Genomic DNA, 57,671 nt, shown 5'->3' with positions numbered 1-57,671 from the left:
CCTGAGCCCATCATGGCATAACCCATTTCGGACATTACAGTGCGCACGTCAGCAAAGTCGACGTTCATCAGGCCTGGGCGGGTAATCAACTCGGCGATACCCTGAACAGCGCCTTTTAATACGTCGTTAGCTGCACCGAATGCATCCAGTAAAGAGATGCCACGACCCAGAACTTTTAACAACTTATCGTTCGGAATAGTGATCAGTGAGTCCACATGTTTGGACAATTCAGCAATACCCTGCTCAGCAAATGCCATGCGTTTCTTGCCTTCAAAATTGAAAGGCTTGGTAACCACAGCAACTGTCAGAATACCCAGTTCTTTTGCCACTTCAGCAACAACAGGAGCAGCACCAGTACCGGTACCACCGCCCATGCCTGCGGCGATAAAGACCATGTCTGCGCCTTCAAGGGCTGCACGCAGAGCTTCGCGGTCTTCTTCTGCTGAATTGCGACCCACTTCCGGGTTCGCGCCAGCACCCAGACCTTTGGTAATACCGCTACCAATCTGGATGGTTTGGCCAACAGCCGTCTTACGTAGCGCCTGAGCGTCTGTATTAACGGCGAAGAATTCAACACCTTCGATGCGCTCGCGCACCATGTGTTCGACGGCATTACCACCGCCACCACCGACGCCGATGACTTTAATCACCGCGTCATTGGTTAGTTCCATAGGTTCAAACATAGTTTCTCTCCGTTTTGTGCCTGTCGCTTCGAGATCAAAAAATATGTTCAGCATGATCTCTTTGTTGAAACATTAAAACTCTTTTCTCAGCCAGCTATTGATGCGTTTAAACCAATTGCCCACTGAGGCACGTTTTTCTACTTCTGACTCACCACTGAGATGAGATTCTTTACCATAGTGCAACAACCCAACAGCAGTGGAGTAATAAGGTTCCTGTGCATAATCCGTCAGCCCGGTGATATTGAGCGGTTGGCCGATGCGAACCTGGGCATGAAATACCCGTTGAGCGCATTCAGCCAAACCATCAATTTGTGCCGCTCCGCCTGTCAGCACGATACCGGCTGCCAGATGATGCTTCACGCCTTGCTGACGTAATTGCTCCTGCAATTGTAAAATCTCGTCATTAACCAAATTCAGCAGTTCGGTGTAGCGTGGTTCTATAACCTCAGCGAGCGTCTGTCTTTGCAGACTACGGGGAGGGCGTCCGCCAACACTTGGCACTTCTACACTTTCGTCCTTGCTGACTATCGACCCGAGCGCACAGCCGTGTCGAACTTTAATCGCTTCCGCATCTGTAGGCGGTGTCCCGAAGGCATACGCAATATCGCTGGTGACCACGTTCCCGGCGTAAGGGATAACTTTGGTGTGGCGCAACGCCCCACCGGTATACACCGCCATATCCATGGTGCCACCGCCGATGTCGACCACACAGACACCCAGCTCGCGTTCATCTTCGGTCAATACTGCATAACTTGCGGCTAAACCGGCGAAAATCAGTTGGTCCACTTTCAGACCACAACGCTCCACCGCTTTAACAATATTCTTCGCCATATCGTTATGGCAGGTAATCAGGTGCACTTTAGCCTGCATCCGCACGCCAGAAAGGCCCACCGGATTTTTGATACCTTCTTGGTAATCGATGGCATATTCCTGCGGAATAACGTGCAGAATACGATGCTCATCGCGCACACGTACCGACTTCGCGGTATGCACTACGTTCTCTACATCTTCCTGAGTTACTTCCTCTTCTGAAATAGGAACCATCCCTATTTCATTCTGACAACTGATATGTTTGCCCGATAATGCCAGATACACAGATGAAATTTGGCAATCCGCCATTAACTCGGCCTGATCGATAGCGCGTTGTACGCATTTCACTACCGATTCAAGATCGTTAACTCCACCCTTATCCATGCCACGGGATGGGCAACTGCCAACCCCAATAATATTGACCATGCCATCGGGCAGAACTTCCCCTACCAATGCGGAGACCTTTGCCGTTCCGATCTCAAGACCTACTACCAGTTTTCTGTCCGTCGACTTGATCATTGTTGTTTTGCCTGTGCCTGATTCTGTTGCGGATTACTGTTCTGCTGGCCATTTACTGGTGGCTCACCACCCTGACTGCCGATAAATACCGGAGCCCAACCTATTGCAGCCCCTGTTTCATATCGCAAATCAACATAACTGACCCGTTTATCTGGCTGCTGTTGCAACAGCGGATACAACTCGATGAAACGTTGCAAACGCCCCATCCGGTCATCCCGTCCCAGCTCCAGCCGAACATCATTATCTAAGGCCAACTGCCAAGAATGTCTGGCACTCATTGCCACCATTTTTAGCTGATACTTATTGGCCGCTAACACCTTGCTCATTGCCCGGTAGCCTTCCAGAACATCCTGTTCACTGCCTTCCGGGCCATACAGTAATGGCAATTTCTGTTTGCCGATTCGCTCGGACGGTACACTGAATGACCGCCCCTGCTCATCAACCATATGCAAATCATTCCAGCGGGCAAAAGGTACATACTCCACCAGATGGATCTTCAGCTCATCCGGCCATTGTTTACGCACACTGGCCTGCTGAATCCAAGGTAACCGTTCAATCTGCTGCTGGATGATATTGACATCCTGCGTCATAAAAGTACCTGGTGCACCCAATGACAAAATCGCCTGGCGAATATCGTCATTGGTGGTGTAATGGCGCTCGCCGGTCACCACCAATTTCGACAGTGGCAATCGGCTGGCATCTTTCATCCAACCGACTACCACCCAGCCCCCCCAGAGGATAGTACCCAGCACCATCAGCAGGAAAATCAGCCCTGCTAATTGGCCTCCGTTACTGCGCCGGGCTGCGCTGTTTTCAGCCGCACGTTCACGCGCATTTAGGGCAGCTTGCGACATATCAGTCAGCCAACGTCAGAATTCGGGCTACCAACTGGGAAAAACTCAACCCATATTGGCGGGCAGCCATCGGCACTAAACTGTGGCTGGTCATACCCGGTGAAGTATTTACTTCAAGCAGGTAGAAATGGCCATCGCTATCTTGCATGACATCAACACGACCCCAACCGCTGCAACCTAATGCCTGATAAGCCTGTAATGATAATGCAGCCAATTGTTGTTCTAACTCAGCACTCAAACCACTTGGACAGAAGTACTGGGTTTCATCAGACAGATATTTAGCTTCATAATCATAAAACACGCCAGGAGCCTGAATTCGGATAGACGGTAAAACATCATCACCGAGGATCGCGACGGTAAATTCAGGCCCACTCAACCATTTCTCAATCAGCACATCGGTGTCGTGACGGAAAGCCTCAATCAGAGCAGGCTGCAATTGATTCGCCAGATCAACCTTACTCATCCCAACGCTAGAACCTTCATGGCTTGGTTTAACGATTAATGGCAGGCCAAGATTAGCGACACTCGCCGCTAATTCCTCTGACGAAAGTGTTTCAAACTGTTGACGATTTAGCGCGACATAAGGCGAAATAGGCAAACCTGAGGCTTGCCACACCAATTTGGTGCGCAATTTATCCATCGTGAGTGCTGAAGCCATCACACCGCTGCCGGTATAAGGCAGTTGCAGAAACTCCAACACTCCTTGCAGCGTACCGTCTTCACCACCGCGCCCATGCAAAGCGATAAAAACCTTATCAAAGCCTTGCTCTTTAAGCTGTGTCACCGGGAAGTCTTTAGTATCAATGCCATGAGCATCAATACCAGCCTCTCTCAAGCCCGCTAATACCGCCTGGCCTGATAACAATGACACTTCACGTTCAGCGGAGGTTCCACCCAGCAGTACCGCAACTTTCTCAGCCATGATGTTCCTCGTCTTTTGTCTGTGGCTGCAATTTAAGCTCAGCCAATTTGCGGGCAATTTTACCAATGTTACCAGCGCCCTGAACCAGAATCAGATCATCGCCATTCAGCACTTGCGCCAACACCTCGGGCACCGTATCACTGTCTGACACCAAAATAGGGTCCAACTTGCCACGGTTGCGGATGGTACGGCACAACGAGCGGCTATCCGCGCCAGGGATTGGTGGTTCTCCGGCGGCGTACACATCTAACATAAGTAAAACATCAACTTGCGACAGAACATTAGCAAAGTCGTCATACAAATCGCGTGTTCGGGTATAACGGTGCGGTTGGAATACCATCACAATACGTTTATCCGGCCAGCCAGCACGTGCAGCTTTAATTGTGGCATCCACTTCTGTCGGGTGATGACCATAGTCATCCACCAGCATGGCGCTGCCTTCTTTTCCGTTGACCGCTGCCAGCGGGAAGTTGCCGAGAAAATCAAAGCGGCGACCCGTTCCCTGGAACCCTGCCAGTGCGCGCAGGATATCATCGTCTTCAATACCTTCTTCGGTCGCGACAGCCACTGCCGCAGCCGCGTTCAGCGCATTATGGCGGCCTGGGGCATTCAAGGTCACTGTCATCAACGGCTTATCCAGTCGTTTCAGTGTGAAGTGCCCCTGCGGGCCTTCTTGCCGGTAGCTGGCGATCTGTACATCGGCGTCATCGCTGAAACCGTAGGTGGTGATATGACGACCTACCCGTGGCAACAACTCACGCACCACTGGATCGTCGATACACATCACTGCACGGCCGTAGAATGGCAAGTTGTGCAAAAAATTAATAAATGTCTGTTTTAAATTCTCAAAGTCGCCCTGATAAGTATCCATATGGTCGGCTTCGATATTGGTGACAATCGCCACCATCGGCTGCAAATGCAGGAATGATGCATCACTCTCATCTGCTTCAGCTATCAAATAACGGCTGGAACCTAACCGGGCATGAGTGCCCGCCGCTTTAACCAAACCGCCATTCACAAATGTTGGGTCCAGACCGGCTTCGGCATAAATACTGGAAACCATCGCTGTGGTGGTGGTTTTGCCGTGCGTACCAGCAACTGCAATCCCATGACGGAAACGCATCAATTCAGCCAACATTTCTGCGCGGCGGATCACCGGAATACGCGCCTCGCGAGCTGCAACAATCTCCGGGTTATCCGCAGAAATTGCTGTTGAAACGACCACCACACTGGCATCCAGCACATTCTCTGGGCGGTGATGGAAATAAATCTGTGCGCCTAATGAAGTCAAATGCTGAGTGACCGGATTGGGTGCCAAATCTGAACCGCTAATCTGATAACCTTCGTTTGCCAACACTTCAGCGATACCACCCATGCCGGCACCACCGATGCCAACAAAGTGAATGTGCCGGACGCGACGCATCTCGGGCACGATAGTACGTAGTTTCGCCAGTTGTTGTGTATTCACGTTTTTCTTCACTTTTTTGTCTGTTGCATATTCACAGCGCGCATTAACCTAACTGCTCACTGTTCATTATCTGTTTATTACTATCACTTACTGGCAGCGACCACTTCGGCGGCCACTCGCTCAGTTGCGTCAGGAATAGCCACCAGTCTTGCCTGCTCAGCCATCGCTAATAAGGTAGGGCGATCCCACTCGGCTAACAGGTTGCTCACTGCTTGTGCTGTAAATTGTGGCTGTTCGATAATTTTGGCGGCACCGGCTTTTTCCAGCGGCAATGCATTCCAATATTGCTGCCGGTCTTTATGTTGGAACGGCACAAAAATCGCCGGTAACCCTGCGGCGGCAACTTCGCTGACCGTCAACGCACCGGAGCGGCAAACCACCACATCAGCCCAGGCATAAGCCGCAGCCATATCATCAATAAACTCAACTACCTGATGCTTATCACCCTGCCCTGCTTGCTGGTAGGCTTGCAGCACCTCGGGTAATGCGCCTTTACCCACTTGATGCCAAATAGTTATCTGTTCACCTAATGCTGCTGCAACCTGTGGCAAGGTTTGATTCAGTACTCGTGCGCCCTGGCTACCGCCAATGACTAATACACGAATTGGCCCTTCACGACTGGCTAAGCGTTCAGCGGGTAATGGCAGCGCCAATACATCAGTACGAACCGGGTTACCCACCACTTCGGCGTGCGGGAATGCCCCTGGAAATGCTTGTAAAACTTTTTTCGCGATTCTGGCCAGCCAGCGGTTAGTCAAACCCGCAATCCCGTTTTGCTCATGTAATACCACCGGGATACCGCACAACCATGCTGCCAAACCACCGGGGCCGGAAACATAACCGCCCATCCCCAGCACCACATCCGGTTGGTAATCACGCATGATTTTCTTCGCCTGACGCACCGCGCGATAAATACGCACCGGTGCGGTCAGTTGGGCCATCAAGCCCTTACCGCGTAAACCAGAAATCTCAATAAAATCAATTTCAATACCGTTCTTGGGTACCAATGACGCTTCCATTCTGTCGGCGGTGCCTAACCAACGCACCTGCCAGCCTTGCGCCATCAGATGATGAGCCACGGCCAAACCGGGGAAGACATGCCCCCCAGTGCCACCCGCCATCACCATTAAACGCTTGGTCTTGCCACTCATCGGGCACTCCTTACAAACGCCTGGGCTTTTGCCAGACGTGTTTCAAAATCAATGCGTAACAACAGCACTATGGCCGTTGACATAATAATCAGGCTCGAGCCACCGTAACTTATCAGCGGCAGTGTCAAACCTTTGGTTGGCAACATTCCAGCAGCAGCCCCAACGTTAACCAGCGCCTGGAAGCTAAACCAGACACCAATCGAACAGGCCAAAAAGCCAGAAAATCGCTGATCTATCTCTAAAGCGCGACGCCCAATGGACATAGCACGAAAAGCGACGAAGAATACCATTAACAATGCAAGAACCACACCGAAATACCCCAACTCCTCGCCTAAAATCGAGAAAATAAAGTCAGTATGTGCTTCCGGTAAATACTCCAGTTTCTGCACTGAATTCCCTAAGCCCTGCCCCCAGAATTCACCGCGACCAAAGGCCATCAGCGATTGGGTCAACTGGTAGCCACTGCCGAAGGGATCCGCCCACGGGTTCCAGAATGATGTCACTCGGCGCATACGGTAGGGTTCAGCAACAATTAGCAGGCAAACGGCAAATACACCGGAACCGATAATCGCCATGAACTGCCACATCTTGGCACCGGCCAGGAATAACATCGCCAATGTGGTGATAAACAACACCACCACAGTACCTAAATCGGGTTGCGCGAGCAGTAATACGGCCAAAATAACCATTACGCCCATGGGCTTACAAAATCCCCAAAAGTTACTGCGTACCTCTTCAACCTTGCGTACCAGATAGCTGGCCAGGTAGCAAAACAGCGATAACTTGGATAGCTCAGCCGGCTGAATACGCAGCGGCCCAAGAGAAATCCAACGCGATGCCCCGTTGACCGAGCTACCCACAACCAGCACTACCAGCAACATCACAATTGAAATCAGCAACATAATATTGCTATAGCGCTGCCAGACTTCCATCGGAATACGTAAAGTCACCAGCGACAAACCGAACGCCAGCGCCAAATACAGCGCATCACGCTTGGCAAACAGGAAAGGATCACCTGCCAGACGCTGACCAATTGGCATCGATGCCGATGTCACCATCACAAAACCGATAATCGCCAAACCGAAGGTCAGCCACAGCAAGGTTCTGTCGTAAAGCACCATGCTAGTGGTGTCGCTTTCGCGCGACCCCATCACAAAATGTTTTACGGTATTAAACAGCCCCAGCCCCGGCATACGCATCAGCCCAACTCCTCTGCCAGACGAGCAAACTCATCACCACGTTGCTCGAAGCTGCGGAACTGATCCAGGCTGGCGCAAGCGGGTGACAATAACACCATATCGCCCGGTGCCAGTGATTTCGCCAGCAGCACCATAGCTTGTTCCATCGTTTCAGTCAGTTGCGAGACTTCCGGACGCAGCTCAGCCAGTTGCTCACCATCACGCCCAAAACAGTAAATCTTGATATGGTCGCCTTGCAAAAAGCGGGTTAACCCGGAGAAATCTGCCGATTTCCCGTCGCCGCCCAGTAACAAATGCAAAGTGCCATCAACCTGTAAACCATCCAGAGCCGCTTCTGTGCTGCCCACATTGGTGGCTTTGGAGTCGTTAATCCAACGCACGCCGTTATGTTCAAACACCAATTGGAAACGGTGCGGCAAACCAGTGAACGTGGTCAACGCTTTCAAACTTGATGAGCGCGGAATACCCACTGCATCAGCCAATGCCAGTGCGGCTAGCGCATTGGTATAGTTATGCCGTCCGGTTAATTTCATTTCCCGAGTATTCAACACCTTCTCACCACGAACCCGCAGCCAGATCTCTCCCTGCTGCTTATTCAAATGGTAATCACCGACATCCACTCCAAAGCTGATACAGCGGTTATCAGCACCACGAACTGGCATAGTGAGCGCGTCATCGGCATTCACGACACAAACTTTAGCGTTTTCATATACCCGCAGCTTAGCTGCGCGATATTGCTGCAACCCAAACGGATAACGGTCAGTGTGATCTTCCGTCACGTTCAGTATGGTGGCTGCGCTGGCTCGCAGGCTTGAGGTGGTTTCCAACTGGAAGCTGGATAACTCCAACACCACCAATTGGTTTTCGTGTTTTTGCAAGGTCAGCTGTTTCAATAAGCTCAGAGCAGGAACACCAATGTTGCCCCCTACTCCCACCTGCCAGCCAGCGGCTTTCGCCATCTCACCGACCAGAGTGGTTACGGTACTTTTACCGTTAGAGCCGGTAATCGCTACCACCGGTGCCTGATTTTCACGACAGAACAGTTCGATATCGCCGACAATCTCAACACCCGCGTCAGCGGCTTCACTCAAAGCAGGATGTGCCAACGCAATACCGGGGCTGGCCACAATCAAGTCAGCTTCCAGCAACCACTCTTGATTCAAATCACCGACATGGCACTCAACATTTTCGGGTAATTTATCCAGGCCCGGTGGATTGATACGGGTATCCATCACACGTGGCGTTACGCCACGTATCATAAAGAAATCAACGCAGGAAAGGCCGGTTAGCCCCAGCCCGATAATGACGACTTTCTTACCCTGATAATCAACCATAATTACCGCACCTTCAGCGTCGCCAGGCCAATCAGCACCAGCATCAGCGAAATAATCCAGAAGCGCACGATCACCCGCGGTTCTGGCCAGCCTTTAAGTTCGTAATGATGATGAATCGGGGCCATACGGAAAATGCGCTGCCCACGTAACTTAAAGGAACCGACTTGCAAGATGACCGACAGTGTTTCAACCACGAACACCCCGCCCATAATCACTAATAAGAACTCTTGGCGCAGCAATACCGCGATGGTGCCCAGCGCCCCGCCCAATGCCAGAGAGCCAACATCGCCCATAAACACTTGAGCCGGATAGGTGTTGAACCATAAAAAGCCCAGTCCAGCCCCGACAATCGCGGTGCAGACAATCACCAGTTCACCAGCATGACGCAGATAAGGAATATGCAGGTATGCAGCAAAGTTCACGTTACCGGTCGCCCAGGCCACCAGTGCGAAACCGCCAGCAACAAATACCGTTGGCATAATCGCCAAACCATCCAACCCATCGGTCAAATTAACCGCGTTGCTGGTGCCCACAATGACGAAATAAGCCAGCAGGATATAGAGCAAGCCAAGCTGCGGCATGATGTCCTTGAAGAAGGGCACCACCAGCTCAGTGGCCGGGGTATCTTTACCGATGCTGTACATCGCAAAAGCGGCAGCCAATGCAATGATCGACTGCCAGAAGTATTTCCAGCGGGCAATCAGGCCTTTGGTGTTTTTACGTACCACTTTGCGGTAATCATCGATAAAACCGACAATTCCATAACCAATAAGGATAAACAGCACACACCACACATACGGATTAGACGGGTAAGCCCACATCAGAACCGAAATAGTGATGGAGAACAAAATCATCAGGCCGCCCATAGTCGGGGTGCCACGTTTACTGAAATGTGACTCTGGCCCGTCATTACGGACAACCTGACCAATCTGTAATTTCTGCAAATAGGCGATCAGATGCGGCCCCATCCACAATGAGATAATTAATGCCGTCAACAAACTGACGATGGCGCGGAACGTCAAATAGGAAAAGACGTTAAAGCCCGAGTAAAATTTTACTAAGTATTCAGCCAACCAAACTAACATGATGCCTTCTCCTGTAACGCACGCACGACATTTTCCATGGCGGCGCTACGTGAACCTTTAATTAAGACGGTGATAACCGGATGTTCGAGCAGCAATTCACTGATACGGGCTGCCAAAGTGTTCTTATCCTGAAAATGTTCGCCGCACCCGCTTGCATCGCTAAGTGTCTGGCTTAATGTCCCCACGCTAAGGACTTTATTGATGCCCGCCTGTTTCGCGGCTTCGCCCACCTGACGGTGGCAATCAACTGCGGTTTCACCCAACTCGCCCATATCACCCACCACCATCACCCGGTAACCCGGCATTTCAGCCAGTACTTGCGCGGCGGCGGTCATGGAGCCGACATTGGCGTTGTAGCTGTCATCGAGCAGCAACTTGCCAGCAGCAAGCTCAATCGGGAATAAGCGACCCGGTACGGCCTGTAATTGCGTCAGCCCCTCACGAACGGCAGCTAAACTAGCGCCGACCGACATGGCTAATGCCGCGGCGGCTAATGCATTGGCAATGTTATGTCGCCCCGGCAGTGGCAATTCGATATCCACCGTACCGAAGGGAGAATGCAGAGTGAAATGAGTGACTTGTGGTGTAATACGCACATCACTGGCAAAGAAATCGATATCTTCTGCGCCGAGAGGTGCAAAACGCCATACACGCTTGTTATGCAACGTTTCCTGCCAGTGCGGCCAGTCATTGCTATCTGCATTAATAATCGCAGTGCCATTCGCGGGTAAGCCGGCGAAAATCTCGCCTTTGGCTTGAGCCACACCGGCCAGTGAGCCAAAACCTTCCAAATGTGCGGCAGCTAAATTGTTAACCAAAGCACTTTCAGGGCGGCTTAAGTCCGTGGTGTAAGCAATTTCACCGATATGGTTTGCACCTAGCTCAATGACAGCAAAATCATACTCGGGTGTCAGACGCAGCAAGGTCAGCGGCACGCCGATATCATTATTAAAGTTACCGGCGGTATAAAGCACCTTGCCACATTGACGCAAAATTGCCGCAACCATTTCTTTTACTGAGGTTTTACCGGAGGAACCGGTCAAGGCTACCACACGGGCAGGCACTTGCTGGCGCACCCATGCAGCCAATTGCCCCAATGCCAGGCGGGTGTCTTTAACCACTAATTGTGGTGCCTCCACCAGTAAGTGTTTACTTACCAGCAAAGCACCTGCGCCAGCGGCAACAGCATCTTCTGCAAAGTCATGTCCATCAAAACGCTCGCCTTTCAGCGCAACGAATAAACACCCAGGAGTGACCTTACGGGTATCAATGGTCACTTCGGTAATATCGGCACTATCGCGACCAATATATTCAGCGTTCAGCAGCGTGGACAGAAAATGCAGTGAGACCTTAATCATGCCACCACCCCCAACAAACGCGCGACGGTGACTCGGTCGGAGTAATCCAAGCGGCGATTACCGACCAATTGATAATCTTCATGTCCTTTGCCGGCAATCAACACCACATCATCGGCTTTAGCTTGCATGATGGCGCTGGTCACAGCTTCTGCACGGCCATGGATGGCTTGCGCATGTCCGGCATCCAGCAATCCACTGAGGATATCGGCGACAATCGCCTGCGGCTCTTCACTACGTGGATTATCATCAGTGACAACCACCCGATCAGCCAGTTGTTCCGCGATACCGCCCATAAGTGGGCGCTTACCTTTGTCACGATCACCACCGCAACCAAACACACACCACAGCTGGCCTTTACAATGTAAACGCGCCGCCGCCAGTGCTTTTTCCAATGCATCCGGTGTGTGGGCATAATCCACCACTACCGTCGGTTTGCCCGGAGCATTAAATACTTCCATCCGCCCACACACTGGTTGTAGATGTGGTGCGGCAGCTAATAATTGTGTTAGTGGGTAACCCAGTGAAAGCAGTGTTGCCAGTGCCACCAGCAAGTTACTGACGTTGAATGCCCCCATCAGGCGGCTTTCTAACTGGCCTTCGCCCCAGCTTGAATCAAAAGCAATGCTGGCACCATTATCGTGATAGTGAACCTGAGTGGCAGATAGCCATGGGCCATTCCAACCCACAGGAATATTGCCTTCCATACTAACGGCGACAGCTTGCGGCAACTGCCCTAACCAGCGGCGACCGACTTCGTCATCAGCATTAATGATTTTGTGTTCGGACTGATGGGTGGAGAACAACAGCCATTTTGCTGCTTCGTAACTCGCCATATTGCCGTGATAATCCAGATGATCACGGCTTAAGTTAGTGAACACGGCGGCAGCAAACGGCAATGCGGCTACACGGTTCTGAATCAAACCGTGGGAGGAGACTTCCATCGCAGCAAAAGTCGCCCCTTGGTCAACCAGATTGCGGAGCAAATGCTGGATATCAACCGCTGAGCCGGTGGTATTTTCAGTCGGGATAACCTGGCCTAACAGACCATTGCCAACCGTCCCCATCACTGCACTGGTTTCGCCCAACATTTGAGCCCATTGCGCCAGCAATTGAGTGGTGGTGGTTTTACCATTGGTTCCCGTCACACCAACCAAACGTAATGCGGCACCCGGCTGATGGTAAAATTGCCCCGCCAGCTTGGATAAGTGCTGATTCAAATTACGCAGATATATAACAGGAACACCATGCATCTCGACCATACTGGCATCCGGAGCCACACCATCAGCTTCAGCAACCACGGCCGCCACACCTTGAGCGATGGCTTGCGGGATATAACGACGCCCGTCCGTCTGGTGGCCGACAATAGCGACAAATAAATCCCCGGCAGCGGCAACACGGCTGTCTAATGTCATTTCCCGTAGCGCACGCTCCGGGACGTCTAGCCCCCAAGGAGCGAGTAAGTCGCGCAAATTACGATCTGCCACCTGAACCCTCTTTTGTATTAGTCACTAATTCGCTTTTATCACCAGTGGGTAATGCATCTGGCTCAATGTTCATGGTGCGCAATACACCGCCCATGATGGCACCGAACACCGGTGCAGAAACCGCACCACCGTAATATTTCCCTGCCTGCGGGTCATTGATGACCACAACCAGAGCAAATCTAGGGTTACTCGCGGGCGCGACGCCAGCGGTGTAAGCGAGATATCGGTCCATATATTTGCCATCCGGGCCGACTTTCTTGGCTGTACCGGTTTTAATGGCAATTCGGTAGCCTTTGATTGCCGCTTTGGTGCCCCCGCCGCCTGGTAATGCCACGCTTTCCATCATATGAACCACGGTACGCACCAGCGGTTCAGGGAAGACGCGTTCACCGGCCACTGGCGGGTCAACTTTAGTAATCGACAGCGGGCGATAAATCCCCATGCTGCCGATGGTTGCATAGACTCGCGCTAGCTGTAACGGTGTTACCATTAGCCCGTAGCCGAAAGAGAAGGTGGCCCTCTCTATGTCAGACCACCGTTGTTTTTTAGGATATAAGCCACTGCTTTCTCCGACCAACCCCAAATTGGTCGCTTTCCCAAACCCAAACTTTGAGTAAGTTTCTACTAAAGCTGAGGATGGCATCGCTAACGCCAGTTTAGAAACACCGACGTTACTCGACTTCTGCAAGATCCCGGTCACAGATAGCTCTGCATAACGGGCCACGTCTTTAATTTGGTGACCGTTAACAAAGTACGGCAAGGTATTCAGCACGCTGTTTTCTTTCACAACGCCATGCTGCAATGCCGTCATCACTACCATTGGCTTCACTGTCGAGCCGGGTTCAAAAATATCGGTAATTGCCCGGTTACGCATCGCATCTTTCGGCGTACCGGTGAGGTTATTCGGGTTATAGGATGGGCTGTTCGCCATCGCCAACACTTCGCCGGTATTCACATCGACCAGCACTGCTGTACCCGACTCTGCTTTGTTGAATGCCACTGCATTGTTCAGCTCGCGGTATACCAACGCCTGCAAGCGCTCATCAACACTCAACACCAGATTGTGTGCCGCTTGACTGTCCACGGAGGAAATATCCTCGATAACGCGGCCATAACGGTCTTTGCGTACTGTGCGTTCGCCCGGCTGCCCGGTAAGCCAGCGGTCAAAACTTTTCTCTACACCTTCAATACCTTGGCTATCGATGTTAGTTACACCGATGATATGTGCCATCACTTGCCCAGCCGGATAGTAACGGCGGGATTCTTGACGCAAATAGATTCCGGGTAATTTCAGCTTATGGATGTAGTCGCCAATTGCCGGATTGACCTGGCGAGCCAGATAAACAAAACGCCCTTTCGGGTTAGCATTAATACGCGTCGCCAGTTGATCTAATGGGATTTCCAAAGCATCAGACAGGGCTTTCCAGCGGGTATCGAGAGTAATGCCACCACGTTCAGTCAACTCTTTGGGATCGGCCCAAACAGCGTTAACAGGCACACTGACCGCCAGTGGCCGGCCAGAGCGGTCACTTATCATGCCACGCGCAGTAGGAACTTCCTGTACCCGCAATGAGCGCATATCGCCCTCGCGCACCAGCTTATCGGGATTAATCACTTGCAGATAAGCAGTACGCAACATCAAGCCGACCAATGCCAGCAAAATACAGCCGCACAGCAACGCAAAACGCCAGCTTATAAAGCTGGCTTGTTCTTCCTGGCGCTTTAACTTCCCGGGGCGCGCTGCTTTCATGCGTTACCTTGGCTACTCAGAGTCATGGTGGCGACAGATTCCTTTATTTATTGGAAAAACCTATTGTTGAACCACAATATTTTCTTGTGATGGATCAACATGTTGCATTCTTAGCTTATCGGTTGCGATACTTTCAACACGGCTATGGTCACCCAAGGCGTTCTCTTCCAGAATCAAGTTGCGCCATTCAATATCCAGCGCATCCCGCTCCAGTACCAACTGTTCGCGCTCAGCGGTCAGCAAACGCGTACGGTGGGCGGTAGTCACAACAAAAATGGCAGACACCAACACCGCAATCAGTAGAATCAATGGGATCTTCGCATTGCGGAGTAAATCCCCACCGATGACTCCAACTAAACCGTGGCGTTCGTTTCCTATCACTCTTTTACCCTCTCGGCAAAACGTAATACCGAGCTACGCGCCCGTGGATTCTCAGCCACTTCAGCATCTGGCGGCATCATTTTGCCGACAGATTTCAAGGTGCGGCCACCCATGCTGCGTAACTGTGCTTCCGTCAATGGCAAACCTGCTGGAACCTGTGGGCCCCGGCTATGATGACGGATAAAGTTTTTCACAATACGGTCTTCAAGGGAGTGGAAGCTAATGACAGATAAACGCCCTTCTGGTGCCAAAACTTCAAGAGCACCGTCAAGTGCGCGCTCTATCTCTTCCAATTCACTGTTGATATAGATGCGGATAGCCTGGAAGCTGCGCGTCGCAGGATGCTTATGTTTTTCGCGGAATGGGCTGGCGTTGGCAATCAAATCCGCCAGCTCTTTGGTGCGTGTCATCGGTTGAGTGAGATTGCGCTCAACAATGGCCTTGGCTAAACGTTTGGCAAAACGCTCTTCACCAAAGGTTTTCAACACCCAAGCAATATCGTCAGCACTGGCTTTCATTAACCACTCGGCTGCTGATATCCCACGAGTAGGGTCCATACGCATATCCAACGGCCCATCGCGCATGAAGGAAAAGCCGCGTTCAGGATCATCTAATTGGGGAGAGGAGACGCCCAAATCCAGCAATACACCGTTAATACGACCGACCAAATCCAATTCCCGCACATAATGCGCTAAATCAGAAAATGGGCCGTGTACGATAGAAAAACGTGGGTCTGTAATGGATTTTGCCGCTTCAATCGCTTGTGGGTCACGATCTATTGCTATCAGTCGCCCTTCTGGCCCAAGTTGGGACAAAATCAGACGCGAATGGCCACCACGGCCAAAAGTTCCGTCAATATAGATGCCGTTATCACGGATGTTCAGGCCATTAACCGCCTCATCCAGCAATACGCTTGTGTGCTTGTAGTTGTTATCTACAATGTGATTGTTATCTACCATGCTTATAGCGATAAGTCCTGTAGCCGCTCAGATAGAGGTTCCTGAGTGGACTGTTCTGCGTCGATGTCATCCTTGACTTGTTGATACCAGGTCTGTTCATCCCACAGTTCAAACTTGTTGAACTGCCCAACCAGCATCACTTCTTTATTCAGCCCGGCGTGCTGACGCAATGTTCCTGCAATCAGTAAGCGCCCAGCGCCGTCCATCTGACATTCACTGGCATGACCTAACAGCAAACGCTGAACTCGGCGTTCAGCTGGGTTCATGCTCGACAGCCGGGATAATTTTTGTTCAATGACTTCCCATGCAGGGAGTGTATAAAGCAACAGGCATGGTTGGTGAAGGTCTATGGTACAGACCATCTGGCCTTGCGATTCCTCATTCAGCAATTCCCGATAACGGGTAGGTACGGCAAGCCGCCCTTTGCTGTCGAGGTTAACCATCGTTGCCCCACGAAACATGACTGAGTTACCCCTTCATGACCCAATTCGCCACTTTACCCCACAAATCCCCACATTAAAGAGTTTACGGATGGTATGAAAACCTTGTCAAGCCAGAGCGGATGCGCTTTGACAATATTTATGGGTCGTTTTTGAGATATATCTCGTATAAGGGGCTATTTTCGTGGTTGGAATAGAAATTAACGTCATGATAAACGGGCTATTTTTCCGCCAATAATTCCGGAAACTTAAATAAATAATAAATTGTCAATTAATTGACGCATTATTTCCTTCTGCAAGGAATGTCTCATTTTTAGTATAAAAATCGTACGGTTTGAAATGACACACTTTGAGTACAAAACCCGCGGCGGCTGGCGTTCCCTAAGAAAAAGTCCTGCAATCAGCAGCAAAACCAACGGTAATACAATAATAACCTTGATAACAACAAGTGTTACCCGGCAGACATTTTACTTCAATTAACCGATAAGGATTAATCTATTTTGAAATAAATTATTAGCGCCTATCTTTAGGTATTGATGAAATATGAATACCTTCAGACAGATAAATCTTAAATTAGGAAAAGACTGTAAATTAATTTTCTTTCTTCCGTTCATTTTAAATTTTCCGCCTGACACGCAGCGTTTCTCATCCAGTCACTAAAATGATTAAGCATATGTTTTTAAATAAAAAACTCATATGACGCCATTTAAAAAACCACGAAAAGCCCAATTCCATGCAGTACAAAGTATAAAAATCAGACAAATGTTAAAAATAAAAATTTTAAGCTGGTTATATTACAAACAATAGCACTGTAAACTACATAAAAAGCAAAACAACAATATAATCACCTGCAATGCAAATAATGAGCAATACATAAAACCTGTCATTAATCTTAACGTTTGAGATTTTGGCAGATTTTCCCCCCAATTAGGGAGTTAATGACAATGTTTTCAACTGGGTCCCGTCTGCGTAGTGCCGCAGCCGATACTTTTGCACTTGTGGTGTATTGCTTTGTCATCGGTATGATAATTGAAATAGTGATCTCTGGAATGACATTCCAACAGTCACTCTCTTCCCGGCTGGTCTCAATTCCCGTCAACATTCTGATTGCCTGGCCCTACGGCGTGTATCGTGATGCGTTCATCCGTTTTGCACGCCGCCATGCAGGAAAACACATGTGGGCGAGGAACCTTGCCGACTTACTGGCTTACGTCAGCTTCCAGTCGCCAGTCTATGCCGTGATTCTGTGGTCTGTTGGTGCGGATTTAGAACAAATAACCACGGCAGTCACGAGTAACGCCTTGGTCTCAATGGCCATGGGTGTGGCTTATGGTTATTTTTTAGAGTATTGCCGCAGGCTATTTCGCGTTGCAGGATATATTTGATTGTGGTGACTTGTAACCAGGGCCTCGAATGGGCCCTGATTAGCTAAAACGTAGGCTATTTGCGGCTTAAGCTACCGCGGCGGAACAAATTGCGGCGAATGCGAGTTAACCCCGGTTTTGGCTTATGCGGTTCATCCAAACTGGCTAATACCAACTCCAGCACGCGTTCAGCAACATCGCGGTGACGTTGTGCTACTGCTAATACTGGGCATTCGAGGAAATCTAACAGCTCATTGTCACCAAAAGTGGCAATCGCCAGATTACTGGGTAGACGCCCGCTTTGTTTTAAAGTGACATCCATAACGCCCTGCAATAGCTGGAATGAGGTGGTAAATAGTGCCTGTGGCATTGGATGGGTCTTCAGCCATTGTGCAAACAGCGCACCGGCTGCTTCGCGCTCGTAACTGTTGGCATACAGGTAATCTACCTTACGCGGATCGTCTTTCCACGCCTCACGGAACCCCATCTCCCGCAGAAAACTGACCGATAATTCTGGCAACGCGCCCAGATACAATACCGACTCTGCCGGGAATGAACGCAGTTCTTGTGCCAACATCTGCGCATCTTCTTGATCTGCACCGACAACACTAATGAAATGCTCCCTATCAAGCGCACGATCGAGAGCGATTATCGGTAATGGATCATTTGCCCAGCGCTGGTAAAAAGGGTGCTCAGGTGGTAGAGCTGTAGAAACAATAATGGCGTCAACCTGGCGCTGTAACAAGTGCTCGATACAACGCATTTCATTATCAGGTTGGTCTTCCGAGCAGGCGATCAGCAGTTGATAACCTCGCTGGCGAGCCTGACGTTCCAAATAATTCGCGATACGGGTATAGCTGGTATTCTCCAGATCCGGGATAACCAAACCAATTGAACGGGTTCTGCCCGCGCGCAACCCCGCCGCTACAGCATTTGGGTGATAGTTATGTTCCCTGACAACCGCCATAACTTTGTCGACTGTTTTATCGCTGACCCGGTACTGTTTCGCTTTGCCATTAATGACATAACTGGCCGTAGTGCGCGAAACACCAGCAAGGCGCGCGATTTCATCCAGTTTCACATAGACCCCTTATAAACCCTGTAAAGTAATATTGTAGGCTAGACTAAGAAGTCTATAGACATAGTTTAACCATGGATATGATCTAACAGCAGAACTCACTATTGAGCAACCGCTTTAACCGCCATATAACGCTATTCCGGTTAAAAAATAAGAAAAAAAAAGCCCAGCCTACTGGCTGAGCCTGATAATTGGAGATTAGTCGGTATTAATCACCATAATTAAATTAACGCATGATCTTGTCACCGCGAGAAACACCGACAATACCGGAGCGGGCAACTTCAACAATTTCTGCCACTTCCCGCACCGCATTTAAAAATGCATCTAATTTGTCACTGGTGCCAGCAAGCTGCACGGTGTAGAGCGTTGCGGTCACATCCACAATCTGCCCTCGGAAGATTTCAGCACAGCGCTTAACTTCTTCACGCCCATAACCGCTGGCCTGCAATTTCACCAACATGATTTCGCGCTCAACATGTGAACCGGAAACCAGCTCACTAACACGCAATACATCGACTAATTTATGCAGCTGTTTTTCAATCTGTTCCAGAACCTTGGCATCACCTACGGTTTGGATAGTCATTCTCGACAATGTAGGATCATCGGTTGGTGCAACCGTCAAACTTTCAATGTTATAACCGCGCTGAGAAAACAGACCCACCACTCTTGATAGAGCACCTGATTCGTTTTCCAGCAAAACTGATAAAATCCGGCGGCGCATAATTATGTCCTCTCCGTTTTACTAAGCCACATTTCGTCCATGCCACCGCCGCGAATCTGCATCGGGTAAACATGTTCTGTTTCATCGACAGTTACATCCACAAATACCAGGCGATTGGTCTCGGATAATTGTGTCAAAGCATCGGCCAGTTTACTTTCCAACTCATCAGGAGTGCGGATAGAAACACCAATATGACCATATGCTTCAGCCAATTTGACGAAATCAGGCAGAGAATCCATGTAAGACTGTGAATGTCGGCCAGAATAGATCATATCCTGCCACTGCTTCACCATGCCGAGATAGCGGTTGTTCAGGTTCAAGACCAATACCGGCAAGTTGTATTGTAGAGCAGTAGATAATTCCTGAATATTCATTTGGATACTGCCATCACCGGTGACACATACCACAGTCTCATCCGGTAGCGCCAGTTTCACCCCAAGGGCAGCTGGCAGACCAAAACCCATAGTGCCCAGGCCACCTGAGTTGATCCAACGGCGTGGTTTATCAAAGGGATAGTAGAGTGCGGCGAACATCTGATGTTGGCCGACATCTGAGGTGACATAGGCATCGCCTTTGGTCAGACGATGTAATGTTTCAATCACCGCCTGCGGCTTGATTTTCCCACTGTCTCGGCTGTAGCTCAGGCAATCACGGGCACGCCATTGTTCAATGGATTGCCACCAATCACGCAAACTATCAAAATCTTGTGCACAATCAATTTGAGGCAACAAATCCAGCATTTGTGTCAGAACTTGTTTGGCATCGCCAACAATCGGAATATCCGCTTCCACAGTTTTTGATATGGACGTCGGGTCTATATCAATGTGTACCACAGCAGCATTTGGGCAATATTTCGCCAGATTATTGGTGGTACGATCATCAAAGCGCACACCAACGGCAAAAATCAGGTCCGTATTGTGCATCGCCATGTTGGCCTCAAACGTCCCGTGCATCCCCAACATACCCACACTTTGGCGATGCGTTCCAGGGAAACTCCCTAATCCCATCAGAGAGCTGGTAACCGGTAAATTAAGTTTTTCAGCCAAAGTCAGTAACTCTTCATGGCAAGCAGAGTTAATGGCCCCGCCACCGACATACATGATAGGTCTTTTAGCCGCTAAAATGGTTTGCAGTGCGCGTTTAATCTGCCCGCGATGGCCTTGCACCGTCGGATTATAAGAGCGCAAGCTAACTTGTTCAGGGTAGGCATATGGCATTTTTACCGCAGGTCCGACGATATCTTTAGGTAGATCAATGACTACCGGCCCTGGGCGACCTGTTGATGCCAGATAGAATGCTTTTTTCAATACGGTTGGAATATCTTCAGTACGTTTAACCAGGAAGCTGTGTTTAACGACTGGCCGGGAAATCCCCACCATGTCGCACTCCTGGAAAGCATCAAAGCCAATCAAAGAGCTAGGGACTTGGCCAGAAAGCACCACCATCGGCACTGAATCCATATATGCCGTTGCAATACCGGTTATGGCATTGGTCGCACCGGGGCCAGATGTGACCAGTACGACCCCAACCTCACCTGTGGCACGCGCATAACCATCGGCCATATGTACCGCACCTTGTTCATGGCGCACCAGCACGTGATCAATGCCTCCGACCGTGTGCAGGGCATCGTAGATATCAAGTACGGCCCCGCCGGGATAACCGAATACATGCTTAACGCCCTGATCGATTAACGATCGGACAACCATCTCGGCTCCTGACAACATCTCCATGGGTTTTGCCTCCAGGCTTAGTTTGCTCAGTGGATTATGGGAAATCATTTCCACAAAATCCGGTAGGAAAGGCACAACGCCCCGTATTCCTATTCTTATTAGTTATGATTCAATCATTATTTATGTAACCAACTTATTAACATAACGTCAGAATTTCTGGCAGGCAAACAGCAATTATCTGCATTAAAGGCAATTGTGTTGGTCACAAACTGGATTTTTCTTCATCAGAAAAATAAAACACTGCCTGAATCTCCACAGCCCTGTTTTTCACGCCGTTTTATCCATTAATCAGAGAACTAAATCAGGCTGAGAATTTTTACACATTGGATGCAGTAAAATAGTCACTGCGCGCAATGAGGGAGAAGAAAAGAGATGATTGGTTAGAAAGGCAGCAACGGCCGCTATCATCAGACAGATATCGGCCGTTGCTGTGAAAATGATGTTGGGTCAGTCGCGGTACATGGAGTCAATTTCATTCTGATAACGCTGGAGAATGATTTTGCGCCGTAATTTCATGGTTGGAGTCAACTCACCGGTTTCCATCGTGAAGGCCTGTGGCAACAGAGTAAAACGCTTAACTTGCTCGAACTTTGCCAGCTCTTTTTGCATATCTTTCAGTCGTTGCTCGAACAAACTGACAATATGGCTATGGCGCAACAGTTCTAATCTGTCATGGTATTTCAGGTTTATCGAATGAGCATATTCTTCCAATGACTCGAAACACGGAACAATCAGTGCCGAAACAAATTTGCGGGTATCGGCAATAATCGCAATCTGCTCAATAAATCGATCCTGACCTAAAGTGCCTTCAATCATCTGTGGCGCAATATATTTCCCACCAGAGGTTTTCATCAAATCTTTCAGCCGTTCAGTGATGAATAAATTCCCCTCTGAGTCTAATGCGCCAGCATCACCGGTTTTGAGCCAACCATCTTTCGTAAAAGACTCAGCCGTCTCTTCGGGTTTATTGAAATAGCCGCGCATTACAATCGGGCCACGCACCTGAATTTCATTTTCAGCCCCCAGACGCACCTCGATCCCCGGCAATGGCTTACCGATAGAGCCAAAACGGAAATCTTTTTCTTCCCAACAAGAAACGGTAGCGCAGGTCTCTGTCATGCCATAGCCGTATTTGATATTGATACCAATTGCCTGGAAAAACAGAATGATATTATCATCCAGTCGAGCACCTGCGGCCGGTAAAAAGCGAACTTTCCCACCCAGAACACCGCGCAATTTACTCAAGACTAAACGATCTGCCAGCTTATACATCTGCTCAGAGAACCATGATGAGGTTTGCCCACTTTGCACATTTTGGAATTTGCGCTCGCCACATCCTACCGCCCAGCGGAATAGCATCCGGCGATGCCATTTTGCCAAGGCAACTTTGTCATTAATGGCGCTGAACACTTTCTCGTAGAAACGGGGAACCGCACACATGACTGTCGGTTTTACTGCCTGCATTGCTGCGCGTACCCAATTAGTGTCACTGATATACACATTTTGCGCGCCAGTGTGCATGACATAAAAACTCCAGGCTCGCTCAAACACATGCGATAACGGCAGGAAGCTAAGAGAAGTATCGTCAGATGTCAGGGTCAAACGTTGATCATGTAAGTAGAGCTGAGCGGCCATATTTCGGTACTCCAGCATTACACCTTTCGGTTCCCCCGTAGTACCTGAGGTATAGATCAAGGTGAATAAGTCACTTAAATCGCAACCATCTATACGCGCGGTTAATAGATACTGTTGTACGGCATCTGGCTGTTGTTCAAAATCAGCCAAATGTTGGGCATATTCACAACCACGTAAATCAACACCAGGATCTAATACAACAATATGGCTAAGCTGCGGACACAGCGGCTTGAGTGTGATCGCAACGTCAAATTGCGCTTGTCCACCGACAAATAAAATACGCACATCAGCATCATTCATTACGTAAGCCGCTTGAGCCGTTGTATTGGTTGCATACAAGGGCACACTTACGCCACGTATCTGTAAAATGGCTAAATCCGCCAATGACCAGGCCATGCTGTTATTAGCAAAAATCCCAATACGCTCTTGAATGGCAACGCCCAAGGACAACAAAGCCGCAGAGATCCGCGTTACGTGCGTATCAATCTGCCGCCAGGTCAGCTGATTCTCACCTTCTGGTGACCATTCACGGAAGGCGACTTTGTCGGTTCTCTGGCTTATTTGTTGGCGCAAACGGCGCACAAGGTGGTATTGATCTAATATTTGAGTCATAACATCGCAGCTCGCTGGGAAATCATTCGTTAAAGTGTACTGCCACTCTTTGCCTGTTAGCATTCAGCTTACATGCGTTCACTTTTTTTCGCGCAGTCTACCCACTCTATAGGTTATGGCAAATAAAATTCAGCGCAGAAGTGTGAGCTGAAATCGATTTTGACGAAAAATACAGCAATTAGAGTCATCGAAGGAAGATAAAAGAAGGTAAGAATATTTCGCTGAATGGAATAATAATTGAGCAGAAAAATATTAATCTTTAGTTCGGCTAATGTCTTTGCCTACCACTGAAACAATATTATTCAGTGGCAGGACTTTACTATAATACTTAAGAAGTAATATTAAGTTGACTGAGTTGTTCTTTCATCCACTGATGTCCCTTATCTCTATCAGTAGACTCATGCCAAGTAAGGTAACATGGGCGGAATCTATCCTCCCAAGGTAATGGGATAAGTTTCAGATTAAGAACCTCACTGTAAATCTGAACAAGCCAGCGAGGAGCAATTGCGACGAAGCAAGTTTGAGATACAATATTCAGCACACTGTTCATATCAGTACTTTCATAAGCAATAGTTTGAGTACTGAGTGCTGATTCATAATAAAACTCACTAAAAGAACCCACTTTATCTAACGATACAACCGCGTGTAATTCAGAAAGGAGTTGTTCTTGCGTGATTGAATCATCAATACGTGGATGATCTTTAGCTACAGCCAATACTGACTCATCATTGGATAATGATATAGCATGAAAATCGGGGCGTTCGAACTTGGTATAACCTATCACAAACTCTGTTTCTTGATAACGTAACTGGTGCTCAATATTCTCATTAAGATAAGACCTAACAATAAGCTGAACATTGGGCGCTAATTGATTAACTCGTTGTATGACTTGAGCTGTGAGCCTGATGTCCAAAGGGCTACAAATTGATAAATTAAATATTCGACTACTGCTTTTGGCTTCAAACCCCGCACCGGGCAACTCATTTTGCACTAATTGCAATGCTTGTCGGACAGGGCCAAAAAGCTGACGCGCTCGGGCTGTTGGCTGAATACCTCGGCCATAACGAACAAACAGCTCGTCGTTGAACATCACCTTGAGGCGAGCAACTGCGTTGCTAACAGCAGGCTGGGACATACCCAGTGATTGTGCTGCGCGCGTGACATTATGCATTTGCATTACAGCATCGAAAACGGTTAATAGATTGAGGTCGACACTGCGTAAATGAACATCACTCCCTTCCTTTTTAGTGACTTGACTGTCGGTTACTAAGTTGTGTTCAAACATGCTTAACTCCACTAAGCTTTATGCAGATGGCGTGATTAATAAAAAACCTCATAGATATTTATCGCTATTTAAAAATATCTTTGAACACTTATTATTAATGATACCAATATTCTCTTTAATACCTCTACGAGGTAAAATCGAGTCTCATCCTTGTATAAGTGTGAAAATATAAACCACACCCAATGCATTTAGTTACCAGTAAATACCCATAGATAAACATATAAATAAGAAACGCATGCAAATTATTTTGCATAATTACTCAAACCAATCTGAATTATCAATATCAAGATCGACGGCCATAATAAATAATAATATAACCATCGACATGATCACATCACAAAATGAGAAGATTAACAACTATGGCATTAATGAATAATAAATTCTTCATTTAAAACTTATCAACCCTTAATTATATTAAAAAAAACACAAGAAAAGTAAAAAACCTCACCAAATCTAATTATTTTTAATATAAATAGTCATGAAGTATAAAGTTAAAGAACACGACAAAATACTAAGATAAAATAACTGATATATAAACACATCATATATATAAATAAAAAATAAGACTTCCCACCGTTGTAACGTTTGATTATTAACCTATCGCTATTGATATGCCTCAGCGCCCTCGCCCCACTAATGAGATTTTTGACAGGCTACAGAGAGTAAATTGTCCATCCGTTCATAATATTTTAAAAAAAGAACAATAATCCATAATCGCAGCGTTACACCAAACAAAGTAAAATACACCGCTGACATTTTTAGATTATAAATCCAAAAAAAATAATATTTAAGATTTATACACCATTATAAGGAATTGAGAATCCCCTTAACCAGTTGAACTGGCCATTTTAAACAAATGTTGACACACCCATAAAATTCACGTATCAATTTATGCAACGCAATATTTTAACTAATGAGAAACTGAAAAATCATGTTCTACTCAACCCGTCTACTAAGCCTACTACTTAACGCATCTCTCTTGCGCGGTATGTTGGTGGACGGAAATCAGAACTGATTCAGTCATCAAGATTAACAAGCCCGCGCAAATGCGCGGGTTTTTTTTTACCCGCTAAGCGCAAAAGTAAACACGACAAGGAATAACCCATGAGCCAACAAGTCATTATTTTCGATACAACATTGCGCGACGGTGAACAAGCATTACAAGCCAGCTTGAGTGTAAAAGAGAAGCTGCAGATCGCGTTAGCACTTGAAAGAATGGGTGTTGATGTCATGGAAGTCGGTTTCCCAGTCTCCTCACCTGGCGATTTTGAATCAGTTCGTACTATCGCGCAGCAAGTAAAAAATAGCCGGGTGTGTGCCCTGGCACGCTGTGTAGATAAAGATATAGATGTTGCTGCTGAAGCATTACGTATTGCCGAGGCATTCCGTATCCACGTGTTTTTGGCAACCTCTACCTTACATATTGAATCCAAGTTAAAGCGCTCGTTTGATGATGTGTTGGCGATGGCGGTACATTCAGTGAAACGCGCCCGCAACTATACCGATGACGTAGAATTCTCTTGCGAAGACGCAGGCCGCACTCCAATTGACAACTTGTGCCGTATCGTAGAAGCCGCAATCAATGCCGGGGCTACTACTATCAATATTCCTGATACCGTCGGCTACACCACACCATATCAATTCGGCGGCATCATCACCGACTTGTATCAGCGTGTACCGAATATTGATAAAGCCATTATCTCTGTCCATTGCCATGACGATTTGGGTATGTCGGTTGCCAACTCCATTACCGCGGTACAAGCCGGGGCACGCCAGGTCGAAGGCACTATTAATGGTTTGGGTGAGCGCGCCGGTAACTGTTCACTGGAAGAAGTGATCATGGCGATTAAAGTGCGTGAAAACATGTTGGGTGTGCATACCAATATTAATCATCAAGAAATTTACCGCACCAGCCAATTGGTCAGTAAGTTATGCAATATGCCAATACCTGCAAACAAAGCTATTGTCGGTAGTAATGCATTCGCTCACTCCTCCGGTATTCATCAGGATGGCGTGCTGAAAAATCGCGAAAACTACGAAATCATGACCCCGCAATCTATTGGTCTGAAAGAAGTGCAGTTAAACCTGACTTCCCGCTCGGGTCGTGCGGCAGTGAAACACCGTATGGAAGAGATGGGTTATCAGGATAAAGATTACAACCTGGATTCCTTGTACGACGCATTTTTGAAGCTGGCAGACAAGAAAGGTCAGGTGTTTGATTACGACCTGGAAGCCTTGGCATTCATCAATAAGCAGCAGGAAGAGCCAGAGCATTACCGTTTGGACTATTTCAGTGTGCAGTCTGGCTCGAGTGTGATGGCAACCGCATCGGTGAAATTGGTATGCGGTGAAGAAATCAAATCAGAAGCCGCCACAGGTAATGGCCCGGTCGACGCAGTATATCAAGCCATCAACCGCATTACCGACTACCCCATTGAACTGGTGAAATATCAACTGTCTGCCAATGGTCAGGGTAAAGATGCATTAGGTCAGGTTGATATCGTGGTTGACCATAAAGGCCGCCGCTTCCACGGCGTGGGGCTGGCTACAGATATTGTCGAGTCATCTGCCAAGGCGTTGGTTCACGTATTAAATAACATCTGGCGCGCTCATCAGGTAGAAATCGAGAAGCAGCGTCTGCAACAAAATAATCAGGAAATGGTGTGAACATGACTAAGACTTATCATATTGCCGTTTTGCCCGGAGACGGTATTGGCCCTGAAGTAATGGCTCAGGCGAATAAAGTATTGGATGCTGTGCGCCAGCGTTTCGGTATCAAGATTTCAACCAGCGCTTATGATGTCGGCGGCGCAGCTATCGACCGTCATGGCAGCCCGTTACCGCCAGCAACAGTGAGTGGATGCGAACAAGCTGATGCCATCTTATTCGGCTCGGTGGGCGGCCCTAAATGGGAACATTTACCACCAGCGGAGCAACCGGAACGCGGCGCGCTGTTACCGTTACGCAAACACTTTAAATTATTCAGTAATTTGCGCCCTGCGCGTTTGTATCAGGGATTAGAAGATTTCTGCCCATTGCGTAGTGATATCGCGGCGAAAGGCTTCGATATTCTGTGTGTGCGCGAATTAACCGGCGGCATCTATTTCGGTCAACCCAAAGGTCGTGAAGGCCAGGGGATGCATGAACGAGCCTTTGATACCGAAGTTTATCATCGCTTTGAAATTGAACGTATTGCTCGTATTGCGTTTGAATCCGCTCGCAAACGTGGTGGCAAAGTTACTTCTATTGATAAAGCCAATGTGTTGCAGAGTTCCATTCTGTGGCGTGAAGTCGTTACCGCCATTGCGGCAGACTACCCGGATGTTGCGTTGTCCCATATGTACATTGATAACGCCACCATGCAGTTAATTAAAGATCCATCCCAGTTTGACGTCTTACTGTGTTCTAACTTGTTTGGCGACATTTTGTCAGATGAGTGCGCCATGATTACTGGCTCTATGGGCATGTTGCCCTCGGCCAGTCTGAACGAACAAGGGTTTGGCTTATACGAACCCGCTGGCGGTTCTGCACCGGATATTGCGGGCAAAAACATTGCCAACCCCATCGCGCAAATTCTCTCTTTAGCCCTGTTGTTGCGCTTTAGTTTAGGTAAAGACGATGCGGCGGCGGCTATCGAAAACGCCATCAATCAGGCATTGGAACAAGGTTATCGCACTGCTGATTTAGCCGGTGATGGCAAAGCAATCGGCACCAACGAAATGGGCGATATCATTGCTAAGTTCGTGGCTGAGGGGGTTTAATATGAGCAAAACATTATATCAAAAACTGTATGATGCACATATCGTTTACGAAGCGCCGAATGAAACCCCGCTGTTGTATATCGATCGCCACTTAGTGCATGAAGTCACATCGCCGCAGGCCTTTGATGGCTTGCGCGCCATGGGTCGCCCGGTGCGTCAACCGGGTAAAACCTTTGCCACCATGGATCACAACGTTTCGACACAAACTAAAGATATCAATGCCAGTGGTGAAATGGCCCGCATTCAGATGCAGGAGTTGATCAAGAACTGTGCTGAGTTCGGCGTGTCCTTGTATGACTTGAATCATCCATTCCAAGGTATTGTCCATGTCATTGGCCCAGAGCAAGGAATGACATTGCCGGGAATGACGATTGTTTGTGGTGATTCTCATACCGCGACCCACGGTGCATTTGGCTCATTGGCATTTGGTATCGGCACCTCAGAAGTCGAACATGTGTTGGCCACCCAGACGCTGAAGCAAGGTCGGGCCAAAACCATGAAAATCGAAGTCAACGGCGAGGTGGGCCCTGGCATTACCGCCAAAGATATCGTTTTAGCAATTATCGGCAAAACCGGCAGCGCCGGTGGCACCGGCCATGTAGTGGAATTCTGCGGTAGCGCGATTGAAGCGCTGAGCATGGAAGGCCGCATGACATTGTGCAATATGGCAATTGAAATGGGTGCCAAAGCCGGTTTGGTCGCACCAGACGACACCACGTTTAACTATCTGAAAGGCCGTCAATTCGCCCCGACAGGTGAGCAATGGGAACAAGGCGTAGCCTACTGGCGTACCTTGAAATCTGATGCTGACGCTAAATTCGATACTGTTGTGACCTTAGATGCCGCTGATATCGCACCACAAGTGACGTGGGGCACCAATCCTGGTCAGGTGATTGCGGTGAATCAAATCATCCCGGCACCAGAGTCTTTTAGTGATCCCGTTGAGCGCGCCTCAGCAGAAAAAGCCTTGGCTTATATGGATTTACGCCCCGGAATCAAATTGACCGAAGTCGCGATTGATAAAGTCTTTATCGGTTCTTGCACTAACTCGCGTATTGAAGATTTACGTGCCGCAGCTGCAGTGGCGCAAGGGCGTAAAGTGGCCAGCGGTGTACAGGCGATTGTGGTGCCCGGCTCCGGCCCGGTGAAAGCACAAGCCGAAGCGGAAGGTTTGGATAAAATCTTTATCGAAGCTGGTTTTGAGTGGCGTTTACCCGGCTGCTCAATGTGTCTGGCGATGAATAATGACCGCCTGGAACCCGGCGAGCGCTGTGCATCCACCAGCAACCGTAACTTTGAAGGGCGTCAGGGCCGTGGCGGCCGCACCCATTTGGTTAGCCCGGCAATGGCTGCCGCTGCTGCGGTCAGTGGTCACTTTGCTGATGTCCGCGACTTATCTGCTGCTACCCACTAATCGGAGATACCACCATGGCAAAATTTACTCAACATATTGGTCTGGTCGCTCCGTTGGATGCGGCAAACGTCGATACCGACGCGATTATCCCGAAACAGTTTTTGCAAAAAGTAACACGCACTGGTTTTGGTCAGCACCTGTTTAACGACTGGCGCTTTCTGGACGATAGCGGCAAAGTACCGAACCCGGAATTTGTACTGAACCAACCTCGCTATCAGGGTGCGACTATTTTGTTAGCACGCGAAAATTTCGGTTGTGGCTCATCACGTGAACATGCACCTTGGGCACTGACAGATTTTGGTTTTAAAGTGGTTATTGCTCCGAGCTTTGCTGATATTTTTTACGGCAATTCATTTAATAACCAATTATTACCGGTAACATTAAGTGAAGGTGATATTGATACTTTATTCCAGTTGGTTAAAGAGAATGAAGGCATTGAGTTTATTGTCGATTTAGAACACCAAACGGTGAATGCCGGAGGGAAAAGTTATTCTTTCGAAATTGATAGTTTCCGTCGCCATTGTATGATTAACGGCTTAGACAGTATCGGCCTGACATTACAGCACGAAAGCAATATTTCAGCCTACGAAAAACAACAACCAGAATTTTTACGTTAATTATTTTTAGTTTATTTTGTGAGTATATTGTTGGCGTCAGGAAAACCCTGACCCAACAATTATAATTCCATAAAATTCCTAGTGAAAAAATTCATTATCTCTCTAGCCTACCACTGATAGTAAAACTCAAATTTCATATTAATCAATCTGTTATATAACAGACCTGTAACCCATTAGATTACATAAATATTAGTGACTCTAATATAGTTTTAATTGATTGTAATTTGTGCTGAATATCACTTTTTATTTTTTAAACAACGCTATGCTGTTACTCACTATCCACACCTAGAGGGCGCCTTATGACACGCATTGCATTGCGTTACCAAGCACGCATCTCCGGCGACAGCCGAGCCTGGTTTAATATTGATTACCGCCTTGCCAACGATTTCCCGCGTTAATTCCCCCATTGCTTATTCAGCTTAGGCTGAAAAAACTCATTTCTTTATTTTGTTGCCGTCATAGGTAATACGAATAGTTATTTTCGTTCGTTACTACATGACTGCATTTTTAATATTAATACATATACCCAAAGTAATTGGAGTTGCAGGTAGGCAGCAAGCAAACAAATCCCGATGAGCTTATTCGAGTAGGTCAACTACAAGTAAGTGATTCGGGTGCGTGCGCGCAGCTAACACCCCTGCGGCTTCAAGTACGAAGGGTATTTGGAGTAATAAGCCATGAAACGCATCCCTGAGCCCTTCCGCATTAAAATGGTCGAAAATATTCGGATGACCAACCGGGAAGATCGTGAGAAAGCACTGATTGAAGCGGGTTATAATCCATTCTTATTACCAAGTGAAGATGTTTATATTGATTTACTGACTGACTCCGGCACCGGGGCGATGAGTGACCGTCAGTGGGCTGGATTAATGATGGGTGATGAGGCCTATGCTGGTTCACGTAACTATTATCACCTGTGTGATCAGGTTAAAAAACTGATTGGCTACCCATTTACTATCCCAACACATCAGGGCCGTGGCGCTGAACAAATCCTGTTCCCTTGCCTGATTGCGAAAAAACAAAAAGCTGGTGGCGCCAAGAACCCGGTCTTTATTTCTAACTTCCATTTTGATACCACCGCCGCTCACGTTGAGATGAATGGCGCTAAAGCTATCAACGTCGTCACTCCGAAAGCCTTTGATACTGTGGCTTATTATGACTGGAAAGGTGACTTCGATTTAGACCAATTGAAAGCAACAATTGCCGAATATGGTGCTGACAACGTGGTGTCAATTATTACCACCGTCACCTGTAACAGCTCCGGTGGGCAGCCAATTTCAATGAGCAATATGCGCGAAGTGTATCGAATTGCTCAACAGCATAATATTCCGGTGGTCATCGACTCCGCCCGCTTCTGTGAAAATGCCTGGTTTATCAAACAACGCGAGCCAGGTTATGGCGATAAGTCGATCAAAGAAATCATTCTGGAAATGTATCAATATGGCGATATGCTCACCATGTCAGCCAAAAAAGACCCGATGGTGAATATTGGCGGTTTGTGCTGTTTCCGCACCGATGAAGACCTATTCAACGACGTTCGTATCCGTTGTGTGCCAATGGAAGGTTTTGTCACTTACGGTGGATTGGCTGGTCGCGACATGGAAGCGCTGGCCATTGGGCTGGAAGAAGGGATGAATGAAGACTTCCTGACATACCGTATTGGGCAGGTTGAGTATCTTGGCGAGCGGCTGCGTGCTGGCGGTATTCCGATTCAATATCCTACCGGCGGTCATGCGGTGTTTGTCGATGCCAAAATCCTGCTGCCTCATATTCCAGCCGAACAATTCCCGGCACAGGCCCTGAATAATGCGCTGTATCTGGAAGCAGGTATTCGCAGTGTGGAAATTGGATCATTGCTGCTAGGCCGTGATCCACAAACTGGTAAACAAAAACCATCGCCATTAGAACTGCTGCGCCTGACCATCCCGCGCCGGGTCTATACCAATGACCATATGGATTACATTGCCGATGCCCTGATTTCACTCAAATCACGTGCTGAAGAAATCAAGGGCTTAACCTTCACCTACGAACCCCCTGTTCTGCGCCACTTTGTTGCCCGATTAAAACCTATCGAATAAGCGGCAACCACCATACCAAGACCACGCCCCCTGCTGCTCTGGCAGGGGGAAAACAGCTACAAAATCGCTACCTCTATAAGTGGTAAAACCACACGAGGACACCCTACTATGGCCCAAACTACACTAGAAGATCAGGTCACAGCAGCAAAAATTAAAAATCCTTCCCTCCTCGGCGGTGCCATGATTATTGCAGGCACTATCGTCGGCGCAGGGATGTTTTCACTACCCGTTGTCATGTCAGGGATCTGGTTTTATTGGTCTATTGCGGTTCTGGTTTTTACCTGGTTTTGCATGCTTCATTCAGGATTAATGATCCTCGAAGCCAACCTCAACTATCATACCGGTGCCAGTTTTGACACCATCACCAAAGACTTACTGGGCAACGGCTGGAATGTGATAAATGGCCTGACCGTCGCCTTTGTTCTCTATATTCTGACCTACGCCTATATCTCTGCCAGTGGCTCGGTTATTCAGCATACGCTACGCGGAATGGGAATAGACTTCCCGGCTCGTCTGGGAGGCCTGTTCTTTGCTTTATTCGTCGCTTTTATTGTTTGGCTCAGTACCACTGCGGTGAGCCGAATGACCACTATCGTGCTGGGTGCCAAGATACTCACTTTCTTTATGACATTCGGCGGATTGTTAGGCCATGTCGAACCGGTGAAATTGTTTAATCTGAGTGACGCCAACCCAAGCTACCTGCCCTATCTGTTGATGACACTGCCATTTTGTCTGGCGTCATTCGGTTATCACGGTAATGTCCCCAGTTTGATGAAGTATTACGGTAAAAACCCACACCGTATCCGCAACTGCTTGCTATTTGGCACTTTGCTGGCACTGGCGCTATATATCATCTGGCTGGTCGGTACTATGGGGAATATTCCACGACCACAATTTCGCGAAATAGCCAGTCAGGGCGGCAATATTGATGTGCTGGTCAGTGCACTGGGCGGGATATTAAAAAGTTCGTCAATGGACCTGCTGCTGACAGTATTCTCAAACTTCGCCGTCGCCAGTTCATTTCTGGGCGTCACTTTGGGATTATTCGATTATCTGGCTGATTTATTTAAATTTAACGATAGCCGCTTAGGTCGGGCAAAAACAGCTGTCATCACCTTCCTGCCGCCAATATTGGGTGGGTTGATTTATCCCGACGGTTTCATTTACGCCATCGGTTATGCCGGACTAGCCGCTACCGTCTGGGCCGCCATTGTCCCTGCGCTGCTGGCACGGGCCTCACGCAAACGCTTTGGTAGCCCGCTGTATCGCGTCTGGGGCGGCACCCCGATGATTGTATTGATTTTACTGTTCGGGGCGATTAATGCCATCGCCCATATCCTGTCGAGTCTGAACTTGCTGCCCGTCTACTAAAACGCCACACAGCGCCCTGGTTGAGTTGATAAGCGGGGAAATGTACCGAATGGGTCGTAGCGACGTAAGTCGCCGGAGCGCCCATAAGTGCAGTCGCCCCGCCAGTCCCGGTGTTGCAAAATAGGTTGTTCACCAATCACAGCGCCCTGCGGGGCGCTAAGCCTCTCTCACTCGCGCACAAATAATAAGCGAAAGAATGGCGAGGATCATCGCCATGACATACACCGAATTATGACCCCAGGTTTCCGTTAATACTCCTTGCAGCACCCCCGCCAGAATCACCCCAGTTGAAATACTGTTGGTAAACAGTGTGGTGGCAGCTCCCGCTCTGCCCGGCATTAAATCCTGAAAATAAAGCATCCCAATCCCGGCAACAATACCGATGAAAATGGCATTAAAAATCTGCAATAACATCAATGCTGTTTTAAATTTAAATAACACCAGCCCGGTATAAAACAGCACGCCAGCCAACACGGCGAACAACATAATTTTGCGCTTACCAAAACGTCTGACCGAATAACCCGCCAGCAGCATAATAGGAATTTCCAGCCCAGCCGCCGTTCCCATCAGTAAGCCGGCCAGCCGCTCTGGCAGCCCCAGATTAGCAGTGATATATAACGGCATATCAATGATGTACATGGTGTTACATGTCCACATCAGCATTGAGGCAATAAACAGCAGCAGAACATCTTTATCAGCAAACAGGCTACCCTGCGCAACCACAGGCGCATCCATCACCGGCTCGGTTCGCTTCACCGACGGCAAAATAAACCACACCACCAGCGCACTCAGCACAAAGATACCCGCGGCAATACTGAACATCAGAGTAAAGCCATAATTCAGTGCCAGCATAAATGACAATGGCGGCCCGATAACCCACGCTAATGAAAGCTGCGCACGCATAATTGAGCTAAACATCACCACTTCACGGGCTGAGCTATCCGCATATTCACGCGCCAGAGCGAAAATCTGTGGCATGGCGGTATTAGCCACCGAGGCCAACAGCACGCCGGCGGTGATCAATGTGAGATAATCACGATTAAAAGCAAACAGCAGGCAGTTCCCCACCGCCATCAGATAGCAAACCATAATCAGCTTGCGGCGATCTCCCCGAGCATCCGAGCGCTTGGCCAATACAAAGCTGACGGTGATCCCCGCGATAGCATTGACGGTATAAAATAGCCCCACCCACAACGGGCGCACTTTCACTTCAGTGCTTAAAAATAGACTTAAGGTGGGAGCCTGCAAAGCGCCTGCAATACCAGAGAGAAAAGCCACCACAAAGAACGCAAGAAAAACCGGGTTGATACGACGGGAAAAGGTTAATGCAGATTTCATTCCAGGCTCCAGCGCCAGAAACAGCGAGTGAACGCTATGCTACAGAAGCGCGCAAATTTATATAGAGAAAAATAGATAAGCCGCATAAATTTACCGCCAAACAATTGATACCGTGAATCTTGTTTCGGCACCAAAGACGCAGGATATTATCCAAAGTCATTGGGGTTACAGCCAGGCAGCAAGTGAACAAATCCCGATGAGCTTACTCAAGTCAGTGATTCGGGTGCGTGAACGCAGCTAACAACGCCACAGCTTCAAGTACCAAATATATTACTCAAAGCAATTGGAGTTGTGGCCAGGCAGCAAGTGAACAAATCCCGATGAGCTTACTCAAGTAAGTGATTCGGGTGCGTGAACACAGCTAACAACGCCACAGCTTCAAGTACCAAATATATTACTCAAAGCAATTGGAGTTGTGGCCAGGCAGCAAGTGAACAAATCCCGATGAGCTTACTCAAGTAAGTGATTCGGGTGCGTGAACACAGCTAACAACGCCACAGCTTCAAGTGCGAAGAGTAATAAAAAAAGCCAGTGGTATAACCCACTGGCTGGTGAAAAACACCATTACTCAGAAATTTTTGGAACTCAGGACTACAGCAAGACTCATTACTCAAAAAATAAGTTAAAAAAGTCGATTACAAAGTGTGCTCAGTGCGGGCGATAATATCGTCCTGCGCATCCGGTGACAGCGCGGTGAAGAATGCCGAGTAACCCGCCACCCTAACCACTAAATCACGATAACGATCTGGGTGCTGCCTGGCCTCCAATAAGGTCTCCCGCGACACGATGTTGTATTGCACATGCCACCCCAGATACTCTTCAAAGAAGGTGCGCAGCATCATCATCAACTTTTCACGGTCACGCGGGTTATCTAATGTAGATGGATTCAATTTTTGATTGAGCAACACCCCGCCCAGAATAGAGGCAGTCGGTAATTTCGATAGCGAGTTAAACACCGCCGTTGGCCCCAGATGGTCGGTGCCAGAAGCCGGGCTTGCCCCTTCCGCCAATGGGCTGTGTGCTTTACGGCCATCCGGTGTTGCCATGGTCGCCGCGCCAAAGGGCACATTGGCAGAAATGGATGACGTACCCGCATAATAAGTGCCGCCAATCGGACCGCGACCAAAACGAGTATTGTGATATTGCTTCAGCTCATCAATGTAGGTCTGATAAGCGCGAACTAACAGTTGGTCGACGTCATCAACGTCGTTGCCATATTTCGGCGCTGAATTTATCAGGTGCTGACGCAGTTGCTCGCCATTCAAACCGGCAAAATCATTAGCTAATGCTGTAGCCAGTTGCTGTTGGCTGATAAGTTGTTGTTCAAATACTAATTTCCTCACCGCCGCCAGGCTGTTACCCAAGTTGGCAATCCCAACTTGCAAACCAGAAACCCAGTCATAGCGCGCCCCGCCTTGCTTGATACTTTTGCCACGCTCAATGCAATCATCCACCAGCGCAGAACAGACAATATCGTGGGCGTTCTCTTCCAATACCGTATCCACTACACACTCTATTTCGATAGATTTGCGGGTGTAGTAACGAATCTGCGCATCCCATTGCGCCATCACTTGAGAGAAATCGCTAAAATTGCCTTTCGACAAACCCTGCTCTTGCGGCAAGAATACCTGCCCGGATGTTGCATCTCGGCCCTGCTCCAGCGCCGCCAACATCACTCTGGCAAAGTTAATGAAACTCATGCCAGTGCAGCGATAACCCCACTTGCCGCCAACCGCCGTTTCAATACAACCAATCGCGGCGTAATCATAGGCATCCTGCGGCTCGACACCCAGTTTTATAAATTCAGGTATAACAATTTCGTCATTGTTAAACGCTGGCATACCAAAACCGCAGCGAATAACTTGCACGCAAGCATCCAGAAAATCATCACTAATTCCGGCATGGTAACGAACACTCAAGTTTGGCTGAGTGGAGCGCAAGCGCCCGCATGACTCCAGTACCGCATAAGAAAGTGGATTCACGGCATCAATAGCTTTGCCCTGTACCAACTTTTGCCCGCCGATGGTGACATTTTGATAAAGTGGGCTACCCGCTGAGGCTTTGGAGTGCGAGCCGGAGCGGATTTTATTCACCTCCAGCAATTTCAGCCAACAGCTATGCAGCATTTCAATGGCTTGTTCGCGGCTAAGGGTATTTTCCAGCTCAACATCGCGACGATACCAGGGGTACAAATATTGGTCCAGACGACCAAAAGAAACCGAGTGACCATTAGATTCAATCTGCAAAATCAACTGAATGAAATAGCACAATTGCAGAGCTTGCCAGAAAGTCTGCGGTGGCTGATGGGCAATCAATTCACAATTTTCGGCGATAGTCTGTAGCTCTATCCGACGCCACTCACGAGTTTCATCCAGTGCCATTTGCCGTGCCACTGCGGCGTAGCGCTCAATATGTTCGCTTAGAGCCACCAGCGAAATATCAATCGCTTTCAGGAATTGTTCTTTATGCAGGTCACTCCAGTCCGTCAGTTGCAACCGTCCACGGCGGCTGGCCACTTTACTGCGCAGGCCATCCAACCCTTTTTCCAGCAATAACGGGAAGTTAACCGCCAAATGTGCATCACCGGAGGTCATATTCCCCTCGGCCTTTATAATGCCGGTTGCCAGCAAGGCTTTTTGTTCGTCGGTGAACATACCATAGCAGCGATCCTGCACAGTTTGACCGCGCCACCACGGGCACAACCGGTGCAATACCGCTTTGTCTTCTTCACTGACGGAGAAACCTGCACCAGGGCGATCGGCCAGCTCGTCAATTTCACTCTCAATCCAGCTCACCGTGTATTCTGGAAAAATTGGCGCTGCCCGCAGTTGACTGGCCTGATTACCAATGATCAGCTCATCATTCTTAATCCAGATGGTGCGTTGCTGTAGATGATGAGCCAGCGCCAACGCACGTCGAACAGGCAGCGGTTTATCCTGATGCTGTTGATAAGCCTCGGTATAGTGCACAGCCCGCTCAGTACAGACCGGCGGTTTTACAATGTGAATCAGCGCGTTTTTATGCTGTTTTGTCCGTTCGCTTAAGGTTACCAAATCGAGAGTGGTCATTGCGTCATCCTCTTAAAATTGCGGTAAGACCCTTGTCTCGGGCATAACTTTCCGCAAAGGCCAACAGGTCAGGAGAATCTAAAGGTGTCTTGGCTGCCAGATACTCTTCACCCAGCAGTGAATATTTGTTGATGCCCAGCGTGTGATAAGGCAAAAAGTGAATCTCTTTCACGCCAATTTCATCCGCAGCAAAATCGACAATGCCTTGTACCGAGCGGCGGTCAGCGTTGAAATCCGGGATTAAGGGCACCCTTACGGTGATATTGGTGCCCGCCGCTGCTAATTTACGAAAGTTATCCATCACCCGCCTGGCCGAACCGCCCGTCCACTGTTGAAAACGTTGCTCATCGGTGTGTTTCAAATCTGCCAGCATCAAATCAAGCCATGGCAGAGAGGGGGCGATATAGCGCCAGGGCGTATGCAGGCAAGACTCAACCGCAGTATGGATACCTTGCTGATGGCAGCGCTGCAATAATTCAGCCGCCACGGTTGGTTGCATAAAAGGCTCACCGCCGGACAACGTTACCCCGCCGCCGCTACGCCGATAAAATGGCAAGTCACGTAACAATGTCTCCATGGTGGCATCAATATCAATCGGGCTGCCGCACACCGTCAGGGCACCACTGGGGCAGCGAACCGTTAGCGCCTGAATATCGTTTTCTGCTAATTGCTGGCGATGAATAACAATTTTATTATCAATACGTTGAATTGCTTGCGGGCATGTCTGTTGACACAAATCACAGCCTGATAAACACAGGCGCGAGTCAAATAACACCTCTGGCTGGCGTGAGCGACTTTCTGGGTTTTGGCACCAGCGGCAGCTCAGTGAGCAGCCTTTGAGAAATACCACGCTACGAATACCGGGGCCGTCATGAGTGGAATAACGTTGTAAATTAAAAATCATCTTATTCCTCCCATTGGCTGTGATTGCACCGACATTGCCGCGTTAAGCTACTTTCATTGGCAACCAGTATCTGCGTAATATAGGGAAAGAAAAATTGATGAAATTTGCCGAGGAGTTCCTCTTTTATGTCTACCTCTCGCCTGCAACAACAGTTCATTCGCCTCTGGCAACGTTTTAGCGGTTTACCAACAGAAACCACCTTGCAGGAGCTGGCTGAAGTGCTGTGCTGTTCGCGCCGCCACGTGCGTTCTTTACTGGGCAGCATGCAACAAGAGGGGTGGCTTAGCTGGCAGGCGGAAGCGGGCCGAGGTAAGCGCTCACAATTGACCTTCCTCTATTCCGGTTTAGCCTTACAACAACAGCGAGCCGAAGAGTTACTGGAGCAAGAGAGTATTGATCAGTTGGTGCAGTTGGTCGGGGATAAAAAAGCGGTACGCCAAATGCTGCTATCCCAGTTAGGGCGCAGCTTTCGACAAGGTAAACATATTCTGCGTGTGCTCTATTACCGCCCATTACAGAACCTACTGCCGGGCACAGCGCTACGCCGATCAGAAACCCATATGGTACGGCAGATTTTTAATGGTCTGACACGGATAAATGAGGAAAATGGGGAACTAGAACCAGACTTATCTCATCACTGGCAAGCTATAAGTCCATTGCATTGGCGCTTTTATTTGCGCCCAGCGATACATTTTCACCACGGCCGTGAGCTGGAAATGAATGATGTGATTACCAGTCTGACCCGATTAATCCCGCAACCACTGTTTTCACATATCACGGCAGTGCGTTCACCCACGCCATATGTCATTGATGTGCATCTTAGCGCCCCAGATAACTGGCTGCCGTGGTTGTTGGGCAGTGTGCACGCCATGATCTTGCCCCAAGAGTGGGAAAATCAACCCGACTTCCGTCGGCATCCTATCGGGACAGGCCCTTATTCTGTGATTCGTAATCACCAGAGCCAATTGAAAATTCAGGCTTTTGATAACTATTTCGGTTTTCGTGCATTGATTGATGAGGTCAATATCTGGGTGCTACCAGAGCTGTCTGAAGAATTGGTTTATTCCGGCGTACAATTGCAGGCTGACGATACCAGCAAAAATGAACTGGAAAGTCGGCTGGAAGAAGGCTGTTATTTTTTACTGTTTGACCAGCGCTCTCCCCTGACCCGCAATCCCGATATTCGTCGCTGGCTTTGTGAGCTGATTACACCCGTCGCTCTGCTCAGCCATGCAGATCCCTTTTATCAGCGCTATTGGTCACCGGCTTACGGCATGTTGCCGCGCTGGCATCACAACCGGCTCACCGCTCTGGAAGCGAAACCGGAAGGTTTAACCGAACTAACTCTCACCTTTTACAGTCACCATTCAGAGTTTGATGCCATCAGTCAAACGCTAACAAAGTTGCTTTATGATCAAGGTGTTACCTTAAAAATACAAGTCGTGGATTACACACAATGGTATCAGGGGGATGCCCAGAGCGACATGTGGCTTGGCAGCGCTAACTTCTATCTGCCACTGGAGTTTTCTCTGTTTGCCACTTTATATGAGCTGCCGCTACTGCAATATTGTCTGGATGATGAGTTACATCAGGATGTTGAATTATGGCGCAATAATACCTTACAGATGGCGGACTGGAGCCAACGACTGGTCAGCCAAAATCAATTCCATCCCCTATTCCATCACTGGCTAGAATTATACGGACAACACAGTATGCGTGGTGTACGCATGAATACACTCGGCTGGTTTGATTTCAAATCGGCCTGGTTTACACCGCCAGAAGCATAAACCTACTTTCACCCACCCTAATTACACTCTACAATAGCGGCGTCTCAACGGGGTGCTAAATTGCAGAAAACGGCAAGTTAGCTGAGAGCAAACCCGTCGAACCTGATCCGGTTAACACCGGCGGAGGGATTTGAGAAAGATAATGCCGGTACTCCCTATTGGTACTGATGTTAGCTACCGCCTCAGATACCTTTGCCACCTTTATCCTTAAGGAGTGCAAAGTGTTTAAACGCCTTATTCCCTGCTTGTTTTTGCTGTCTGCGGCTGCTGTGGCTGCTGATAAACCCACATTGACAGTGTATACCTATGACTCCTTTGCTGCCGATTGGGGGCCAGGGCCTGCCATTAAAAAAGCCTTTGAAGCCGAGTGCGATTGCCAACTTAAATTTGTCGCGCTGGAAGATGGCGTTTCACTGCTAAACCGCTTGCGCATGGAAGGTAAAAACAGTCAGGCCGATGTCATTTTAGGTTTGGATAACAATTTAGTACAAGCGGCGGAACAAACCGGGCTATTCGTGCCAAGTCAGGTAGATACCAGCAAACTGACTTTGCCGGAAAAATGGCAGAATAAGACCTTCGTCCCATACGACTATGGCTATTTTGCTTTTGTGTATGACAAAAACAAATTAAAAAACCCGCCGAAGAGCCTGCAAGAATTAGTCGACAGTAAAGAGCCGTGGAAGGTCATTTATCAAGACCCACGCACCAGCACACCTGGCCTTGGCTTAATGTTGTGGATGCAAAAAGTGTATGGCGATAAAGCCCCGCAAGCATGGCAGCAACTGGCGAAGAAAACCGTCACCGTGACCAAAGGTTGGAGCGAAGCCTACGGCTTGTTCCTGAAAGGTGAAGGGGATTTAGTGCTAAGTTACACCACCTCTCCGGCTTATCATCTGATTGAAGAGAAAAAAAGTCACTATGCCGCTGCCGATTTTAGCGAAGGCCACTACCTGCAAGTGGAAGTCGCCGGTGTAGTGGCATCCAGCAAGCAGCCGGAACTGGCGCAGCGCTTTATGCAATTTATGGTCACACCTGCATTCCAGAATCATATCCCGACCGGCAACTGGATGTATCCAGTGATCAAAATGGATTTACCGGCCGGATTTGACACCCTGACCGTGCCACAAAAAGCATTACAATTTGATGCTAAAGACGTGGCTGATAATCGTGGCAAATGGATTCAGGCATGGCAATCCGCCGTCAGCCGCTGATCCCCGCGTGGTTATGGCCGGGGCTACTGGCCGCTTTGCTGATAGTCGGTGTCGCTTTGCTGGCGTTCACGGCTATCTGGCGGCACGCCCCTGACACGAATTGGCAAAGCATCTGGCACGACAGCTATCTGTGGCATGTGATTCGATTCACTTTCTGGCAGGCGTTTCTCTCTGCATTACTGTCAGTTATTCCGGCGATTTTTTTGGCGCGCGCCTTATACCGCCGCCGCTTTCCCGGCCGTCAACTGCTGTTGCGCTTATGCGCCATGACACTGGTGCTGCCGGTGCTGGTCGCCATCTTTGGCATTCTGACCGTTTATGGTCGCCAAGGTTGGTTGGCGGCGCTATTTGGCTGGTTGGGGGTGGATTACCGCTTCTCGCCTTATGGTCTACAGGGGATTTTGCTGGCGCATATCTTCTTTAATATGCCGCTGGCAACCCGCTTGCTATTGCAGTCATTGGAAAGCATTGCCGTTGAACAGCGCCAGTTAGCTGCACAACTGGGCATGAATGGCTGGCAGCATTTTCGCTGGGTTGAGTGGCCCTATCTGCGCCGCCAGATCCTACCTACTGCCGCACTGATTTTTATGCTGTGTTTTGCCAGTTTCGCCACGGTGCTCTCACTCGGCGGCGGGCCACAAGCCACCACGATCGAACTGGCTATTTATCAAGCACTCAGTTATGACTATGATTTAGGGCGCGCGGCATTATTGGCACTGATTCAACTGGGGTGTTGCCTGGGATTGGTGGTACTGAGCCAGCGGCTAAGCTCAGTATTGGCGGTGGGCAATACTCATGGGCAAATCTGGCGCAGTCAGCAGGACAGTGCCTGGTCCCGTATCAGTGATACCCTGTTAATCGGCGCGGCATTACTATTGATGGTGCCGCCATTACTGGCTGTCGTGATTGATGGCAGCAATAAAACGATATTGACCGTGCTCCAGCAACCGGCATTGTGGCACGCCTTCTTTACTTCACTGACCATCGCCATTGGTGCGGGGTTATTGTGTGTCACTCTGACCATGATGCTGTTATGGAGTAGCCGTGAACTGAAGCTGCGCCACCATACGGCTTACGGACAAGCCATGGACGTCAGCGGCATGGTGATTCTGGCGATGCCGGGTATCGTGCTGGCGACCGGCTTTTTCTTATTGCTCAATGATACGTTGGGTTTGCCGCAATCCCCCTATGCTCTGGTGATTTTAACCAATGCGCTGATGGCGGTGCCCTATGCTTTAAAAGTGCTGGATAACCCGATGCGGGATCTTGCCGAGCGCTATACGCCGCTCTGTTTATCACTGGATATTCGCGGCTGGCACCGTGTACACCATATAGAACTCAGTGCGCTAAAACGCCCCCTGGCTCAGGCGCTGGCCTTCGCCACGGTACTTTCTCTTGGAGATTTTGGTGTGGTGGCGCTGTTTGGTAACGAGCACTTCCGTACTTTGCCATTTTATCTTTATCAGCAGATAGGGTCTTATCGCAGCAATGATGGCGCAGTGACTGCCCTATTGCTGCTATTACTGTGTTTCCTGCTGTTTACTCTTATTGAACGACTGCCGAGCCGCCATGTTAAACCTTGAGAAAATCACCTATCTGTATGACCACTTACTGATGCGTTTTGATTTGCGCATCCAACCGGGTGAGCGGGTGGCTATCCTTGGCCCAAGTGGAGCGGGTAAAAGCACTCTGCTGAGTTTGATTGCGGGATTTTTGGCACCGGCCAGTGGCCGTATGCTGCTGAATAATCAAGACCACACCATGACTCCGCCCGCCCAAAGGCCGGTATCGATGTTGTTTCAGGAAAATAATCTGTTTGCACATTTAAATGTTGAACAGAACATTGGGCTGGGATTGCATCCGGGACTAAAGCTCAATCACGAACAAAAGTTGCTGCTCGGCCTAATAGCGCAACAAGTTGGATTGGAAGCGTGCCTCGACCGGCTGCCAGCACAGCTTTCTGGCGGTCAACGCCAGCGGGCGGCACTGGCCCGTTGTTTGGTGCGTAGCCAGCCTATCCTGTTGCTGGACGAGCCGTTTTCTGCATTAGACCCGGCGCTGCGCAATGAGATGCTGCAATTAGTCAGTCAGGTGTGTACTAACCGCGATCTAACATTACTGATGGTGTCACACAATTTGGATGACGCTGCCCGCATTGCCGAGCGCACTTTATTGGTGGTCGATGGCCGCATTTACTACGACGGCCCCACTCAAGCACTGGTTAACGGCACCGCTCCCGAAGCCAGTGTGCTGGGCATTTTTAGCCGGCGAGCACCTTCCACAACAAATGACGATAAATCGGCATAATGGGCTGCATATGCAACCAGATAAAGCTGGCAATGGCCACGATAATAGAAAGCACCGTCACCCAACGCAAGCGGGCCAAAGGTAACCATTTGCTCAAGCGATCCGGGCTGCGTTTGCCAAACCTCCACCAGCGCCAGGACAACCAGCACGCCAGCCAAATCAGCATCACAACGATAAACAAGAGCCACTTAAACATGTAACTGTTGGCATTTGGCGGGATATCAATCGCCACGCCCGCGAGTATGCCGGGGAAGAAATAGAGCGGTGGCCAGGTCAGGCAACCAATCACATTCGGTAAAGCAAATTTTACCGGCGGTAGATTTAGCATCCCCGCGACCATCGGGACAATAGGCCGTGTCGGGCCAATAAAACGCCCCAGCAGCACGGTAGCCATACTGTGGTTATGCAATGCATGCTCAGTTTTCGCCAATAGCGATTTATGTTTTTTCAGAAAAGACCAGCGGTGCAACGGCTCTTTGAAGCGGCGACCAATAAAGTATGAGAGCCAATCCCCCATCAAACACCCTACCGTCGCGGCAGCCCAGGCGGTATAAAAACCCACTTCTCCACTGCCAATCAATGCGCCGACACTGGTCATCATGACCGTGCCGGGCAGTAACATCCCCACCAGCGCCAACGATTCTAAAAAAGTGACTAACATGACGACAAATAGCGTGAAAGCCAGAGATTGCGTCAGTAAATGTAATAAATAGGCTTCCATAGATTTGTCCGTTGGTTAACACCCAAGGCTCAGGGGCGAGGATTGTCCGGCGTGCCGCGAAATGAGTCAATCAGCGAATTGTATGTATTATTAGTAAATCATCATTGAAATAGACAATTACTGTATAAATACCCATACTAAAGAAACATGATATTCCAGTGTGATTCATTCATTTCTCTATTATAGGACAGTCGCGTGGTGCAAACTCGTCAGGGCTTCCTGCTCACCCGCCACTGGCGCGACACGCAGGCAGGCACCGAAGTTGAATTCTGGTTAGCCACCGATGAAGGCCCGCAGCAAGTCAGGCTGCCGCCTCAACCCTCGGTAGCGTTTATCCCGGCCGAACAGCGGCAACGGGCTGAAACCGTGCTGCGTGATGAGCGCCGCTGGCAACTGCGACCTCTTGACCTGACCGATTTCCATCAACGCCCGGTTCTGGGGCTATATTGCAACCAGCATCGTCAATTAATCCGCCTGGAAAAACTGCTCAAAGAAAGCGGAGTGAATGTCTACGAAGGTGATATTCGCCCGCCAGAGCGCTTTCTTATGGAGCGTTTTATTACCGCGCCGGTGTGGTTTAGCGGCGAAGACAATGGCAACGGCCCGCTACTTAATACCCAAATGAAACCTGCCGATGACTATCGCCCGACACTAAAGCTGGTGTCGCTGGATATCGAAACCAGCGAACACGGCGAGCTTTATTGCATCGGTATGGAAGGCTGCGGCCAGCGGCAGGTATACATGTTGGGGCCGCCCAATGGCAATCAGGCCGATGAAGCGGCGCTGGATTTCAATCTGGAATATGTCGCCAGCCGCCCGCTATTATTGGAAAAACTCAACCAATGGCTGGAACTGCACGATCCCGATGCCATTATCGGCTGGAATCTGGTGCAATTTGACTTGCGCGTGCTACAAAAGCACGCCGACCGCTATCAAATCCCACTGCGCTTTGGTCGTGGCGGCAACTTGCTAGAGTGGCGGGAGCACGGTTTTAAGCAGGGGCACTTTTTTGCTTCGGCCGCGGGTCGGTTAATCATTGATGGCATTGAAGCACTGAAATCCGCCACCTGGAATTTCCCATCGTTCAGCCTGGAATCGGTGTCGCAAACCTTATTGGGCGAAGGTAAAGCCAGCGATAGTCCCTATCAGCGGATGGACGAAATCAATCAGCGCTTTGCCAATGATAAACCGGCTCTGGCGCGCTATAACTTGAAAGATTGTGAACTGGTGACGCGGATTTTTGCCAAAACCGAATTACTCAGCTTCTTACTTGAGCGAGCAACGGTCACCGGGTTGGCCGCGGATCGCAGTGGCGGCTCAGTCGCGGCCTTCACCCACCTTTATATGCCACGCATGCACCGCATCGGCTATGTTGCGCCCAATTTGGGCGAGTTGCCGGAAGAGCACAGCCCCGGCGGTTTTGTGATGGATTCTCAGCCAGGATTGTATGACTCGGTACTGGTACTCGACTATAAAAGTCTGTATCCCTCAATTATTCGCACTTTTTTGATTGATCCGGTGGGATTGGTGGTAGGAATGTCCCAGCCTGATGAGCAACATGCTGTGCCCGGTTTTCGCGGGGCTTGGTTCTCGCGCAAAAAGCACTGTCTACCGGCGATTGTTAACCAGATTTGGTTAGGACGAGAAGCGGCAAAACGTCAGCAAAACAAGCCATTATCCCAAGCCTTAAAGATAATCATGAATGCCTTTTATGGTGTTCTGGGTTCCAGCGGATGCCGTTTTTTCGACCCCAGATTGGCTTCGTCAATTACTATGCGCGGCCACGAAATTATGCGAAAAACCCGCGAATTAATTGAAGCACGGGGCTATCAGGTCATTTATGGCGATACCGACTCAACCTTTGTTTGGCTGAAAAACGCCCACAGTGAAGAACAGGCCTCCAGTATCGGCAAAGAGCTGGTGCAGTATGTGAATCAATGGTGGCAAACCCATATCCGTGAAACTTTTGATCTGCCCTGTGCTCTTGAATTGGAGTTTGAAACCCACTATCGACGTTTTTTGATGCCCACCATCCGGGGTGCAGAACAAGGCAGCAAAAAGCGCTATGCCGGGTTGATTTCAACCCCTGCGGGTGACCAGATGATCTATAAGGGGCTGGAGACGGTACGTACGGATTGGACACCGCTGGCCCAGCAATTCCAGCGCGAACTGTATCTAAAGATTTTCCAACAGCAACCTTATCAGGACTATGTGCGAGATTATGTCGCCCGCACCCTCAATGGCGAACTAGACGAACAACTGATTTACCGTAAACGCCTGCGCCGCCGGCTGGATGACTACCAGCGCAATGTCCCACCTCATGCCAGAGCTGCGCGGCTGGCGGATGAGTTTAACCGCAAACTTGGGCGGCCATTGCAATATCAAAACGGCGGCTGGATTAGCTATGTTATGACCACTGCTGGCCCCGAGCCGCTGGAAACCCGGCAATCCCCCATCGATTACGATCACTATCTGACACGTCAGCTACAGCCAGTAGCAGACGCTATACTTCCCTTCATGCATGATGACTTCACCACACTGATAACCGGTCAGATGGGGTTATTCTGATACCTTATATCCTAAATAATTCGAGTTGCAGCAAGGCGGCAAGTGAGAAAGTCCCGATGAGCTTACTGTAGTGGATTATTGAACGCAGCCAACGCACATGCAGCTTGAAGTATGACAGGTATTTTACAGGTGACGCCGCGCTCTGCTTCCATTACCATAGCGCCCTTGCCAAAATTTGCATCAATCATATTTACCAGACTTTTCTATTCATAACAGTCAAACAAAAAAATCGAGCCGATAATTTATGCCTTTTACACTTGGTCAACGCTGGATCAGCGATACAGAAAGCGAACTTGGATTGGGTACTGTCGTTGCCATTGACGTACGCATGGTCACCTTACTGTTTCCCGCAACCGGTGAAAACCGCCTTTACGCCAGAAATGATTCTCCAATTACCCGTGTCATGTTTAATCCGGGCGATACCATCACTCACCACGAAGGCTGGCAGCTGAAAGTGGAAGAAGTGTCTGAGGAGAACGGGCTGATTACCTATATTGGTACTCGCCTGGATACCGAGGAAACCGGCGTTTCCATGCGTGAAGTTTTGCTCGATAGCAAACTAACTTTTAGCAAACCGCAAGACAGATTATTTGCCGGCCAGATTGATCGCATGGATAGATTTGCCCTGCGTTTTCGCGCCCGTAAATACCAAAGTGAGCAGTTCCGCCTGCCCTGGAGTGGCCTGCGTGGTATCCGCGCCAGCCTGATCCCACACCAATTACATATTGCCTATGAAGTGGGTCAGCGCCATGCACCGCGCGTCTTACTGGCCGACGAAGTGGGATTGGGTAAAACCATCGAAGCAGGGATGATTATCCATCAGCAACTGCTGTCAGGCCGTGCTGAACGTATCCTGATTGTCGTACCAGAAAGCCTGCAACACCAGTGGCTGGTGGAAATGCTGCGCCGCTTCAATCTGCGCTTCTCGCTGTTTGATGACAGCCGCTATTCCGAAGCATTGCTCGACAGCACCAATCCATTTGAAACCGAACAGATGGTCATTTGCTCTTTGGACTTTGTGCGCCGTAATAAGCAGCGTCTGGAGCAATTGGCTGACGCATCCTGGGATCTGCTGGTAGTGGATGAAGCACACCATTTGGCCTGGAGTGAAGAAGCACCGAGCCGCGAATATCAAGTGATTGAACAACTAGCCGAGCATATTCCCGGCGTCTTGCTGCTGACCGCAACACCAGAGCAACTGGGCCAGCAAAGCCACTTTGCTCGCTTGCGTCTGCTTGATCCTGACCGCTTCCACGATTACGAAGAATTTATTAATGAGCAGCAAAAATACCGTCCAATTGCCGATGCTGTCACATTGCTGCTGGGTGGTGAGCGCTTAACTGACGATAAGCTGAATCTGCTCGGTGAGCTGATTAACGAGCAGGATATCGAGCCACTGCTGAAAGCGGCAAACAGCCAAACTGAAGATAGCGAAGCGGCACGTCAAGAGTTGGTGACCATGCTGATGGACAGACATGGCACCAGCCGTATCTTGTTCCGTAACACCCGTAATGGGGTGAAAGGCTTCCCACACCGTGTCTTGCATCAGATTAAACTGCCACTGCCGACTCAATACCAAACGGCAATTAAAGTGTCAGGCATTATGGGTGCCAAGAAAAGCCTCGAAGCACGGGCCAAAGACATGCTTTATCCAGAGCAAATCTACCAAGAATTCGAAGGCGAAAACGCCACCTGGTGGAACTTTGACCCACGGGTTGAATGGCTGCTTAACTACCTGATTGCTAACCGCAATGAAAAAGTGCTGGTTATCTGCGCACAAGCCGCCACCGCATTGCAGCTTGAACAAGTGTTACGTGAGCGCGAAGCTATCCGTGCCGCCGTATTCCATGAAGGTTTATCACTGATTGAACGTGACCGCGCGGCAGCCTATTTTGCCTCCGAAGAAGACGGCGCACAGGTATTATTGTGTTCAGAAATCGGCTCTGAAGGGCGTAACTTCCAGTTTGCCTGCCAACTGGTGATGTTCGATTTACCTTTTAATCCGGACTTGCTTGAGCAACGTATTGGTCGTCTGGATAGGATCGGCCAAAACCGTGAAATCCAGATAATGGTGCCGTATCTGGAAAATACCGCGCAGGCGGTACTGGTGCGCTGGTATCACGAAGGTTTGGATGCTTTCGAGCACACCTGCCCGACAGGCCGTACTATTTATGACAGCGGTTATCAAGAATTGATTACTTATCTGGCAACGCCAAGTGAGCAGGAAGGGCTGGATGAATTTATCCACATCTGCCGCCAGCAGCATGAAGGGCTGAAACTGCAATTGGAACAGGGCCGTGACCGTTTGCTGGAGATGCACTCCAACGGTGGTGAGCATGGGCAAGAACTAGCGCAAATCATTGCGGATCAAGACAATGACGTCAATTTAGTTAGTTTTGCGCTGAACCTGTTCGATATTGTCGGGATCAACCAGGAAGATCGCAGCGATAACTTGATTGTGCTGACACCATCTGACCATATGCTGGTGCCAGACTTCCCTGGGCTGCCACAAGATGGTTGCACGGTGACATTTGATCGTGAACAGGCGTTATCGCGCGAAGATGCTCAGTTTGTCAGCTGGGAACACCCGATCATCCGTAACGGTTTGGATCTAATCCTCTCCGGTGACACCGGAAGCTGCGCAGTTTCTCTGTTGAAAAACAAAGCATTACCAGTGGGTACTCTGCTGGCTGAATTGGTCTATGTGGTTGAAGCGCAAGCGCCGAAACACTTGCAATTGACCCGCTTCTTACCGCCAACACCGGTACGGATGTTGATGGACAAAAACGGCACCAATTTGGCGGCACAAGTAGAATTTGAAAGTTTTAACCGCCAGCTCAATGCGGTCAATCGCCATACTTCCAGCAAGCTGGTCAACGCGGTTCAGCAAGAAGTTCACGCGATGTTGCAGCAAGCAGAAGCATTGGTGGAAGAACAGGCGCGTTTGCTGATTGAAGCGGCCAAGCATGAAGCGGACGATAAACTGAGCGCCGAGTTGGCACGTTTGGAAGCCCTGAAAGCAGTTAACCCCAATATTCGCGATGACGAAATAGAGACTCTGGAACATAACCGTAAAATGGTGCTGGAGAATCTTAATCAAGCAGGCTGGCGTTTGGATGCCATTCGTCTGGTGGTGGTGACACACCAGTAATGGAACCCTATAACCCCCCACGCGATCCCTGGCTGCTCATCCTGTATCAGGATGAGCACATCATGGTGGTGAATAAACCGAGCGGATTGCTTTCAGTGCCCGGTCGCGCACCAGAAAATAAAGACAGCATAATGACGCGCATTCAGGCTGACTTCCCGACGGCTGAATCTGTTCATCGCTTAGATATGGCGACCAGCGGCGTTATTGTGGTGGCGCTGACTAAAGCGGCAGAGCGCGAGTTAAAGCGGCAGTTTCGTGAGCGTGAGCCGAAAAAGTCTTATGTCGCACGGGTTTGGGGCCACCTGGCGCAAGATGAAGGGTTGATTGACCTGCCTTTAATTTGCGACTGGCCGAATCGACCAAAGCAGAAAGTGTGTTATGAAACGGGTAAATCCTCGCAAACTCAGTATCAAGTGTTATCACGAGATACTGACGGCAGTACGCGAGTCAAGTTATCCCCCATCACCGGCCGTTCCCATCAGCTACGGGTTCATATGCTGGCGATAGGCCATCCTATTCTTGGTGATGGTTTCTATGCCCCTCCGGAGGCCAAAGCAATGGCATCCCGGCTACAGTTGCATGCGCAGGAATTATGTATTACTCACCCGGAATTTGGGACGGTAATGCATTTTAAATGCGAACCCGAATTTTGATTTTTCAGTAGAAAATCGATTCAGAATCAAACCAGATCGGAACAGTGGCTCCGATCTGGTTTTAACTTTCCTGGCACAAGCACTGTTACTTGAATCCCTTCTCGCGCTTGATCAAATCATACGCGGCCTGGATCTCTTGGGCTTTTTGCTTAGCCATCTCCATCATTTCAGGCGGCAAACCTTTCGCCACCAGTTTATCTGGATGATGTTCCCCCATGAGCTTGCGATAAGCACGTTTGATGGTGACACTATCATCGGTACTGCTTACCCCCAGCACCTTGCAGGCATCCTCTAATGTCGGGCCATTTGACGTTTGCTGATAGCCATCTTGAGAATATCCTCCCTGCTGACCATGCCAGGCACCACCGCCAAACTGACGCCCGCCCTCGATCATGCTCAGGAACTGATCGAACTGACCGCGGGAGATCCCTAACTCTTCAGCAATGACATACAACACTTGCCGTTCATTAGGATGCAATGATCCATCAGCAAATGCGGCCTGTAACTGAATTTCCAGAAACATCCGAATTAAATCAAAACGCCCAAAGCAAACTCCGCGTAATTCCTGCAACCGCTCACGTAATGGGAACCCACTCTCTTTCCCCTCACGAAATGCTTGCTGTGCCGCTGTTCGAGCTTCGCCATGCAATTGCATTCTATCCATCAATTGGCTGGCGAGTTGAATATCAACCTCCGTTACCCGACCTTTAGCCTTGGTTAAATGTCCCATGACCTGAAAAGTGGTGCGGAAAAAAATTAATTGTCGTGTTTGTTGATCGGCAAAAAAGCCGCGGCGCTTTGTGCTACGCGCCCTGTCGACCATATGGCCAACAAGCAACCCAAGTATCGCACCCCAGACTCCACCGGACAGAAAGCCCAATATCAGACCGAGCAGTTTTCCCCAATACTGCATATACTCCTCAATTCATCATGCCGTCAGTCAAAATTTGCATTATCATACTCGGCATTCAGCTCAGCGCCTAACAGCGAGACGTGTAAACGGCCGGATTTAACACTAGCGCAACTGTGATGAGTAATATAGTCTCAGACCGTTTACCGGCATGATGCCCCCCGATGACGGAACACCAAAACCGCGTATGAAAAAAAGATTCCCAACACTGCTGGCCACATTGATATGGACGGCACTATATAGCCAGCACAGTCTGGCCGACCTTGCTGAGCAATGCATGCTTGGCGTACCTACCTATGACCAACCTTTGGTCACAGGCGATCCGAATCAGCTACCGGTTCGCATTAATGCGGATAAAACCGAAGCCAATTACCCAGATAATGCCCTGTTTACCGGCAATGTTATTGTCGAACAAGGTAATCGTACCTTAACGGCCAATCAGGTGGAGCTGACACAAGTACAAAAAACCGGCGAAGCTATCCCGGTTCGTACCGTAACGGCCACTGGCGACGTTAATTACGACGATCCGCAAATCAAGTTGAAAGGCCCAAAAGGTTGGTCAAACTTGAATACCAAAGACACTGATATGGATAAAGGCAAATATCAGATGGTTGGTCGTCAAGGCCGTGGCGATGCGGATTTAATGAAATTACGAGGTCAAAACCGCTATACCATTTTAGAAAATGGGACATTCACTTCTTGTCTGCCGGGTGATAATAGCTGGAGTGTTGTCGGTTCAGAGGTTATTCACGACCGTGAAGAAGAAGTCGCAGAGATCTGGAACGCCCGCTTTAAAATCGGCAAAGTTCCGGTGTTTTACAGCCCGTATATGCAATTACCGGTTGGTGATAAACGCCGTTCAGGCTTCCTGATCCCTAATGCAAAATATACCAGTAATAACGGCTTTGAATTTATGCTGCCGTATTACTGGAATATTGCACCAAACTTCGATGCCACTATTACGCCTCACTACATGGAACGGCGTGGTTTGCAGTGGCAAAACGAGTTCCGTTATTTGTTGGCTCCCGGTTCCGGTACTATGGCATTAGACTGGCTGCCGAGTGACCGCTTATATCACGGTGTTGATGGCACAGAAAAAGACCCCACTCGCTGGTTGTACTATTGGAACCACTCCGGTGTGATGGATAAAGTCTGGCGCTTCAATGTCAACTACACTCGTGTCAGTGATCCCGATTACTTTACCGACTTAACATCACAGTACGGCTCAACCACTGACGGCTATGCCACACAAATATTCAGTGTGGGTTATGCTAACCAGAACTGGGATGCCACTCTGGCCTCCAAGCAGTTCCAGGTATTTACTACCGGTGGCAACAGTAACGCTTACCGCGCTCAGCCTCAACTGGACATGAACTACTACAAAAACGATGTTGGCCCATTTGATTTGCATGTCTATAGTCAGGCCGCTAAGTTCACCAGTGTTAATCCGAAAAATCCTGAGGCTGAACGTTTCCATATCGAACCGTCAATTAATCTGCCGCTAGCCAACGGTTGGGGTAGCTTAAATACCGAAGCCAAATTACTGGCAACGCATTATCAACAAGATATTCCCAATGGTTTTGCCAGTAATTATGCAAGCCAGAATAATGGTGAGGCAGCCCCAGATTTAAAAGATTCGGTTAACCGCGTGATGCCACAATTTAAAATTGATGGCAAAGTGGTCTTTGATCGGCCAATGGATTGGAGTGAGGGCTTCACTCAAACCCTGGAGCCGCGGGTACAGTACCTCTATGTTCCTTACCGGAATCAGGATGATATCTATATCTACGACACCACGCTGATGCAGTCGGACTACTCTGGCCTGTTCCGTGATCGTACTTATAGTGGCCTGGATCGTATAGCTTCAGCAAATCAAGTGTCGACCGGTTTAACTTCTCGCATTTATGATGATGAACTGGTTGAACGTTTTAACGTCTCAGTGGGTCAAATCTATTACTTCAGTCGTTCGCGGACGGGTAATAGCGAAACAATTGATAACAGTGATGATACTGGTAGCTTGGTTTGGGCAGGGGATACATTCTGGCGCATTAGCGATCAGTTGGGTCTGAAAGGCGGTGCACAGTATGATACCCGATTAGGGAGTTTGACCCTCGGTAATGCGGTAATGGAGTACAGGAAAGACTCAGATCGTATGATTCAATTGAATTATCGCTATGCTAGTCCGGAATATATTCAAGCTGCGGTGCCAAACGTAAAAAGCCCGGGTTACCAACAAGGTATTTCCCAGATTGGTACGACCGCCAGTTGGCCAATCGCAGATCGCTGGGCATTGGTTGGGGCTTATTACTATGATACCAAAGCCAATCAGCCTGCAAGCCAGTTGGTTGGCGTACAATACAATACCTGTTGTTGGGCCATTAACTTAGGTTATGAGCGGAAAATCACTGGTTGGAACTCACAAAATGAAACCAGTAAATATGACAACAGAATCAGCTTTAACATCGAATTACGTGGTCTGAGCAGCGACCATAGTCTGGGTACTGCGCAAATGCTGGGCTCAGGTATACTGCCTTATCAAAGTGCATTCTGATACTGTGTAACACACTGAATACAGTGAATTTTAACCCGCAAAAGCGGATTACATAAATGGAAAAGGTATGAAGAACTGGAGAACGCTTATTCTCGGATTGGTTGTCTGTGCCAATACCGCGTTCGCAGCACCACAAGAAGTTGATAAAGTTGCCGCTGTGGTTGATAACGGCGTTGTTCTGCAAAGTGATGTCGACGGTCTGTTACAATCAGTGAAACTAAATGCGCAGCAAGCTGGGCAACAAGTTCCGGATGATGCAACATTGCGCCATCAAATTCTTGAGCGCCTGATCATGGATAATATCCAATTGCAGATGGCCAAGAAGATGGGGATTACCATCAGTGACGAAGCGCTGGATAAAGCTATTGCTGACATTGCCGCGCAAAACCGTATGACACCCGCTCAGATGCGCAGCCGCTTAGCTGCCGATGGCCTGAATTACGACACTTATCGTGAGCAAATCCGTAAAGAAATGCTGACATCAGAAGTGCGTAACAATGAAGTACGTCGCCGCATTACTATTCTGCCGCAAGAAGTTGAATCGTTAGCCAAACAAATTGGCAACCAAACCAGCGGTGATGCTGAGCTGAATCTCAGCCACATACTGATCCCATTACCCGAAAATCCATCGCAGCAACAAGTTGATCAAGCAGAAGATCTGGCGAACAAATTGGTGTCAGATATTAAAGGCGGTGCTGATTTTGGTAAATTGGCTATCGCCAACTCAGCCGACTCTCAAGCACTGAAAGGCGGCCAGATGGGTTGGGGTAAATTGCAGGAATTACCTTCGCTGTTTGCTGAAAAACTGCAATCGGCAAACAAAGGTGATGTTGTTGGCCCAATCCGTTCCGGTGTCGGCTTCCACATTCTGAAAGTGAATGATATTCGTGGCGCTGATAAAGCTGTTTCAGTTACCGAAGTTCACGCACGCCACATCTTGCTGAAACCCTCACCGGTCATGACCGATGATCAGGCTCGTGCTAAGTTAACGGCTGCGGCTGCGGATATTAAGAGCGGCAAAGCCAACTTTGCTACAATTGCTAAAGAGATCTCTCAGGATCCCGGTTCTGCCATGCAAGGTGGTGATTTGGGTTGGGCTTCGCCAGACATTTATGATCCTGCATTCCGTGATGCACTGATGAAGCTGCAAAAAGGCGAAATCAGCGCACCCGTTCATTCCTCTTTCGGCTGGCATTTAATTCAGGTTGTTGATACCCGTCAGGTAGACAAAACTGATGCAGCACAGAAAGATCGGGCGTACCGTATGCTCTTTAGCCGTAAGTTTGCAGAAGAAGCTCAAACCTGGATGCAAGAGCAACGTGCCGCAGCTTATGTGAAAATTCTTGATGGTAGTGATGCAAAACCACAATAATCGTATTGTTATCACCCCCGGCGAACCTGCCGGGGTTGGGCCAGATTTAGTCATCGCCCTGGCGCAGCAGGATTGGCCTGTTGAACTAGTGGTATGTGCTGATCCGGCTTTACTACTTGCCCGCGCCAGCCAACTTAACCTGCCATTGCAGCTGCGTGAATATCAGCAAGATAAACCCGCATTGGCACAACTTGCTGGCACTCTGACTATTTTGCCTGTGAAAATAGCGGCTGAGGTGATACCAGGCCAGCTTGATGTCAAAAACAGCCACTATGTAGTGGAAACACTGGCTAAAGCCTGTGATGGTGCCATCAGTGGCGAATTTGCTGCATTAGTCACTGGCCCAGTACAAAAAAGCATTATCAATGATGCAGGTATCCCTTTTATCGGGCATACCGAATTCTTCGCTGACCGCAGCCACTGCTCACGGGTAGTGATGATGCTGGCAACAGAAGAGCTGCGTGTAGCGCTGGCAACCACTCACTTGCCTTTACTGGCAGTGCCTGGGGCAATAACACAAGCCAGTCTGCATGAAGTGATTTCCATTCTTGATCATGACCTGAAAACCAAATTTGGTATTAGCCAACCACAGATTTATGTGTGTGGACTTAATCCTCATGCGGGTGAAGGTGGTCATATGGGCCATGAAGAGATCGATACGATAATTCCCGCGCTAGATGCATTACGTCAACAAGGGATAAACCTTATCGGCCCACTCCCGGCAGACACACTATTTCAGCCTAAATATCTGCAACATGCAGATGCCGTTCTGGCCATGTATCATGATCAAGGGCTGCCAGTGCTGAAATATCAAGGATTTGGTCGGGCAGTCAATATCACTCTCGGCTTACCTTTTATCCGCACTTCTGTGGATCACGGTACCGCTTTAGAACTCGCCGCAACCGGTGCTGCCGATGTTGGTAGTTTCATTACGGCATTAAATTTAGCCATTAAAATGATAAATAACAGCAATGAATAATAGAGTCCACCAAGGGCATTTTGCCCGCAAACGCTTTGGACAAAACTTTTTAAACGATCAGTTTGTCATCGACAGCATTGTCTCCGCT

Annotated in this window: 44 protein-coding genes and 1 riboswitch (2 of these 45 cut by a window edge); of the genes, 19 read left to right on the top strand and 25 right to left on the bottom strand. The window is 49.0% G+C overall.

Annotation, left to right across the window (positions count from 1 at the left end; all coding sequences use genetic code 11):
* The 15 genes from ftsZ to mraZ all read right to left on the bottom strand — a co-directional run.
* A protein-coding gene (gene ftsZ, locus FTB31_RS19465) for a cell division protein FtsZ (protein WP_004389003.1) crosses the window boundary here: on the bottom strand, window positions 1–683 show its 5' portion. 469 nt of this gene lie to the left of the window's left edge; the window shows 683 of its 1,152 coding nt (coding positions 1–683); it begins with the start codon at window positions 681–683; the stop codon falls past the left edge of the window.
* Between the two features lie 72 nt (window positions 684–755).
* Window positions 756–2,012: a cell division protein FtsA gene (gene ftsA / locus FTB31_RS19460; RefSeq protein WP_002210431.1), complete on the bottom strand. Its 1,257-nt coding sequence runs from the start codon at window positions 2,010–2,012 to the stop codon at window positions 756–758.
* Window positions 2,009–2,866, bottom strand: a complete 858-nt coding sequence (ftsQ, locus tag FTB31_RS19455) for a cell division protein FtsQ (RefSeq protein ID WP_050075896.1) — start codon at window positions 2,864–2,866, stop codon at window positions 2,009–2,011. Before ftsQ ends, ftsA begins: the two co-directional genes overlap by 4 nt.
* 1 nt (window position 2,867) lies before the next feature.
* On the bottom strand, window positions 2,868–3,788 hold the full coding sequence (locus tag FTB31_RS19450; RefSeq protein WP_077293330.1) for a D-alanine--D-alanine ligase: 921 nt from the start codon (window positions 3,786–3,788) through the stop codon (window positions 2,868–2,870).
* Window positions 3,781–5,256 carry a UDP-N-acetylmuramate--L-alanine ligase gene (gene murC, locus FTB31_RS19445; RefSeq protein WP_019080508.1) on the bottom strand — a complete coding sequence of 492 codons (1,476 nt, stop codon included), beginning with the start codon at window positions 5,254–5,256 and terminating at the stop codon, window positions 3,781–3,783. The genes FTB31_RS19450 and murC overlap by 8 nt, the downstream gene beginning before the upstream one ends.
* Before the next feature lie 83 nt (window positions 5,257–5,339).
* Window positions 5,340–6,407: an undecaprenyldiphospho-muramoylpentapeptide beta-N-acetylglucosaminyltransferase gene (gene murG / locus FTB31_RS19440; RefSeq protein WP_050075894.1), complete on the bottom strand. Its 1,068-nt coding sequence runs from the start codon at window positions 6,405–6,407 to the stop codon at window positions 5,340–5,342.
* On the bottom strand, window positions 6,404–7,606 hold the full coding sequence (ftsW, locus tag FTB31_RS19435; RefSeq protein WP_050075893.1) for a cell division protein FtsW: 1,203 nt from the start codon (window positions 7,604–7,606) through the stop codon (window positions 6,404–6,406). The genes murG and ftsW overlap by 4 nt, the downstream gene beginning before the upstream one ends.
* Window positions 7,606–8,940, bottom strand: coding sequence for a UDP-N-acetylmuramoyl-L-alanine--D-glutamate ligase (gene murD / locus FTB31_RS19430; RefSeq protein ID WP_227725817.1), 1,335 nt, complete (start codon window positions 8,938–8,940; stop codon window positions 7,606–7,608). The genes ftsW and murD overlap by 1 nt, the downstream gene beginning before the upstream one ends.
* A 2-nt stretch (window positions 8,941–8,942) precedes the next feature.
* Window positions 8,943–10,025 (bottom strand): phospho-N-acetylmuramoyl-pentapeptide-transferase, encoded by a 1,083-nt coding sequence (mraY, locus tag FTB31_RS19425; protein WP_005156870.1) that lies wholly within the window; start codon window positions 10,023–10,025, stop codon window positions 8,943–8,945.
* Window positions 10,019–11,383: a UDP-N-acetylmuramoyl-tripeptide--D-alanyl-D-alanine ligase gene (gene murF, locus FTB31_RS19420; protein ID WP_077174240.1), complete on the bottom strand. Its 1,365-nt coding sequence runs from the start codon at window positions 11,381–11,383 to the stop codon at window positions 10,019–10,021. Before murF ends, mraY begins: the two co-directional genes overlap by 7 nt.
* Window positions 11,380–12,867, bottom strand: coding sequence for a UDP-N-acetylmuramoyl-L-alanyl-D-glutamate--2,6-diaminopimelate ligase (gene murE / locus FTB31_RS19415; protein ID WP_174848752.1), 1,488 nt, complete (start codon window positions 12,865–12,867; stop codon window positions 11,380–11,382). The genes murF and murE overlap by 4 nt, the downstream gene beginning before the upstream one ends.
* A complete protein-coding gene (locus tag FTB31_RS19410) occupies window positions 12,854–14,617 on the bottom strand; it encodes a peptidoglycan glycosyltransferase FtsI (protein ID WP_005156878.1) in 1,764 nt (587 codons plus the stop codon). Before FTB31_RS19410 ends, murE begins: the two co-directional genes overlap by 14 nt.
* Window positions 14,618–14,677: 60 nt before the next feature.
* Window positions 14,678–14,998 carry a cell division protein FtsL gene (gene ftsL, locus FTB31_RS19405; protein WP_005156880.1) on the bottom strand — a complete coding sequence of 107 codons (321 nt, stop codon included), beginning with the start codon at window positions 14,996–14,998 and terminating at the stop codon, window positions 14,678–14,680.
* Window positions 14,995–15,957, bottom strand: a complete 963-nt coding sequence (gene rsmH, locus FTB31_RS19400; protein ID WP_077174241.1) for a 16S rRNA (cytosine(1402)-N(4))-methyltransferase RsmH — start codon at window positions 15,955–15,957, stop codon at window positions 14,995–14,997. The genes ftsL and rsmH overlap by 4 nt, the downstream gene beginning before the upstream one ends.
* Window positions 15,958–15,959: 2 nt before the next feature.
* Window positions 15,960–16,418 carry a division/cell wall cluster transcriptional repressor MraZ gene (mraZ, locus tag FTB31_RS19395; RefSeq protein ID WP_077174242.1) on the bottom strand — a complete coding sequence of 153 codons (459 nt, stop codon included), beginning with the start codon at window positions 16,416–16,418 and terminating at the stop codon, window positions 15,960–15,962.
* A 923-nt stretch (window positions 16,419–17,341) separates the two neighbouring features.
* Between mraZ and FTB31_RS19390 the strand changes: the two genes are divergently transcribed.
* Window positions 17,342–17,782 (top strand): L-alanine exporter AlaE, encoded by a 441-nt coding sequence (locus FTB31_RS19390; protein ID WP_175628019.1) that lies wholly within the window; start codon window positions 17,342–17,344, stop codon window positions 17,780–17,782.
* A 55-nt stretch (window positions 17,783–17,837) separates the two neighbouring features.
* On the opposite strand, the gene cra is transcribed toward FTB31_RS19390, so the two are convergent.
* The 5 genes from cra to leuO all read right to left on the bottom strand — a co-directional run bounded on the left by cra (window position 17,838) and on the right by leuO (window position 24,822).
* Complete coding sequence (gene cra, locus FTB31_RS19385) at window positions 17,838–18,842, bottom strand: catabolite repressor/activator (RefSeq protein WP_011815563.1); 1,005 nt, start codon at window positions 18,840–18,842, stop codon at window positions 17,838–17,840.
* A 223-nt stretch (window positions 18,843–19,065) separates the two neighbouring features.
* Window positions 19,066–19,560 (bottom strand): acetolactate synthase small subunit, encoded by a 495-nt coding sequence (gene ilvN / locus FTB31_RS19380; protein WP_004388986.1) that lies wholly within the window; start codon window positions 19,558–19,560, stop codon window positions 19,066–19,068.
* A gap of 2 nt (window positions 19,561–19,562) precedes the next feature.
* Complete coding sequence (gene ilvI / locus FTB31_RS19375; protein ID WP_050075883.1) at window positions 19,563–21,290, bottom strand: acetolactate synthase 3 large subunit; 1,728 nt, start codon at window positions 21,288–21,290, stop codon at window positions 19,563–19,565.
* 447 nt (window positions 21,291–21,737) lie between these two features.
* Entirely contained in the window at window positions 21,738–23,537 is a 1,800-nt protein-coding gene (locus tag FTB31_RS19370) for an AMP-dependent synthetase/ligase (RefSeq protein ID WP_227731707.1), read from the bottom strand.
* 328 nt (window positions 23,538–23,865) lie between these two features.
* Window positions 23,866–24,822, bottom strand: a complete 957-nt coding sequence (gene leuO, locus FTB31_RS19365; protein ID WP_050075882.1) for a transcriptional regulator LeuO — start codon at window positions 24,820–24,822, stop codon at window positions 23,866–23,868.
* A gap of 1,104 nt (window positions 24,823–25,926) precedes the next feature.
* Here leuO and leuA point away from each other — a divergent pair.
* The 7 genes from leuA (at window position 25,927) to mtr (ending at window position 34,063) form a co-directional block, all read left to right on the top strand.
* Window positions 25,927–27,489 carry a 2-isopropylmalate synthase gene (gene leuA / locus FTB31_RS19360; RefSeq protein ID WP_005167047.1) on the top strand — a complete coding sequence of 521 codons (1,563 nt, stop codon included), beginning with the start codon at window positions 25,927–25,929 and terminating at the stop codon, window positions 27,487–27,489.
* A gap of 2 nt (window positions 27,490–27,491) precedes the next feature.
* A complete protein-coding gene (leuB, locus tag FTB31_RS19355) occupies window positions 27,492–28,583 on the top strand; it encodes a 3-isopropylmalate dehydrogenase (protein ID WP_046695445.1) in 1,092 nt (363 codons plus the stop codon).
* A 1-nt stretch (window position 28,584) separates the two neighbouring features.
* Window positions 28,585–29,997 (top strand): 3-isopropylmalate dehydratase large subunit, encoded by a 1,413-nt coding sequence (gene leuC / locus FTB31_RS19350; RefSeq protein ID WP_050075878.1) that lies wholly within the window; start codon window positions 28,585–28,587, stop codon window positions 29,995–29,997.
* A gap of 14 nt (window positions 29,998–30,011) precedes the next feature.
* On the top strand, window positions 30,012–30,614 hold the full coding sequence (gene leuD / locus FTB31_RS19345; protein ID WP_050075877.1) for a 3-isopropylmalate dehydratase small subunit: 603 nt from the start codon (window positions 30,012–30,014) through the stop codon (window positions 30,612–30,614).
* Window positions 30,615–30,913: 299 nt separating this feature from the next.
* Window positions 30,914–31,012, top strand: a complete 99-nt coding sequence (gene tnaC / locus FTB31_RS19340; protein ID WP_005156906.1) for a tryptophanase leader peptide — start codon at window positions 30,914–30,916, stop codon at window positions 31,010–31,012.
* Between the two features lie 279 nt (window positions 31,013–31,291).
* Window positions 31,292–32,692 carry a tryptophanase gene (tnaA, locus tag FTB31_RS19335; protein WP_019080522.1) on the top strand — a complete coding sequence of 467 codons (1,401 nt, stop codon included), beginning with the start codon at window positions 31,292–31,294 and terminating at the stop codon, window positions 32,690–32,692.
* Between the two features lie 108 nt (window positions 32,693–32,800).
* A complete protein-coding gene (gene mtr / locus FTB31_RS19330) occupies window positions 32,801–34,063 on the top strand; it encodes a tryptophan permease (protein WP_050075875.1) in 1,263 nt (420 codons plus the stop codon).
* A gap of 156 nt (window positions 34,064–34,219) precedes the next feature.
* Here the strand turns inward: mtr and FTB31_RS19325 are convergent, their stop codons facing one another.
* The 3 genes from FTB31_RS19325 to FTB31_RS19315 all read right to left on the bottom strand — a co-directional run bounded on the left by FTB31_RS19325 (window position 34,220) and on the right by FTB31_RS19315 (window position 39,373).
* A complete protein-coding gene (locus FTB31_RS19325) occupies window positions 34,220–35,401 on the bottom strand; it encodes a sugar efflux transporter (protein ID WP_050075873.1) in 1,182 nt (393 codons plus the stop codon).
* A 635-nt stretch (window positions 35,402–36,036) separates the two neighbouring features.
* Window positions 36,037–38,469 carry a formate C-acetyltransferase/glycerol dehydratase family glycyl radical enzyme gene (locus FTB31_RS19320; protein ID WP_227731706.1) on the bottom strand — a complete coding sequence of 811 codons (2,433 nt, stop codon included), beginning with the start codon at window positions 38,467–38,469 and terminating at the stop codon, window positions 36,037–36,039.
* A 4-nt stretch (window positions 38,470–38,473) separates the two neighbouring features.
* A complete protein-coding gene (locus FTB31_RS19315) occupies window positions 38,474–39,373 on the bottom strand; it encodes a glycyl-radical enzyme activating protein (protein ID WP_050075871.1) in 900 nt (299 codons plus the stop codon).
* Window positions 39,374–39,498: 125 nt separating this feature from the next.
* Between FTB31_RS19315 and sgrR the strand changes: the two genes are divergently transcribed.
* The 4 genes from sgrR (at window position 39,499) to thiQ (ending at window position 44,678) form a co-directional block, all read left to right on the top strand.
* A complete protein-coding gene (gene sgrR, locus FTB31_RS19310; RefSeq protein ID WP_050075870.1) occupies window positions 39,499–41,160 on the top strand; it encodes an HTH-type transcriptional regulator SgrR in 1,662 nt (553 codons plus the stop codon).
* Between the two features lie 38 nt (window positions 41,161–41,198).
* Window positions 41,199–41,307: riboswitch (TPP riboswitch) on the top strand.
* A 74-nt stretch (window positions 41,308–41,381) separates the two neighbouring features.
* Window positions 41,382–42,371: a thiamine ABC transporter substrate binding subunit gene (thiB, locus tag FTB31_RS19305; protein WP_026017959.1), complete on the top strand. Its 990-nt coding sequence runs from the start codon at window positions 41,382–41,384 to the stop codon at window positions 42,369–42,371.
* On the top strand, window positions 42,347–43,954 hold the full coding sequence (thiP, locus tag FTB31_RS19300; RefSeq protein ID WP_050075869.1) for a thiamine/thiamine pyrophosphate ABC transporter permease ThiP: 1,608 nt from the start codon (window positions 42,347–42,349) through the stop codon (window positions 43,952–43,954). Before thiB ends, thiP begins: the two co-directional genes overlap by 25 nt.
* Window positions 43,941–44,678 carry a thiamine ABC transporter ATP-binding protein ThiQ gene (gene thiQ, locus FTB31_RS19295; protein ID WP_227731705.1) on the top strand — a complete coding sequence of 246 codons (738 nt, stop codon included), beginning with the start codon at window positions 43,941–43,943 and terminating at the stop codon, window positions 44,676–44,678. Before thiP ends, thiQ begins: the two co-directional genes overlap by 14 nt.
* On the opposite strand, the gene FTB31_RS19290 is transcribed toward thiQ, so the two are convergent.
* A complete protein-coding gene (locus tag FTB31_RS19290; protein WP_050075867.1) occupies window positions 44,632–45,399 on the bottom strand; it encodes a DedA family protein in 768 nt (255 codons plus the stop codon). The two genes, thiQ and FTB31_RS19290, sit on opposite strands and share 47 nt — an antisense overlap.
* Before the next feature lie 195 nt (window positions 45,400–45,594).
* On the opposite strand from FTB31_RS19290, the gene FTB31_RS19285 reads away from it, so the two are divergent.
* The 3 genes from FTB31_RS19285 to rluA all read left to right on the top strand — a co-directional run bounded on the left by FTB31_RS19285 (window position 45,595) and on the right by rluA (window position 51,771).
* Window positions 45,595–47,967: a DNA polymerase II gene (locus tag FTB31_RS19285; protein ID WP_227731704.1), complete on the top strand. Its 2,373-nt coding sequence runs from the start codon at window positions 45,595–45,597 to the stop codon at window positions 47,965–47,967.
* A gap of 244 nt (window positions 47,968–48,211) precedes the next feature.
* Entirely contained in the window at window positions 48,212–51,118 is a 2,907-nt protein-coding gene (gene rapA, locus FTB31_RS19280) for an RNA polymerase-associated protein RapA (protein WP_227731703.1), read from the top strand.
* Window positions 51,118–51,771 (top strand): bifunctional tRNA pseudouridine(32) synthase/23S rRNA pseudouridine(746) synthase RluA, encoded by a 654-nt coding sequence (gene rluA / locus FTB31_RS19275; RefSeq protein ID WP_050075863.1) that lies wholly within the window; start codon window positions 51,118–51,120, stop codon window positions 51,769–51,771. Before rapA ends, rluA begins: the two co-directional genes overlap by 1 nt.
* A gap of 85 nt (window positions 51,772–51,856) precedes the next feature.
* On the opposite strand, the gene djlA is transcribed toward rluA, so the two are convergent.
* Window positions 51,857–52,684 (bottom strand): co-chaperone DjlA, encoded by an 828-nt coding sequence (gene djlA, locus FTB31_RS19270; RefSeq protein WP_077293346.1) that lies wholly within the window; start codon window positions 52,682–52,684, stop codon window positions 51,857–51,859.
* Between the two features lie 184 nt (window positions 52,685–52,868).
* Between djlA and lptD the strand changes: the two genes are divergently transcribed.
* The 4 genes from lptD to rsmA form a co-directional block, all read left to right on the top strand.
* Entirely contained in the window at window positions 52,869–55,232 is a 2,364-nt protein-coding gene (gene lptD, locus FTB31_RS19265; protein WP_050075861.1) for an LPS assembly protein LptD, read from the top strand.
* A 67-nt stretch (window positions 55,233–55,299) separates the two neighbouring features.
* Window positions 55,300–56,604: a peptidylprolyl isomerase SurA gene (gene surA / locus FTB31_RS19260; protein ID WP_077174254.1), complete on the top strand. Its 1,305-nt coding sequence runs from the start codon at window positions 55,300–55,302 to the stop codon at window positions 56,602–56,604.
* Window positions 56,588–57,583, top strand: a complete 996-nt coding sequence (gene pdxA / locus FTB31_RS19255; RefSeq protein WP_077174255.1) for a 4-hydroxythreonine-4-phosphate dehydrogenase PdxA — start codon at window positions 56,588–56,590, stop codon at window positions 57,581–57,583. Before surA ends, pdxA begins: the two co-directional genes overlap by 17 nt.
* Window positions 57,576–57,671 carry the start of a 16S rRNA (adenine(1518)-N(6)/adenine(1519)-N(6))-dimethyltransferase RsmA gene (rsmA, locus tag FTB31_RS19250; protein WP_050075858.1) on the top strand. Its footprint extends 723 nt past the window's final position, so only the first 96 of its 819 coding nucleotides appear in the window; it begins with the start codon at window positions 57,576–57,578; its stop codon lies off the right edge, out of view. Before pdxA ends, rsmA begins: the two co-directional genes overlap by 8 nt.

The sequence above is a fragment of the Yersinia proxima genome (genome assembly GCF_902170785.1).
GTDB lineage: Bacteria > Pseudomonadota > Gammaproteobacteria > Enterobacterales > Enterobacteriaceae > Yersinia > Yersinia proxima.
Note: the sequence above shows the minus strand (reverse complement) of the source record. Positions and strands in the feature narration are given on the sequence as shown.

Bases quoted from the DNA above. Each gene is read 5' to 3' on its own strand.
- rapA (WP_227731703.1), top strand. From the start codon at position 48,212: ATGCCTTTTACACTTGGTCAACGCTGGATCAGCGATACAGAAAGCGAA.
- ftsQ (WP_050075896.1), bottom strand. From the start codon at position 2,866: ATGTCGCAAGCTGCCCTAAATGCGCGTGAACGTGCGGCTGAAAACAGC.
- rluA (WP_050075863.1), top strand. From the start codon at position 51,118: ATGGAACCCTATAACCCCCCACGCGATCCCTGGCTGCTCATCCTGTAT.
- FTB31_RS19320 (WP_227731706.1), bottom strand. From the start codon at position 38,469: ATGACCACTCTCGATTTGGTAACCTTAAGCGAACGGACAAAACAGCAT.
- sgrR (WP_050075870.1), top strand. From the start codon at position 39,499: ATGTCTACCTCTCGCCTGCAACAACAGTTCATTCGCCTCTGGCAACGT.
- lptD (WP_050075861.1), top strand. From the start codon at position 52,869: ATGAAAAAAAGATTCCCAACACTGCTGGCCACATTGATATGGACGGCA.
- ilvI (WP_050075883.1), bottom strand. From the start codon at position 21,290: ATGGAGATGTTGTCAGGAGCCGAGATGGTTGTCCGATCGTTAATCGAT.
- thiP (WP_050075869.1), top strand. From the start codon at position 42,347: ATGGCAATCCGCCGTCAGCCGCTGATCCCCGCGTGGTTATGGCCGGGG.
- FTB31_RS19410 (WP_005156878.1), bottom strand. From the start codon at position 14,617: ATGAAAGCAGCGCGCCCCGGGAAGTTAAAGCGCCAGGAAGAACAAGCC.
- tnaA (WP_019080522.1), top strand. From the start codon at position 31,292: ATGAAACGCATCCCTGAGCCCTTCCGCATTAAAATGGTCGAAAATATT.
- ilvN (WP_004388986.1), bottom strand. From the start codon at position 19,560: ATGCGCCGCCGGATTTTATCAGTTTTGCTGGAAAACGAATCAGGTGCT.
- murG (WP_050075894.1), bottom strand. From the start codon at position 6,407: ATGAGTGGCAAGACCAAGCGTTTAATGGTGATGGCGGGTGGCACTGGG.
- FTB31_RS19390 (WP_175628019.1), top strand. From the start codon at position 17,342: ATGTTTTCAACTGGGTCCCGTCTGCGTAGTGCCGCAGCCGATACTTTT.
- FTB31_RS19290 (WP_050075867.1), bottom strand. From the start codon at position 45,399: ATGGAAGCCTATTTATTACATTTACTGACGCAATCTCTGGCTTTCACG.
- thiQ (WP_227731705.1), top strand. From the start codon at position 43,941: ATGTTAAACCTTGAGAAAATCACCTATCTGTATGACCACTTACTGATG.
- FTB31_RS19325 (WP_050075873.1), bottom strand. From the start codon at position 35,401: ATGAAATCTGCATTAACCTTTTCCCGTCGTATCAACCCGGTTTTTCTT.
- pdxA (WP_077174255.1), top strand. From the start codon at position 56,588: ATGCAAAACCACAATAATCGTATTGTTATCACCCCCGGCGAACCTGCC.
- leuA (WP_005167047.1), top strand. From the start codon at position 25,927: ATGAGCCAACAAGTCATTATTTTCGATACAACATTGCGCGACGGTGAA.
- mraY (WP_005156870.1), bottom strand. From the start codon at position 10,025: ATGTTAGTTTGGTTGGCTGAATACTTAGTAAAATTTTACTCGGGCTTT.
- murD (WP_227725817.1), bottom strand. From the start codon at position 8,940: ATGGTTGATTATCAGGGTAAGAAAGTCGTCATTATCGGGCTGGGGCTA.
- djlA (WP_077293346.1), bottom strand. From the start codon at position 52,684: ATGCAGTATTGGGGAAAACTGCTCGGTCTGATATTGGGCTTTCTGTCC.
- surA (WP_077174254.1), top strand. From the start codon at position 55,300: ATGAAGAACTGGAGAACGCTTATTCTCGGATTGGTTGTCTGTGCCAAT.
- FTB31_RS19370 (WP_227731707.1), bottom strand. From the start codon at position 23,537: ATGACTCAAATATTAGATCAATACCACCTTGTGCGCCGTTTGCGCCAA.
- mraZ (WP_077174242.1), bottom strand. From the start codon at position 16,418: ATGTTTCGTGGGGCAACGATGGTTAACCTCGACAGCAAAGGGCGGCTT.
- leuC (WP_050075878.1), top strand. From the start codon at position 28,585: ATGAGCAAAACATTATATCAAAAACTGTATGATGCACATATCGTTTAC.
- mtr (WP_050075875.1), top strand. From the start codon at position 32,801: ATGGCCCAAACTACACTAGAAGATCAGGTCACAGCAGCAAAAATTAAA.
- leuD (WP_050075877.1), top strand. From the start codon at position 30,012: ATGGCAAAATTTACTCAACATATTGGTCTGGTCGCTCCGTTGGATGCG.
- murF (WP_077174240.1), bottom strand. From the start codon at position 11,383: ATGATTAAGGTCTCACTGCATTTTCTGTCCACGCTGCTGAACGCTGAA.
- ftsA (WP_002210431.1), bottom strand. From the start codon at position 2,012: ATGATCAAGTCGACGGACAGAAAACTGGTAGTAGGTCTTGAGATCGGA.
- FTB31_RS19315 (WP_050075871.1), bottom strand. From the start codon at position 39,373: ATGATTTTTAATTTACAACGTTATTCCACTCATGACGGCCCCGGTATT.
- FTB31_RS19450 (WP_077293330.1), bottom strand. From the start codon at position 3,788: ATGGCTGAGAAAGTTGCGGTACTGCTGGGTGGAACCTCCGCTGAACGT.
- rsmH (WP_077174241.1), bottom strand. From the start codon at position 15,957: ATGGTAGATAACAATCACATTGTAGATAACAACTACAAGCACACAAGC.
- leuO (WP_050075882.1), bottom strand. From the start codon at position 24,822: ATGTTTGAACACAACTTAGTAACCGACAGTCAAGTCACTAAAAAGGAA.
- ftsW (WP_050075893.1), bottom strand. From the start codon at position 7,606: ATGCGTATGCCGGGGCTGGGGCTGTTTAATACCGTAAAACATTTTGTG.
- leuB (WP_046695445.1), top strand. From the start codon at position 27,492: ATGACTAAGACTTATCATATTGCCGTTTTGCCCGGAGACGGTATTGGC.
- tnaC (WP_005156906.1), top strand. From the start codon at position 30,914: ATGACACGCATTGCATTGCGTTACCAAGCACGCATCTCCGGCGACAGC.